The sequence below is a fragment of the Klebsiella sp. 2-CIP_Kleb. genome, from assembly GCF_050378715.1.
GTDB lineage: Bacteria > Pseudomonadota > Gammaproteobacteria > Enterobacterales > Enterobacteriaceae > Klebsiella > Klebsiella quasipneumoniae.
The window spans coordinates 1,235,903-1,292,816 of the sequence record NZ_JBNRLG010000001.1 but is presented as its reverse complement, the minus strand read 5'-3'; the positions used below and the strand labels follow the sequence as shown (position 1 = coordinate 1,292,816).

Here is a 56,914-nt window from a genome sequence, read left to right as displayed (position 1 = left end):
ATCGGCGCGAAGGCGGAGACGCTGACGTAGCGGCCGGGATTGTTGAGCGCCATGATAAGCGCGCCGTGACCGCCCATCGAGTGGCCGCTGATGGCGCAGCGGTCGCCGATGCTAAACTCGCTGCGGATAATCGCGGGCAGTTCGTCGCGCAGGTAATCGTACATTCGGTAGTGCGCCGCCCAGGGCGCCTGGGTGGCGTTCAGGTAGAAGCCGGCGCCTTGCCCCAGATCGTAACTGTCGTCGTTGGCCACCTCGTCACCGCGCGGGCTGGTATCCGGCATCACCAGCGCGATGCCCAGCTCGGCGGCAATGCGCTGCGCGCCCGCCTTGGTGGTAAAGTTTTCATCGTTACAGGTCAGCCCGGACAGCCAGTACAGCACCGGCGGCGGCGTTTCGCGCTCAGGCGGTAAAAAAATGCTGAACGTCATGGCGCAGTTCAGGACAGGGGAGTGATGACGCCAGCGTTGTTGCCGGCCGTCAAAACAGCGATGCTCTTCAAGCAGTTCCATGCAAGGCTCCTCGGAAGGGGTGTGCGCGTAAACGTTCATAATACAGATATTTCATTAGCCAGTGAGCAACTTTCACTTTCTCCTTTTGAGAACTTACTGCATCATTAATGCAACTTATAGCCAACATGCCGGTGTAGCGATGGCGCTTATGGATGCGTACAGCGGTTGGATCATTCCGGATTCGGCGGTAGGGATTTGGCGCCGCGCCTGAGGCGAGACTTCGCGCCTTAATAAAAGGCAGCGCCAATTTCAATAATTATCGTTACGGCTACTGGATTCTGTGCGCCGCCTCACGCACAATGAATACAAACTTTGCCCCCAGAAAAAGCAAAGAGCGCCACACCTGCAGGAGAAACCCAAATGTCATCACTGAGTAAAGAAGCCGTCCTCGTTCATGAAGCGCTGGTCGCTCGTGGGCTGGAGACGCCGATGCGTGCGCCAGTACAAGAAATTGATAACGAAACACGCAAGCGTTTGATTACCGGTCATATGACCGAGATTATGCAACTGCTGAATCTGGATCTGAGTGATGACAGTCTGATGGAGACCCCGCATCGCATCGCCAAAATGTATGTCGATGAGATCTTCTCCGGACTGGATTATTCTCGCTTCCCGAAAATCACCGTCATTGAAAACAAAATGAAGGTCGATGAAATGGTCACTGTACGCGATATCACCCTGACCAGCACCTGTGAACACCATTTCGTCACCATCGATGGTAAAGCGACGGTAGCCTATATCCCGAAAGATTCGGTGATCGGCCTGTCGAAAATCAACCGTATCGTGCAGTTTTTCGCCCAGCGTCCGCAGGTCCAGGAGCGTCTGACGCAGCAGATCCTGATCGCGCTGCAGACGCTGCTCGGCACCAGCAACGTGGCGGTATCCATTGACGCGGTGCATTACTGCGTGAAAGCGCGCGGCATCCGCGACGCGACCAGCGCCACTACCACCACCTCCCTCGGTGGCCTGTTCAAATCCAGCCAGAATACCCGCCAGGAATTCCTGCGCGCAGTACGTCACCACAGCTAAAACGGAGCAGGGTACATGGAGAGAAATGTCACGCTGGACTTTGTCCGCGGCGTCGCCATCCTCGGTATCCTGCTTCTCAATATCAGCGCCTTCGGCTTGCCGAAGGCCGCTTACCTCAATCCGGCCTGGTCAGGAAGCGCGACCCTCAGCGATACCTGGACATGGGCGCTTCTCGACCTGCTGGCGCAGGTGAAATTTCTCACCCTGTTCGCGCTGCTGTTTGGCGCCGGTCTGCAGCTTCTGCTCCCCCGCGGAAAACGCTGGATCCAGTCGCGCCTGACCCTGCTGGCGCTGCTTGGTTTCATTCACGGTCTTTTCTTCTGGGATGGCGACATTCTGCTGGCCTACGCCCTGGTGGGGCTGGTGAGCTGGCGCATGGTGCGCGAGGCGCAGCATGTCAAATCGCTGTTCAACACCGGGGTGGTGCTCTACCTCACCGGCATTGCGGTGCTGGTCCTGCTGGGGATGATCTCCGGACCCGCAGCCAATCGCTCCTGGGTCCCGGACGCGGCCAATCTGCAGTATGAGCAGTACTGGAAGCTGCACGGCGGCATGGAGGCGGTCAGCAACCGGGCGGATATGCTGTCGGACAATCTGCTGGCGCTCGGCGCGCAGTATGGCTGGCAGCTGGCGGGGATGATGCTGATAGGCGCGGCGCTGATGCGCAGCGGCTGGCTGAAAGGGCAGTTCAGCCAGCGTCACTATCGGCGCACCGGCGTGCTGCTGGTGGCGGCCGGGATGGCGGTGAATGTGCCGGCCATCGTCGCCCAGTGGTATCTGGCCTGGGACTATCGCTGGTGCGCGTTTTTACTGCAGGCGCCGCGTGAACTGAGCGCCCCGCTGCAGGCTATCGGCTATGCCTCGCTGGCCTGGGGCTACTGGCCGCAGCTCTGCCGTTTCCGCCTGGTGGGGGCTATCGCCTGCGTTGGACGCATGGCGCTGACCAACTATTTGCTGCAGACCCTGATCTGCACCACCCTGTTTTATCATCTCGGGCTGTTTATGCGCTTCGATCGTCTGCAGCTGCTGGCCTTTGTTCCCCCCATCTGGGCCGTAAACCTCCTTCTGTCATCACTCTGGCTGCGTCGCTTCCGCCAGGGGCCGGTGGAATGGCTGTGGCGTCAGTTAACCCTGCGTGCGTCAGGGACATCATTGAAAGATACATCCAGATAACGATCTCGATCACAATCATTAACAAAACGGATGTAAACGTTTCCAGCCGTGTGACCTCACTCACGTAGCGGACCGCGGGTCGCTGCCAGAATAGCCTCCTTGCTGAGCACAGGAGGTGAATGTGACGTGCTGTAATTCTCTTAAGGTCGCTGAGTATGATCACTATTCGTGATGTCGCCCGCCAGGCGGGCGTATCCGTGGCCACCGTGTCGCGGGTGCTGAACAACAGCGCGCTGGTGAGTCCGGATACGCGCGACGTCGTGATGAAAGCGGTGACCCAGCTGGGCTATCGGCCAAACGCCAATGCCCAGGCGCTGGCCACCCAGGTCAGCGATACCATCGGCGTGGTGGTGATGGACGTCTCCGATGCCTTCTTCGGCGCGCTGGTGAAAGCGGTGGATACCGTCGCCCAGCAGCATCAGAAGTATGTGCTGATCGGCAACAGCTATCACGAGGCGGAAAAAGAGCGCCACGCCATCGAGGTGCTGATCCGCCAGCGCTGCTCGGCGCTGATCGTCCATTCGAAAGCGCTCAGCGATGCTGAACTGAGCGACTTTATGCAACATATCCCGGGGATGGTGCTGATCAACCGCATCGTGCCGGGCTTTGCCCATCGCTGCGTGGGTCTCGACAACGTCAGCGGCGCGCTGATGGCTACCCGCATGCTGCTCAATCACGGCCACCAGCGCATCGGCTATCTCTCCTCAAATCACGGCATTGAAGACGACGATATGCGCCGGGAAGGGTGGAGCAAAGCGCTGCAGGAGCAGGGCATCATCGCCCCGGACAGCTGGGTCGGGTCCGGCTCCCCGGACATGCAGGGCGGCGAAGCGGCGATGGTCGAACTGCTGGGGCGGAATCTCGGCCTCACCGCCGTGTTCGCCTATAACGACAGCATGGCGGCCGGCGCGCTGACAACGCTAAAGGATAACGGCATTGTCGTGCCGCAGCATCTATCGCTGATTGGCTTTGATGATATTCCTATTTCCCGTTACACCGATCCTCAACTGACCACCGTGCGCTATCCGGTGATGTCGATGGCGAAGCTGGCCACCGAGCTGGCGCTGCTGGGGGCGGCCGGCAAGCTGGATCGCGAGGCGACGCACTGCTTTATGCCGACCCTGGTGCGCCGTCACTCCGTTGCCCAGCGGCAAACTGTGGGGCCGATCACTAACTGAAGCGGCAGCGGGATGTAACCGCTTTCAATTTGTGAGTAAATTCACAGTATATTAACATTCGCCTGATTATGATGGCAGCGTTTACCAGTCTGAACCACAAGGTGATGGGAAATCCTCACTTTTACTATTAGGAACAAGGCGTTAAACGAGTATTAGAGTCGTATTTTCCTGGAGCGTTACCCGACACGGAAGACCGAATTTTCGTCGTGAAATGCGTTGTGCGGTAACACTAATGCAACAAGTCCCGCCCGCACTTTTCACAAAAATGACCCTGCATAATAAAACCGGAGATTCCATGAATAAGAAGGTGTTTACCCTCTCTGCTGTAATGGCTGGTCTGTTATTTGGCGCCGCAGCACACGCAGCAGATACCCGTATCGGCGTGACGATTTATAAATATGACGACAACTTTATGTCGGTGGTGCGTAAGGCGATTGAAAAAGATGGCAAATCCGCGCCTGACGTCCAGCTGCTGATGAATGACTCGCAGAACGACCAGTCGAAACAAAACGATCAGATTGACGTGCTGCTGGCGAAAGGCGTGAAAGCCCTGGCGATCAACCTGGTTGACCCGGCGGCAGCGGGAACGGTCATCGAAAAAGCGCGCGGGCAGAATATTCCGGTGGTGTTCTTCAACAAAGAGCCTTCCCGTAAAGCGCTGGATAGTTATGACAAGGCTTACTACGTCGGTACCGACTCGAAAGAGTCCGGGATTATTCAGGGCGATCTGATCGCCAAGCACTGGAAAGCAAACCCGAACTGGGATCTGAATAAAGACGGCCAGATCCAGTACGTCCTGCTGAAAGGCGAGCCGGGCCATCCGGATGCGGAAGCGCGTACCACCTACGTTATCAAAGAGCTGAACGATAAAGGTCTGAAGACCCAGCAGCTGCAGATGGACACCGCTATGTGGGATACCGCCCAGGCGAAAGACAAAATGGACGCCTGGCTCTCCGGCCCGAATGCGAACAAGATTGAAGTGGTGATCGCCAACAATGACGCCATGGCGATGGGTGCGGTTGAAGCGCTGAAAGCGCACAACAAGAGCAGCATTCCGGTGTTCGGCGTTGACGCCCTGCCGGAAGCCCTGGCGCTGGTGAAATCCGGCGCGATGGCCGGTACCGTGCTGAACGATGCTAACAACCAGGCGAAAGCGACCTTCGAGCTGGCGAAAAACCTTGCCGACGGAAAAGAGGCGGCGGCAGGCACCAACTGGAAAATTGACAACAAGATTGTTCGCGTCCCCTACGTGGGGGTCGATAAAGACAACCTGAGCCAGTTTACCGGCAAATAATCGTGATGTGAGTTGCGGGCGTGGGTTATCCACGCCCGATTATTCCTGATACAGAACCAGACTCCTGCTGGCGTTATTGCGCCGGACGGGGCGTGCATGAACGCAGCCAGGTATAACTATGGTCAGCAATAATAGCGAACGGTCAGGCGAATATTTGTTGGAGATGACCAACATCAACAAATCGTTTCCTGGCGTCAAGGCTCTTGATAATGTCAACCTGAAGGTTCGTCCGCACTCCATTCATGCGTTAATGGGTGAGAACGGTGCCGGAAAATCGACATTATTAAAATGCCTTTTTGGGATCTATCAAAAAGATTCCGGCAGCATTCTTTTTCAGGGAAAAGAGATCGATTTCCATTCGGCGAAAGAAGCCCTGGAAAACGGTATTTCGATGGTGCATCAGGAATTAAACCTGGTCTTACAGCGTTCGGTCATGGACAACATGTGGCTCGGCCGCTATCCCACCAAAGGCATGTTTGTCGATCAGGACAAAATGTACCGGGATACCAAGGCTATTTTTGATGAGCTGGATATTGATATCGATCCGCGCGCCCGCGTCGGGACTTTATCGGTATCTCAGATGCAGATGATTGAGATCGCGAAGGCGTTTTCCTATGACGCCAAAATCGTCATCATGGACGAGCCGACGTCATCGCTGACGGAGAAAGAGGTCAACCATCTGTTCAAGATCATCCGCAAGCTGAAAGATCGCGGCTGCGGTATCGTCTATATCTCGCACAAAATGGAAGAGATTTTCCAGCTGTGCGATGAAATTACCATCCTGCGCGACGGCCAGTGGATCGCTACCCAGCCGCTGGAAGGGCTGGATATGGACAAGATCATCGCCATGATGGTCGGGCGTTCGCTCAATCAGCGCTTCCCGGATCGTGAAAACACCCCGGGGGAAGTCATCCTCCAGGTGCGCAATCTCACCTCCCTGCGCCAGCCCTCCATTCGCGATGTCTCCTTCGACCTGCATAAGGGCGAAATTCTCGGTATCGCCGGTCTGGTGGGCGCGAAGCGTACCGACATCGTGGAGACCCTGTTCGGGATCCGTGAGAAGGCCAGCGGCACCATCACCCTGCACGGGAAGAAGATCAACAACCACAGCGCCAATGAGGCGATTAACCACGGTTTTGCGCTGGTAACCGAGGAGCGGCGCTCCACCGGAATTTACGCCTATCTGGACATCGGTTTTAACTCGCTGATCTCCAATATTAAGAAATATAAAAACAGCGTCGGCTTGCTGGATAACTCGCGGATGAAGAGCGATACCCAATGGGTGATTGACTCCATGCGCGTTAAAACCCCCGGCCAGCATACGCAGATTGGTTCGCTTTCCGGTGGTAACCAGCAAAAGGTCATTATTGGCCGCTGGCTGCTGACCCAGCCGGAGATCCTGATGCTGGACGAGCCGACGCGCGGTATCGACGTCGGCGCCAAATTCGAGATCTATCAGCTGATTGCCGAGCTGGCTAAAAAAGATAAAGGGATCATTATTATTTCTTCCGAAATGCCGGAACTGCTGGGGATTACCGACCGCATTCTGGTAATGAGCAACGGCCTGGTCGCGGGCATTGTTGAGACTAAAACCACCACGCAAAACGAAATACTGCGTCTTGCGTCATTGCACCTTTAAGATCAGGGGCTTCACATGAGTGCGTTAAATAAAAAGAGTTTTCTCACTTACCTGAAAGAGGGTGGGATATATGTCGTCCTTCTGGTCCTGTTGGCCATTATTATTTTCCAGGATCCGACATTTTTAAGTCTGCTCAACCTGAGTAATATTCTGACCCAGTCCTCGGTGCGTATTATTATTGCCCTCGGCGTGGCCGGACTGATCGTCACGCAGGGCACGGACCTCTCCGCCGGCCGTCAGGTGGGACTGGCGGCGGTGATTGCCGCGACCATGCTGCAGGCGGTGGATAATGCCAACAAGGTGTTCCCGGATATGGCGACCATGCCGATCCCACTGGTCATCCTGCTGGTATGCGCCATCGGGGCGGTCATCGGGCTGATTAACGGGATCGTCATTGCCTATCTGAACGTAACGCCGTTTATTACCACCCTCGGGACCATGATCATCGTCTACGGCATTAACTCGCTGTACTACGATTTCGTGGGCGCGTCGCCGATCTCCGGCTTCGACAGTCACTTCTCCCATTTCGCGCAGGGGTTTGTGGCGCTGGGCTCGTTCCGCCTGTCCTACATTACCTTCTACGCGCTGATTGCCGTCTTCTTTGTCTGGATCCTGTGGAACAAAACGCGCTTTGGCAAAAACATTTTCGCTATCGGCGGTAACCCGGAAGCGGCGAAAGTCTCCGGGGTTAACGTGGCGTTGAACCTGCTGATGATCTATGCCCTCTCCGGGGTGTTCTACGCCTTCGGCGGCCTGCTGGAAGCCGGTCGTATCGGCTCGGCGACCAATAACCTCGGCTTTATGTACGAACTGGACGCCATCGCCGCCTGCGTGGTGGGCGGTGTATCGTTCAGCGGCGGGGTAGGGACCGTATTCGGCGTGGTGACAGGGGTAATTATCTTCACCGTGATCAACTATGGCCTGACCTACATTGGCGTCAACCCTTACTGGCAGTACATCATTAAGGGGGCGATCATTATCTTCGCCGTGGCGCTGGATTCCCTGAAATACGCCCGTAAGAAGTAATTTTTGCCTGAGTAAAAACCCGCGCCTGGCGCGGGTTTTTTTATACCTGAAACGGATGCGATGATGGAGGCTACTTTTCTTTCTGCAGCTCCAGCAGCTGCTCCGGCGTGACCGCCGGGTATGACTGGGCGTCATCCGGCACGTCGTGCTGCTGCGCCGGAATCGGGATTAAAGGGCCAAGGAAGCGCGGTTCCCGTTTGAAAATGTAGAGGTCCGCCAGCGCGCCGAAGCGGGCGCCGAATTCGCGCAGCCGCACGCTCCACATATCCTTCGGCGACGGTACCGCGTAGCACTGGGCCTGGATCCCCATATGCAGGGCGATAAACAGCGCCCGTTCGCAGTGGAAGCGCTGGGTGATGATAATGAAGTCGTTGGTGTCGAACACTTTGCGGGTGCGGACGATCGAGTCAAGCGTGCGGAAACCGGCATAGTCCAGCACGATATCCGCCGGATCGACGCCGCCTTTAATCAGGTCCCGGCGCATGGTCATCGGTTCATTGTAGCTTTGCAGAGCATTATCGCCGCTCAGCAGCAGATAGTTGACCTTGCCGCTGTTGTAGGCGTTCAGCGCGCCCTGGATGCGGTAGCGGTAATACTGATTGATGACGCCGGTGCGGTAGTATTTAGCAGTGCCCAGCACCACGCCGACCTGGCGGTAGGGGAGGTCCTGCAGCTCGTCATAGATATAGGGCGCGGTTTTCCAGCTCATCCAACGGTCAAGACCCAGCACGGTCAACAGCAGCAGGCCGAGCAGGACTAACAGGCTGTAGAACACACGCTTTAACATGAACTTGGCTCAATAATAGACAACGGAGTCTTCAGGCTACTTTACCCGCCGGGTAAGCGCAAGAAACCCGCGTTTGATTGCGGGGATTTTCAGCAATATAGACAGATCGCCGAACGCAGGCCGGGTAAGGCGTGAGCCGACACCCGGCATAGGGATCTTCAGCTCGCCATGGCGCGAACCGTAGGTCGGGTAAGCGTAGCGCCACCCGACACCTAAGGGTATAAAAGGTAGGCCGGATAAGCCGAAGACGCCATCCGGCCGTCTGCGCAGGCGGATTAACCTAACAGCACGCGCTCGATATTGTGGCAGCCCAGCGCCTTCAGGGTGGCGACGGTGGCGTCCCACTGAATCAGCGCCGCATCGGCTTTCTCCGCCAGGATCGCCCGCTGGATGTCCGGATAATCATAGCCGTTGAGGCTGAGAAGATTCAGCGCCCCCTGCAGCGGCGGCAGCGTCGGGTTGAACGCCGCGTTTTCCGCATAGCTGCCGCTGAAAAGGGTGCCATCTTTCAGCTCCAGCGCCACGCCGGAAGGCGAATGGCTGTACGGCGCATGGCAGCGGTTAGCGGCCTCAATCGCCGCCTGCGTCAGGGCATCGCCGCTGACCGGGAAGCCGTGGTCCTGGTGGTCCATCAGCAGGGTTTTGATCTCCAGGTCTTTCGGGCCGAAGGCATCCGGCAGATAGTGCTGCAGAGCATGGGCTTCACGACCGGGCAGATGAATGCGCAGCGCCAGTCCGCTGTTCAGTTCGTTCATAAACTGACGGCAATGGCCGCACGGCGTGTAGTTCACCGTGATAGCGCGCAGGGAGGTTTCACCGCGCAGCCAGGCGTGGCTGATGGCGCTCTGCTCCGCATGGACGGTCTGCTGCATGGTGGCGCCGAGAAACTCCATGTTGCCGCCAAAGTACCAGCGGCCGCTGACGCCGCGGGCGATAGCCCCGACGTTAAAGTGAGAAAGGTCGGCGCGCGCGCAGGCGGCGGCCAGCGGCAGTAGCGCAAAGGCCAGCGCGTCTTCGTCCAGACCTGTCGCCTGTTGCAGCGTCGCCACCTGATCGGCTTCGAGCAGCGCCGGGAAGTGCGGGTCGGCGAGCATCGGGGAGATGGCCGCCTGCAGGTCTGCTGCCAGGGTAGTCAAAGCAGCTTGAAAACGTGAGTGCATAGCGTTGCCTCATAACAGTGTAATGGGGAACCAGTGTACGGGCGTCAAGGGGTTTCAAATGTGATTTACATCCCATTGCTAATGCAACTTTTCTTTGTTGCATTAAGAAGTGTGACTTGAATCACTATTTATCCCACCACCGCGAGGATCAGCGGGAATAAAAATGGCGCCATCAACGAGGTGATGATCCCGCACAGCACCAGCGCCAGCGAGCTGAACGCTCCTTCCTGATAGTCCAGTTCCGCACAGCGGGCGGTACCGAGGGCGTGCGAGGCGGTGCCCATCGACAGGCCACGCGATGCTTTGGTGCGAATACGCATCAGGTTGAGCAGCGTATGGCCGAATACCGCGCCAAGGATACCGACAAAAATCACGCACACGGCGCTGATGGCCGGGATGCCGCCGATACTGCCGCTCACCGCCATCGCAATCGGCGTGGTCACCGATTTGGGCAGAACAGAGGCGGCGATTTGCGGCGTGGCGCCCATCAGCAGGGCCACGGTGGTACCGGTGATCATCGCCACACAGCTGCCGATAAAGCAGATGGTGATGATCGATTTCCAGCGCGCGCGGATCTGGTGCAGCTGTTCATATAGCGGGAAGGCCAGCGCGACCACCGCCGGCTGCAACAGATCGTTCAGGATCTTGCTGCCGGCAAAATAACGTTCATAGGAGATCCCGGTCAGCAGCAGAAAGGGAATGATCACCACCATCGCCACCAGCAGCGGGTTGAGCAGCGGGAATTTGAAGCGGGCCGCCAGTTTGCGAGCGAGGAAAAAGACGATCAGGGTAAGCGGTAGCGACCACCAGATTTCATGCATCATTTTTCTTTTCCTTTTGCCCAATCACTTTACGTTCGCCATGCACCAGATGGGAACTCCAGCTCACCACCACAAACACCACCAGCGTGCTGATGGCGCAGGAGATAACGACAGGCCCAAGCTGGGCGCGTAGCAGATCCCAGTACTGCATCACGCCGACGCCGATCGGCACGAACAGGAGCGCCATATAGCGGATCAGGATATTGCAGCCGGGGTTGACCCACTGCGGCGGCATGATTTGCAGCGCCAGCAGCACGAAGAGGATCAGCATGCCGATGATGCTGCCGGGGATGGTGATGGGCAGCAGCCCGGCGATAAATATTCCGGCGTACAAGCAGGCGTAAATCAGGACGAAAGCCCGCAGGTACTGCCAGATAATAGTCAGCGATTTACTCATGGTAATAACCCTTGATGAAGTGCATTCATCATACAATTAATCCCTAAAATGTGCTACCGATCACATCATGAATTCTATGCATAGCGCTGATAGCTTACGGGAACCATCGTCTCGCCCGTCAGAGTCCGAAGCCTTGCGGCTTAGACGGTTTCTCTCCCCACGCTACCTTGCTGGACGAGGCGCGGCAAATAAAGGTAAATGAGACGCCACAGGCCCCTGTAAAGCATAGAGATTATCTCGCCGTTTTGCCGCCTCGGGCGTCCGGGGACCGGAGTGCGCCGGGTCGGACGCATTGAGCGCTTTCAACCAACGCCCGGAGGCGCTACCATAGCGCCTCTTTTTTTTCCGGGTAACGATATGCGTGTACTACTGGCGCCGATGGAAGGCGTGCTCGATTCGCTGGTGCGCGAGCTGCTGACCGAGGTTAACGATTACGATCTGTGCATCACCGAATTTCTGCGCGTGGTGGACCAACTGCTGCCGGTCAAATCGTTCTACAGGCTGTGCCCGGAACTGCATCATCAAAGCCGTACCCCGTCCGGTACCCGCGTGCGCGTCCAGCTGCTGGGACAATATCCCGAGTGGCTGGCGGAAAACGCCGCCCGCGCGGTGGCGCTGGGTTCGTGGGGCGTTGATTTAAACTGCGGCTGTCCGTCGAAGCTGGTGAACGGCAGCGGCGGTGGGGCGACGCTACTGAAAGATCCAGAGCTGATCTATCGCGGCGCGAAAGCCATGCGCGAAGCGGTCCCTGCGGATTTACCGGTGACCGTCAAGGTGCGTCTCGGCTGGGATAGCGGCGAAAGGCGCTTTGAAATCGCCGACGCGGTGCAGCAGGCAGGGGCCAGCGAGCTGGTGGTCCATGGCCGCACCAAAGAAGATGGCTACAAAGCAGAGCGCATCAACTGGCAGGCCATCGGCGAGATCCGCCAGCGTCTGACTATTCCGGTGGTCGCCAACGGCGAGATCTGGGACTGGCAAAGCGCGCAGGACTGTATGGCCGTCACCGGCTGCGATTCGGTGATGATTGGCCGCGGGGCGCTCAACGTGCCGAACCTCAGCCGGGTGATCAAATACAACGAACCGCGCATGCCGTGGCCGCAGGTGGTTCAGCTGTTGCAAAAATATACCCGTCTGGAAAAGCAGGGCGATACCGGCCTGTATCATGTGGCGAGAATTAAGCAGTGGCTGGGCTATTTACGCAAGGAATATACCGAGGCGCTGACGCTGTTTAATGAAATTCGCGCCCTGCAAACCTCTGCTGAAATAGCGGCGGCGATCGCCCGCTATTAAGCGCCATATTGTTATTCGCTTCACATATTATTACTTGCATGCCTATTGATGATAGGCATGGGTTGAATAAAGTGATAATGTGCCGTCAATCAATTCAGGATTGCTACTGAACACAGGCAAAACCTAAGCACTTCCGTCATGCGTGGCGGCAAGTGCTTAGGTTTTTTTTTGGCAAAAATTTAACGGTGGGTAAATGATGACGTAAAACAAGCGGTTGTAATTAATCTTTTCTCTGGCTCGGTCGCGGTTTTATTACCGAAGGACGCCCCTTGCCATTCATTTTTTAAAAAAGAAAACAGGTAAATAAATAGCCTGGGGATCCCCTTTGTTTTTATTCAGTCACGGTGGAGATCACAATGTATAACAAAAAAATAAATCAGCTTTTTATCGGCGCGGCGCTGGCGACTATGGCGCCCGCCGTGAACGCGGCGCAAACCCCGGCGTGGAACGGCAGCGTGCTGGGGTTTGAAGCCGGACAGCCAGGGCTGCTGGGCGATATGCTGGGTATTCGTCCCATCCTTGAAGAGAACGGCTTTCATTATAATCTTGGCTATCTTAACGAGATGGCCTACAACGCCGGCGGCGGCTATAACCATGATAAACATCTGGCCTATATTGACCAGGTGTCATTGACCTTTACCCAGGATCTGGAGCGCTGGACCGGCATACCGGACGCGCGGCTTGAGGGTAATATCGTCAACCGCAACCATGATGATAACCTCACCACGAAACGGCTGCAGGATCCGCGGGTCAGCTTTAACGATCTGTCGCAGGAGAGCTGGGGCGGCGGGTCGATCACCCGTCTCGGCTGGCTGACCTTCGCCCGCAGCTTTGACGACCGTCGCCTGACCTGGCGTATCGGCATGATGAACAAGGTGCAAACCTTCGACCAAATCATTCCCTGCGATTTCCAGCTGCTGACCCAGTGCGGCGGCAAATCGGCCAACTCGCTGACGTGGAATAACTGGAACATCCACACCTGGGGCACCACCCTCGAGTACAAGCTGACGCCGACGGTCACCCTCAAAGGCGGGGTGATGGAGCAGAACCCGCAGGCCGCCTCGCGCAGCCACGCCTGGAGCTGGTCGACGAAGGGCAGCAAAGGCATTTTACTGCCAATGGAGATCGAAACCCGCCCGCTGATTAATGGCCTTCCGGGGGCCTATAACCTCGGTGTGGTCTGGACTAACGCGCCGCAAAGCGACCTCTATAGCGGCAAATCTGGCGGCGCCGGGGCGACGGACCCGCAAGGCTACGCCGAGCACGACAGCACCTGGTTTATGTACGCTGGCCTGAACCAGCAGATTACCCGCCATGCCGACGATCCGCTGCGGGGAATGAGCGTCTCGCTGAGCGGCAGCCTCAGCGACCAGCGCAGCAACTATATCCACTCCGCCGTCGCCGCCTCACTGCGCTACCGCGGGCTGTTTGACGCCCGTCCGGAGGACTGGATCGGCTTCGGCCTGACGTGGATCGACATGAGCAGCCACTACGCGCGCAATCAGCGCTATATGAACCAGCTCAGCGGCGCCACCGACTATAACGATCCGGCCTGGCAGCCGGTGGCCGGCCACTCGCTGAATGGCGAACTCTATTATCGCTTCCGCCCGGTCTCCTGGCTGGAGCTGCAACCGGGCCTGCAGTACTGGCACCGTCCGGGCGGCGTTGCGCAGACCCAGGACGCGTGGGTGGTGGAGTGGAAAACCGTCGTGACCTTCTGATAGTCGCGATCTTTATCACGTTTTTTCACTTGTCAGGTTGAGCGCGCAGCAGAAGTTGTTACAGTGCTGGCGTTGGATTGCAACTGCTGCGGCAGGCAAAACCTGATTACCTGGCGTTTCGTCGGGGGTCAGGTTTTTTTGTTTCTGGGGTCAATATGCAAATCGCCAAAGTACTCAATAACAATGTGGTGGTGGTTCTTGACGAGCACCAGCGCGAACAGGTGGTGATGGGGCGAGGGCTGGCCTTTCAGAAACGCCCGGGCGACGCGCTGGACGACAGCAAAATTGAAAAAGTCTTCGCCTTACAAAGCGATGAACTGGTAGGCCGTCTGGGTGAGTTACTCAGTCAGATTCCGTTAGAAGTGATGACTACCTGCGATCGCATTATCGACCTGGCACGCGGGCGGTTGGGCAAGTTACAGGAAAGTTTGTACATCACGTTAACGGATCACTGCCACTTTGCTATCGAGCGGCAGAAAAAGGGCATCGCGCTGCGTAACGTGCTGCTGTGGGAGATTAAGCGGCTCTATCCGAAGGAGTTCGCGCTGGGCCAGGAGGCAAGGGCCATCATTGCCAAAAGGCTAGGCGTGGCGCTGGCGGAGGATGAAGCCGGATTTATCGCCCTGCATCTGGTGACGGCGCAGCTCAACAGCGAAATGCCGGAGGTCATGCACGTGACCCGGGTGATGCAGGAGATCCTGCAGCTGGTGAAGTATCAGCTGCAGCTGAACTACGACGAGGAGTCGCTGAGCTATCAGCGTTTCGTCACCCACCTGAAGTTTTTCGCTCAGCGGATGCTGACCCGCACGGTGGTGGAAGATGACGACGTCTCGCTGCACAGCGCGGTGAAAGACAACTACGCCAAAGCGTGGAAGTGTGCGGAAACGGTGGCGACGCATCTGCAAAAGCAGTATCAGCGGGCGCTGACCACCGAAGAAATTATGTTTCTTGCCATTCATATTGAACGGGTAAGAAAAGAGGGACGCTAAGTCTCCCGACAAACTGGATTGTTACTGCATGATGCAGGCAAAACCTGAGCGCGACGCCTACCGGCGTGGTTCTCGGGTTTTTTTTATTTTTACTACTCAGTCGCCGGTTGTCTGCGGGCAGCGGCAGTAAGGAAAAGAGCATGGAATATAAAGCACTCGCGCAGGATATTCTCAACCGCGTCGGCGGTAAAGAGAACATTGTGAGTCTGGTTCACTGTGCGACACGTCTGCGTTTTAAACTGAAAGATAACGGCAAAGCCGATGCCGAAGGGCTGAAGGCGAATCCGGGCGTCATTATGGTGGTGGAGAGCGGCGGCCAGTTTCAGGTGGTGATTGGCAACCACGTCCACGACGTCTGGCAGGCGGTGCGCCAGGAGGCTGGGCTGAGCGATGACAGCGAGCCGACGGCGGAAAGCGTTGAAAAAGGGTCGCTGCTGGGGCAGATCATCGATGTCGTGTCGGGGATATTCACCCCGTTTATCGGCGTGCTGGCAGCCTCTGGTATCCTGAAAGGAATGCTGGCGCTGGCGGTCGTCTGCGGTTGGCTGACCCCGCAACAGGGAACCTATAAAATCTGGTTTGCCGCCAGCGACGCGCTGTTCTTTTTCTTCCCGCTGTTTCTCGGTTACACCGCCGGTAAAAAATTTGGCGGTAACCCGTTTGTCTCGATGGTGATCGGTGGGGCGTTAACCCACCCGCTGATGATTCAGGCCTTTGAGGCCAGCCAGGCGCCAGGCGCGGCGGTGGAGCACTTTCTCGGCATCCCGGTGACCTTTATCAATTACAGCTCATCGGTGATCCCGATTATTCTCGCTTCATGGGTCTGCTGCTGGCTGGAGCGCAAGAGCAACGCGCTGCTGCCGTCATCGATGAAAAACTTTTTTACCCCGGCGATTTGTCTCGCCGTTGTGGTTCCGCTGACGTTTCTGCTGATTGGTCCTCTGGCGACCTGGCTCAGTCATCTGTTGGCCCAGGGGTATCAGATTATCTACGCGGTGGCGCCGTGGCTGGCGGGAGCGGCGATGGGCGCGCTGTGGCAGGTTTGTGTGATCTTCGGCCTGCATTGGGGGCTGATTCCGCTGATGATTAACAATCTGACGGTGCTTGGCCATGATTCCATGCTGCCCATGCTGTTGCCGGCCGTGATGGGACAGGTCGGCGCGGTGCTGGGTATTTTGCTGAAAACCCGCGACGCCCGCCAAAAAGTGCTGGCCGGCTCTGCGTTTTCAGCGGGCATCTTCGGCATTACCGAGCCGGCTATCTATGGCTTAACATTGCCGCTGCGCCGGCCGTTTATCTTCGGCTGCGTGGCGGGCGCCATTGGCGGCGCGATTGTGGGCTTCAGCAACGCTCACGTCTATTCATTCGGCTTCGGGAACATTTTTACTGTCGCACAAATGATCCCGCCCCAAGGGCTTGATAGCACCGTTTGGGGCGGCGTAGTGGGTATCTTCGCGGCGTTGATTATCTCCTGTGGTTTAACTTTCTTCGCCGGCCTGCCGCGCGCCAGCGCCGCGCCGGGCGCCGTGGCGGTAGCGCCGGTCTCGGCAAATGACATCCTTGCGCCGATGAGCGGCAGCGTCATCGCCCTCGATCAGGTGCCGGACAGCACCTTCGCCAGCGGCCTGCTGGGGAGAGGAGTCGCCATTATCCCGGCTGTGGGCAAAGTCATTGCCCCATTCCCGGGCGAAGTGGCTTCCCTGTTTCAGACTAAACACGCCATCGGCCTGCAGAGCGACAGCGGCATCGAGTTGCTGATCCACGTTGGCATCGACACGGTCAAACTCGACGGCGTGCCGTTTACCGCGCATGTGAAAGAGGGCGACAGGGTACAGGCCGGCGATCTGCTGATTGAGTTCGATCGTCAGGCGATTCTGGACGCCGGTTACGACCTGGCGACCCCGATTATTATCAGCAACAGCGATGACTATCGTGAGATCGACACGGTGGCGCCCAGCGCCGTCGAAGCCGGTCAGCCGTTGTTGTCAGTCAGCCATTAATCACAGGAGAGAGAGATGAAAACATTCCCGACAGATTTTTTATGGGGCGGCGCGACCGCGGCGAATCAGGTGGAAGGGGCGTACCTGGAAGATGGCAAAGGGTTATCCACCTCCGATGTGCAGCCGCACGGCGTCTTCGGCGAAGTGGTCGAGCGCGTACCCGGCGACAGCGGCATAAAGGATGTGGCGATCGATTTTTACCATCGCTACCCGGAAGATATCGCCCTGTTCGCTGAGATGGGCTTTAACTGCCTGCGGGTCTCCATCGCCTGGACGCGCATCTACCCCAACGGCGACGACGCCGAGCCGAACGAAGCCGGACTCGCCTTCTACGACAAATTGTTCGACGAGATGGCGAAGCACAACATCACTCCGCTGGTGACGCTGTCGCATTATGAAATGCCATGGGCGCTGGTGAAAAATTACGGCGGCTGGGGCAGCCGGCAGGTGATTGGCTTCTTTGAGCGCTACGCCCGGACGGTGTTCAGCCGTTATAAAAACAAAGTCAAACTGTGGCTGACCTTTAACGAAATCAATATGTCGCTGCATGCCCCGATGACCGGCGTCGGCTTGCCGGCCGGCAGCAGTAAAGGCGAGGTGTATCAGGCCATTCATCACCAGCTGGTGGCCAGCGCTCTGGCGGTCAAAGCCTGTCATGAGCTGGTGCCCGAGGGCAAAATCGGCAATATGCTGCTCGGCGGGCTGATGTATCCCCTGAGCTGCAAACCGGAAGATGTGTTTGCGACGCTGCAGGAGAACCGCAGCTGGCAGTTCTTCGGCGACGTGCAGGCGCGCGGGGCGTACCCGGGCTATATGCAGCGCTTTTTCCGCGACAACGGCATCACGCTCGACATCACCGAGGCCGATCGCGAAACGCTGAAAACCACCGTCGATTTTATCTCCTTCAGCTACTACATGACTGGGTGCGTCACCGCCGATGAGGCGCTGAACCAGCAGGCGCGCGGCAATATTCTCAGCATGGTGCCGAACCCGCACCTGGCGAGCTCGGAGTGGGGCTGGCAGATAGACCCCCTCGGCCTGCGTACGCTGCTGAACGTGCTGTGGGATCGCTATCAGAAGCCGCTGTTTATCGTGGAAAACGGTCTGGGCGCCAAAGATAAAGTGGAAGCCGACGGCAGCATTAATGATGACTATCGCATCAGCTACCTGAACGACCACCTGGTGCAGGCGCGGGAAGCCATTGACGATGGCGTTGAGTTGATGGGCTTTACCAGCTGGGGGCCGATTGACCTGGTGAGCGCCTCGAAGGCGGAGCTGTCGAAGCGATACGGCTTTATCTATGTCGACCGCCATGATGACGGCACCGGCACCCTGGCACGCAGTAAGAAGAAGAGCTTTGACTGGTATAAAGAGGTGATTGCCAGCCGCGGCGCCAGCCTGAAAGCGTAATGCTTCCCCGCCCGGCCATCGCCGGGCGAGGGATCAGCCCGGTTTACGCGCGCGCAGTAAAAAGATCATCGGACGCTCTTTCTCTTCATCCAGGGCGGGCTGTTGAGCAATCTGTTCGGCGCTCGGACCCCACTCATCCAGCTGCTCCAGCACAAAACCAGCGGCGATAAGCGCGTTTACCCAGCTTGAGAGTTTGCGGTGCTGTTTAATGACGCCCTCGGCAAACCAGTTGCTTACGCGCTCGCCCTCCTGCTGATAGTGGCTGACCGGCCAGCTTTTTTGCCCCTGCTCATTTACCTGCCATCCCTGCTGCAGCGGCGCGGTATAGATGGGATGTTCCGCGGAAAAGACCAGGATGCCGCCAGGGACCAGCGCCTGCTGCAGGGCAGTGAAGAGCGGGGCTATGTCTGGTAAGTAATGGAGCGCCAGTGAGCTATAGACCAGATCGCAGCTGTTGGCGGGCAACGTCAGGGTTTGCAGATCGGCGCAGCGGTAGTCAATCTCATCCCCGCGGGTCATCTCTCGCGCCTGCGTCAGCATACGTCGGGAGATATCAAAACCAATTATCTGGCTGGCTCCCTGCTGCAGCGCCCAGCGGCAAAACCAGCCGTAGCCACAACCGAGATCCACCACCCGCAAACCGGTTACTGGCGGCAGCATTGCCTGCAGCGATGGCCACTCTGGTGCACCCTCCAGTCCCTTCACCGAGCGATCGAGGGTCGCATAGCCGGCAAAGAACTGCGGGTCGTCATAAATATTCTGACTCATATTCATCCCTTGAATTGATAAGGTTGTTTATTTTTAGCTAACTAATAATTTAGTCACACGCTTTACTAAACGCGTTTAATTCAATTAATTTATGATAACCAACCTGATTACGTTATCTGACCTGTTAAATGAAATTGATATTAAAAAATAGCGTGCTGGCGGCGTTGCCCCTGGCCATCGCGCTGGCTGGCTGCGCGCCTTCTCATGAGGTCGCTAATCCGCCGCAGCAGCAAATTCCGGCTTCCCACGTTTCCATGGATCTTCCCGCCGCCGTCAAAAATGGCTGGCCACACACCGACTGGTGGAAAGACTACCACGATGCCCAACTGGATAATCTGATTCAGCGCGCACTCGCCAACGCGCCGGACATGCAGATTGCCGAACAGCGCATCAGGCTTGCTGAAGCGCAGGCGCGAATGTCGCAGGCGAATCTTGGCCCGGAGATGGATTTCTCCGCCGATATCGAACGGCAGAAAATGTCCGCTGAAGGCCTGATGGGGCCGTTCGCCACCGATACCGACGGCAATACCGGCCCGTGGTACACCAATGGCACCTTCGGCCTGACTGCCGGCTGGGATCTCGATCTGTGGGGCAAAAACCGCGCGCTGGTGAAAGCGCGCATCGGCGAGCTGAAAGCCCAGGTGGCCGAGCAGGCCCAGACCCGCGAGCTGCTCTCCGGCAGCGTGGCGCGCCTGTACTGGCAGTGGCAGACGGAAGCGGCGATCAAAGCGGTGCTGCAGCAGGTGAAAAACGAGCAAAATAATATCGTGACGGTCGACAAGGCCCTGTATCAGCGCGGGATCACCAACTCCGCCGAAGGGGCGGAGAACGATATTAACGTCAGCAAAACCGACCAGCAGCTGGCGGACGTGGCGGGCACGATGAAAGAGATTGAAGCGCGGCTGATGGCCCTGACCAACAGCCAGAGCCAGTCGCTAAACCTCAAACCCGCCAGCCTGCCGACGGTCAGCGCGCAGCTGCCGGATACCCTCGGCTATGAGCTGCTGGCGCGCCGCCCGGATCTGCAGGTCGCTCACTGGTATATCGAGGCGTCGCTGAGCGAAGTGGACGCGGCGAAGGCGGCGTTTTATCCGGACATCAACCTGATGGCGTTCCTGCAGCAGGATGCCCTGCACTTAAGCGATCTTTTCCGCCATTCGGCGCAGCAGATGGGTGTCACCGCCGGACTGACGCTGCCGATCTTCGACAGCGGTCGTCTCAATGCTAATCTGGATATCGCCAGCGCGCAGAACAGCCTGTCCATCGCCCAATACAACAAAGCGGTGGTGGACGCCGTCAACCAGGTGGCGAAAACCGCCAGCCAGGTTGAGACGCTGATGGCCAAAAGCCAACAGCAGCAGCAGGTTGAAAAAGACGCCCAGCGGGTGGTGGATCTGGCGCAGGCCCGAATGGCGGCGGGGATCCTGCCCGGCTCCAGGGTGAGCCTGGCGAAACTCCCGGCGCTGCAGGAGCGTATCACCGCCTTGCGCCTGCACGGCCAGTGGATTGACGCCAGCATTCAGCTGACCTCGGCCCTTGGCGGCGGCTACCATCAGACGGTGAAGTAACCGCCAACCACGGTGCGCCCGCGGGCGCGCCGCTCAGTCTTTCTTCTTACTCTCGCGCCGCCTGAGCCACCAGTGGGCGGCAACGACCACCAGCACCGCGAGGATCAGCCAGATCCAATGCTTCAGATGGGCGTCCAGATGGTGCAGCCACGGGCCCACCACCTCGCCGCCCAGATAGCCTATGGTGGTAAACAGCAGGGCCCACACCAGCGCTCCGACAATATTCAGCGGCAGGAAAATGCGCGGCGGCAGGCGGCTGGCGCCGATCAGCAGGGGGCCGATTACCCGGAAGCCGTACATAAAGCGGGTGCCGATGACAAACAGCCACGGCCGGTGCTGGATCATGCGCTGCGCTTTCCGGATCCGCGCCTTCTGGCTGGCGAAACGGCGCAGAATGCGCCCGCCGAAGCGGCGACCAAGCAGATAGAGCAGCTGATCGCCAATCATCCCGCCGAGGGCGACGGCGATCACCACCAGGGGAAACTTTAGTAGCCCCTGATGCGCTGCGACGCCGCCCAGCAGGGTAATGGTCTCACCTTCCGCCATGCTGCCGACGATCAGCGCCGCGTAGCCATACTGGGAAATCAGGTGATTGATATCCATAAACAGCTTTTCTCCTTACCTCATCACCTCTTAATCATACACCCTGCTGACCAAAACGCGGCGAGGCAGATTTTTTGCGCTGTACACAAAATAATCTACAGGGTGAATTATACTTGGATCAGTGCAGTACGAAGCCGTGACAAGGGGGACGCTATGAACCATGTCTGGGGGCTCTTCGCTCATCCCAACCGGGAGATGAGCGTGATTAAGAGCGAGAATGAAACCATTTCTCATCACTATACGCACCATGTGCTGCTGATGGCGGCGGTTCCGGTGGTTTGCGCCTTTATCGGCACCACGCAGTTGGGCTGGAACTTCGGCGACGGCACTATTATTAAACTGTCGATGTTGACCGGGCTGGCGCTGGCGGTGCTGTTTTATGCCGTGATGCTGGCCGGGGTGGCGATCATGGGGCGGGTCATCTGGTGGATGGCCAGGCAGTATCCGCAGCAGCCTTCCCTGAAACGCTGCATGGTATTTGCCGGCTATGTGGCCACACCGCTGTTCCTGAGCGGGATTGTGGCGCTCTATCCGCTGGTCTGGCTATGCGCGCTGATCGGTACCATTGCCCTGTTCTATACTGGCTATCTGCTCTATCTCGGGATCCCGACCTTCCTGAGCATTAACCGGGAAGAGGGACTCAGTTTCGCCAGCTCAACCCTGGCCATCGGGGTGCTGGTGCTGGAAGTCCTGCTGGCGATCACCGTGGTGCTGTGGGGGTATGGCTACCGACTCTTCTGATCGGACGTAACGGGTCAATATGCATTGCCGGCAAATATGTATTTTATGTCGGCAATGCAGCATTTCTTCACGATTCTTATTAGGCACAGGGCCTTACAGCGCGGTATGATGGCGTTTGCCAGCGAAGTTGCCCACTTAACCTCGCGGCGTACGTTGCATAACGTGCAAAAATACTTTTCAGAATGCCCATGATGCCGAAATTTCGAGTCTCTTTGCTCAGCCTGACCTTGCTGCTGGCTGTGCCTTTTGCGCCCCAGGCGTTAGCAAAAACCCCGATGGCGGTGACCGCCTCGCAGCCGGACATCGCTTCCGGCAGCGCCATGATCGTCGATCTGGCCACCAAAAAAATCATCTACGCCAGCCAGCCGGATCTGGTGCGCCCGATGGCGTCGATCACCAAGGTGATGACCGCCATGGTGGTGCTCGATGCCCATCTGCCGCTGGATGAGATGCTGACGGTGGATATCAGCCATACCCCGGAAATGAAGGGGATTTACTCGCGCGTGCGTCTCAACAGCCAAATCAGCCGCCGCGATATGCTGCTGCTGGCGCTGATGTCTTCCGAGAACCGTGCGGCCGCCAGCCTGGCGCATCACTATCCGGGCGGCTACGACGCCTTTATTCGCGCGATGAACGCCAAAGCGCAGGCGCTGGGTATGACCCATACCCGCTACGTGGAGCCCACCGGACTGTCGGTGCATAACGTCTCCACCGCCCGCGATCTGACCAAACTGCTGATCGCCAGCGAGCAGTACCCGCTGATCGGCCAGCTGAGCACCACTAAAGAAGAGACCGCCACCTTTGCCCATCCGGCCTACAGCCTGCCGTTCCGCAACACTAACCATCTGGTGTATCGCGACAACTGGAACATCCAGCTGACCAAAACCGGCTTCACCAACGCCGCCGGCCACTGCCTGATTATGCGCACGGTGATCAACCAACGCCCGGTGGCGCTGGTGGTGATGGATGCCTTCGGCAAATATACCCACTTTGCCGACGCCAGCCGTTTGCGCACGTGGATCGAGACCGGGAAGGTGATGCCGGTGCCGGCTTCGGCGCTGAGCTATAAGAAGCAGCGCGAAGCGCAGATGGCGGAGGCGATGCTGAAAGGCGGCGCCCAGACCGCGCAGAACGATTAATCTGCACATCCCCCGGATGACGGCGCATTGCGCCTTATCCGGGCTACGTGATTTGGCACCGGTTCGCCCCCTTCGTAGGCCCGGCAAGCGCAGCGCCGCCGGGTAATCAGGCCGAGTGCCGGTGTTTGTGCCGGATGGCGGCTGACGTCTTATCCGGCCTGGGGAACCGCGCTGAACGGTAGCCCGGCTGAGGCGTTTACGCCGCGAGCCGGGGATTTGACGCCGAATATTACTCCGGGAGCGTCCAGTCGCCGTCACCCAGCGCGCGCTGCATAATCAACGTATCCCGCCAGTCGCCCATCTTATAGCCGACGCTGCGCAGCTGACCCGCCACGGTAAAACCGAACTTTTTATGGATCGCCAGCGAGCCGGCATTGTTATGGCCATCGCCGATGATCGCCAGCATCTGCCGCCACGGGCCTTTCTCGCATTCGGCGATCAGCCGCGACAGCAGCGCGCTGCCGATGCCGCGCCCGCCCATTCCGGACTCCACGTAGATCGATTCCTCGAGGGTATAGCGATAGGCCGGGCGCGGGCGATAGAAAGTGGCGTAGCAGTAGCCGACGATAGCCCCGCGCCACAGCGCGACCAGCCAGGGCAGCCCGTTATCGCGCACGGTCTGGATCCGTTTACGCATTTCGTCAACGGTGGGGGGGATCTCTTCGAAGGAGGCGCGGCCATTAAGCACGTGCCAGACATACAGCGCGGCGATGGCGTGCGCATCGTCGGGCAGCGCTTCACGAATTTCTAAATCACTGTCGAGTAACGGGGCCTCTGCGGGCATGGCGGCGCTCCTGAATCTGCCGGAGAGACATTCTCCGGCGTGCAGCGTAATACAGAAGCGCCAGGCTGAATAGCCCTGCCGCCGATTATTGCGGATCCGCCGGGGAGACCGGCGCCGGGGCCGCTTCACCCCAGTATTTTTGCTTGCTGGTTTTACCAATCCCCGGGTTCATGCTGTTGGTCGGATCGTTCTGGCGATAGAACTGCTGCAGGCTCTCCGACGCTTCATACAGATGACCCACGTTATGCTCCGCCGGGTACTGGGCGCCGCGCGCTTTAAGCAACTCCAGCATCTGCTCCTTCAGCGCATGGGCATCGACCCCTTTCTTGACGATGTAATCCTGATGGAACACATGACACATAAAGTGGCCATAGTAGAGCTTGTGCACCAGCTGGCTGTCGATCTCCGGCGGCAGATTTTCGAACCACTCGGTATCGTTGCGGCGCAGGGCGATATCCAGCGCCAGAATATCTTCGACTTCGTCGGCATGCACCGCCTGATAGCGGATCGCCGCGCCGGCGGCGGCAAAGCGGTGGAGGAATGCCTTGCTGCCTTCTTCTGGCGTACAGGCGAAGAAATCTCCCTCGGCCTGCTGGAAGTATTCCGTCAGCCAGCGCTGTGCTTCTTCGATGCCGTCGCCGGCCATCTTCAGCAGCAGATGGTGTTCATATTTGTCGCGCCAGGTTTTCATCCGCTCCGGTAAATGCGCCGGGAAGACGTGGCCGAGCTTCTGCATAAAGCGGTCGGTAAAGTGCGGTTTAAACAGCGACACTTTCTCCAGCATCGCGTCGGTTCGCCCCTTCATGGTGAAGAAGAACGGCATTTTGTCGGTGCCGAGCTTGTCGATCATCAGGAAGGTGTCTTTGCCATACTTCTCGGCGATATCGTAAATATCGCGGTGCATATATTCCCCGGCCACCGGCAGATGCTGGAACTCGGCGAGGATATGGCGGCGGATCTCGGTCAATACCTGCGGCTGGTTGGTGCCAATGTAAAACACCTGCTGGCGCTTTTCCGCCGGGAAGGTATCGAGACGCACGGCGAAAACCGCCAGCTTGCCGGCGCAGCCGGAGGATTCGAACAGGCGGTCCGGGTCGGCGTTGTAGCGCGCCGGGGTGTCGGCATCGACATCGCGCACGCGGGTAACATAGTCGTGATCGTGGGCGTGGCGGCCATCGTGCAGCACATCGCTATCGCTGATCCGCTCGTCGTCGAGTCGGCTGAGGATCTGCTCCGGCGTACTGCCGAGATCGATGCCCAGATGGTTGACCAGCTTCAGCTTGCCGTCGGCGTCAATCTGTGCGAACAGCGACATCTCGGTGTAGGCCGGCCCGCGCTGCACCAGGGAACCGCCGGAGTTGTTGCAGATCCCGCCGATCACCGACGCGCCGATGCACGATGAGCCGATCACGGAGTGCGGCTCGCGCCCCAGCGGTTTCAGCGCTTTTTCCAGTGAGTAGAGCGTGGTGCCGGGCCAGGCCAGCACCTGCTCGCCTTTGTCCAGCAGATGCAGTTTATCCAGGCGCAGGGTGCTGATAATCACGATCTCGCGATCGTAATCATTGCCGTTGGGGGTGGAGCCTTCGGTCAGGCCGGTGTTGGCCGCCTGCATCAGAATGATTTTATCGGCGTCGACGCAGGCGTTGAGCACGCGCCAGAGTTCCAAAAGGGTGCCGGGAAAGACAACCGCCAGCGCCTCGCCCTGACCGGAGCGGAAGCCTTTGCGGTAGCGCTGGGTTTTTGCCGGGTCGGTCAGCAGATGCGAAGGGCCAACCAGGCGCGCGAGGTCAGCCAGAAACGTTTTATTGGTGTTAGTGGGTGCAGATGACATGTTCCACTCCTTGTGGTGGTGCGCGAAATATCGAGGATAAGCATAGCGCTTTGTATGACAATTTGATGCATGAATGTTTCGCAAAAATCAGAGAAGAACCTTAGCATTCTGCGGGCGCGTTGTTTATATATATGGCAAACTGCGGTTTTTATTATGTTTTACCGAGTCCCCGTCTGAGAAAAAGCGAGATAACAATGAAATGGCTCTGCACTGTAGGCGTCGCCGTGAGTCTGGCGCTGCAACCCGCGCTGGCGGATGAACTGTTTGGTAACCACCCCCTGACCCCGCAGGCGCGGGATGCTTTTGTCACCGACCTGCTGAAAAAAATGACCGTAGACGAGAAAATCGGCCAGCTGCGTCTGATAAGCGTCGGCCCGGATAACCCCAAAGAGGCGATCCGTGAAATGATCAAAAACGGTCAGGTGGGGGCGATTTTTAATACCGTTACCCGCCCGGATATCCGCGTGATGCAGGATCAGGTGATGCAGCTCAGCCGCCTGAAAATCCCGCTGTTCTTTGCCTACGATGTGCTGCACGGCCAGCGCACCGTCTTCCCGATAAGCCTCGGCCTGGCCTCGTCGTTTAACCTCGACGCGGTGAAGACCGTGGGCCGGGTGTCAGCTTATGAAGCCGCCGATGACGGGCTGAACATGACCTGGGCGCCGATGGTCGACGTCTCCCGCGACCCGCGCTGGGGACGCGCTTCCGAAGGGTTCGGGGAAGACACCTATCTGACCACGATGATGGGTCAGGCGATGGTGGAGTCGATGCAGGGCAAAAGCCCGGCGGACCGCTATTCGGTGATGACCAGCGTCAAGCACTTCGCCGCCTACGGCGCGGTGGAGGGCGGGAAAGAGTACAACACGGTCGACATGAGCCCGCAGCGCCTGTTCAACGACTATATGCCGCCGTATAAAGCCGGGCTGGATGCCGGCAGCGGCGCGGTGATGGTGGCCCTGAACTCGCTGAACGGCACCCCGGCGACCGCCGATTCCTGGCTGCTGAAAGATGTCCTGCGCGACCAGTGGGGCTTTAAAGGCATCACGGTCTCCGACCACGGCGCCATTAAAGAGCTGATCAAGCACGGCGTGGCCTCCGACCCGGAAGACGCGGTGCGCGTGGCGCTCAAGTCCGGCATCAACATGAGCATGAGCGACGAGTATTACAGCAAGTACCTGCCGGGGCTGGTAAAGTCCGGCAAGGTGACCATGGCCGAGCTGGATGACGCCACCCGTCACGTGCTTAACGTCAAATATGATATGGGGCTGTTCAACGATCCGTACAGCCACCTGGGGCCAAAAGATTCTGACCCGCAGGACACCAACGCAGAAAGCCGTCTGCATCGTAAAGAGGCGCGGGAAGTCGCCCGCGAGAGCCTGGTGCTGCTGAAAAACCGGCTTGATACGCTGCCGCTGAAAAAATCCGGCACGATCGCGGTGGTGGGCGCGCTGGCGGACAGCAAACGCGACATGATGGGCAGCTGGTCGGCGGCGGGCGTGGCCGACCAGTCGGTGACCGTCCTGACCGGCATCAAAGAAGCGCTGGGCGATAACGGCAAAGTGATTTACGCCAAAGGGGCGAACGTTACCGACGACAAAGGCATTGTCGATTTCCTCAACCTGTATGAGAACGCGGTGCAGGTTGACCCGCGCTCGCCGCAGGAAATGATCGACGAAGCCGTCGCGGCGGCGAAGCAATCCGACGTGGTGGTTGCCGTAGTGGGCGAGGCGCAGGGCATGGCCCATGAGGCCTCCAGCCGGACCGACATCACCCTGCCGCAGAGCCAGCGCAACCTGATTGCCGCCCTCAAGGCCACCGGCAAACCGCTGGTGCTGGTGCTGATGAACGGCCGTCCGCTGGCGCTGGTGAAAGAGGATCAGCAAGCCGATGCGCTGCTGGAGACCTGGTTTGCCGGCACCGAAGGCGGGCATGCCATCGCCGACGTGCTGTTTGGCGACTATAACCCGTCGGGCAAGCTGCCGATGTCCTTCCCGCGCTCGGTGGGGCAGATCCCAACCTACTACAGCCACCTGAATACCGGTCGTCCGTATAATCCTGAGAAGCCGAACAAGTACACCTCGCGCTACTTCGATGAAGCCAACGGCCCGCTGTACCCGTTTGGCTACGGCCTGAGCTATACCACCTTTAGCGTCTCCGATGTCACCATGTCGTCGGCCACCCTGCCGCGCGACGGCAGCGTGACCGCCAGCGTGCAGGTGACCAACACCGGCAAACGCGAAGGGGCGACGGTCATTCAGCTGTATCTGCAGGACGTCACCGCCTCCATGAGCCGGCCGGTAAAAATGCTGCGCGGCTTTAAAAAGGTCAACCTCAAGCCGGGCGAAACGCAAACCGTCAGCTTCCCGATCGACGTCGACGCGCTGAAGTTCTGGAACCAGCAGATGAAATACGTCGCTGAGCCGGGCAAATTCAATGTCTTTATCGGCGTGGACTCCGCCCGCGTGAAGCAGAGCGAGTTTGAGCTGTTGTAAGACATAACCCTTAAGCCCAACGTCACACTTAAAAGGCCGATTAATCGGCCTTTTCTTTTTCGTATCGCTGGCAAATGGACTACGCTTTTCTCTTAAGCTTCTGTAAGCGAAGCGCAAAAGAACTGAGGGATGCGGGATGAAGATGGCGACGAAATGGTCCGGCGCGCTGGCGCTGGCCGCCCTGATAAGTGTGCCGCTGCAGGCGGCGGAGCCGGTGAAGGTCGGCTCGAAAATTGATACCGAAGGGGCGCTGCTGGGTAATATGATCCAGCAGGTGCTGGAAAGCCACGGCGTCAAAACGATTAACAAAATCCAGCTCGGCACCACGCCGGTGGTGCGCGGGGCGATTGTCGCCGGCGAGCTGGATATCTACCCGGAATATACCGGCAATGGCGCTTTTTTCTTTAAAGATGAAAACGACCCGGCATGGAAGAATGCCCAGCAGGGCTATGAGAAGGTGAAGCGCCTGGATCAGGAGAAACATCAGCTGGTATGGCTTACCCCGGCGCCGGCTAACAACACCTGGACCATCGCCGTGCGTCAGGAGCTGGCGGAGAAAAATCACCTGACTTCGCTGGCCGACCTCAGCCGCTATCTGCAGCAGGGCGGCGAATTTAAGCTGGCGGCCTCGGCGGAGTTTATTGAACGCTCGGACGCGCTGCCGGCGTTTGAAAAAGCGTATGACTTTAAACTCAACCAGAATCAGCTGCTGTCGCTGGCCGGGGGCGATACGGCGGTGACCATCAAAGCGGCGGCGCAGCAGACCTCCGGCGTCAACGCGGCGATGGCCTACGGCACCGACGGCCCGGTGGCGGCCCTGGGATTACAGACGCTGAGCGACCCGCAGGGCGTGCAGCCGATTTACGCCCCAACGCCGGTGGTGCGCGAGACGGTGCTGAAAGCCTACCCGCAGATCGCCGACTGGCTGAAGCCGGTCTTCGCCAGCCTCGATGAAAAGACCCTGCAGCAGCTGAACGCCCGCATCGCGGTGGAAGGCCAGGATGCGAAGCGCGTGGCGGCAGATTATCTGCAGCAGAAAGGCCTGCTGAAGTAAGCCACCGGTGACCATTCGCTGTACTCACCGCGTCGGCCTGCTGCTGACAGGCCTGCTGCTGGTTACGCTGGCGCTGCCGTTTATCACTTACGCGCCGAATCGCTTACTCTCCGGGGAAGGGCGCGGGCTGTGGCAGGTGATGCCCTGGCTCGCCGGCGTTCAGCTGGCGGCAGCCCTCGCCGGGATCCTGCTCTGCTGGCTGCCGGGCAGGGTCGCGCCGCTTCTCCATCTGCTGCTGGCCGAACTGCTCTTCCCGCTGCTTATCTGGGGCAGCGGCCAGGCGGCGCTTGAGCTCTCCCGGCACGGCTCGCCGCTGGCGCGCACCTCGCCCGGCAGCGGCCTGTGGCTGTCGCTGGCGCTCTGCCTGCTGCTGGCCAGCGAGGCCGTTCGTCATCTTACCGCCCGGCCGCTGTGGCGCTGGCTGCTCAATGCGCAAGTCTGGCTTCTGCCCATCATCCTGCTCGCCGCCGGGGCGCTCGATCAGCTCTCGCTGCTGAAAGAGTATGCCAACCGCCAGGAGGTGTTTGACGACGCTCTGCGCCAGCATCTGCTTCTGCTGTTTGGCACCCTGCTGCCGGGCCTGCTGATCGGCCTGCCGCTGGGGGTATGGCTCTGGCGGCGTCCGCGCTGGCAGGCGCCGGCCTTCACTGTGCTCAATGTGATCCAGACTATCCCGTCGGTGGCGCTGTTCGGCCTGCTGATTGCCCCGCTTGCCGGTGTGGCGCGCTATTTTCCGGCGCTGGGCGAGCTGGGCGTCTCCGGGACCGGCGTGGCGCCGGCCCTGATTGCCCTGACGTTGTATGCGCTGCTGCCGCTGGTGCGCGGGGTGGTGACCGGCCTGCAGCAGGTGCCGCAGGATGCGCTGGAGAGCGCGACGGCGATGGGCATGAGCGCCGGGCAGCGCTTTCGCCAGGTGCAGCTCCCGCTGGCGATGCCGGTGCTGCTGCGCAGCCTGCGGGTGGTCAGCGTGCAAACCGTCGGCATGGCGGTGGTGGCGGCGCTGATCGGCGCCGGCGGCTTTGGCGCGCTGGTATTTCAGGGGCTGCTGAGCAGCGCGCTGGATCTGGTGCTGCTGGGCGTGGTGCCGACCATTGCCCTGGCGGTGATGGTGGATGCCCTGTTCGCGCTGTGGGGCGCCTGGCTAAAAGGAGAGGCCAATGATTGAATTTCAAGGGGTCAGCAAAGCGTTTGCCGGCCACCCGGCGGTGAAGGACCTGACCCTGGAGCTGCGCGAAGGCGCCTTTTCGGTGCTGGTGGGAACCTCCGGCTCGGGCAAGTCGACGACGCTGAAAATGATCAACCGCCTGCTGGAGCCGGACCGGGGCATGATTCGCTTTGCCGGCGAAGACATCCGCCAGCAGCCGCTCCTGACCCTGCGGCGACGGATGGGCTATGCCATCCAGTCTATCGGCCTGTTTCCCCACTGGACGGTGGCGCAGAATATCGCCACCGTGCCGCAGCTGCAAAAATGGCCGCGGGCGAGGATCGCCGACCGGGTCGACGAGCTGATGGCGCTGCTGGGGCTGGAGGCGACGCTGCGCGACCGCTATCCCCATCAGCTTTCCGGCGGCCAACAGCAGCGGGTCGGGGTGGCGCGGGCGCTGGCGGCAGACCCGGAGGTGCTGCTGATGGATGAACCCTTCGGCGCTCTCGACCCGGTGACCCGCGAGGCGCTGCAGCAGGAGATGCTGCGCATTCACCGCCTGCTGGGGCGAACCATTGTCCTGGTGACCCATGATATTGACGAAGCGCTGCGCCTGGCGGACCACCTGGTGCTGATGGATGGTGGCGAGGTGATCCAGCAGGGGGCGCCGCTGGCGATGCTCCTGCGGCCAGAGAATAGCTTTGTGCAGACCTTTTTTGGCCGCAGCGAGCTGGGCGTGCGCCTGCTGTCGCTGCGTGAGGTGCGGGACTATCTGCGCCCCGACGAGCGGCTGGCGGGCGAGGGGTTGATCGTCACCATGACCCTGCGGGAAGCGCTATCGCAGTTTGTCGCCCGGCGCTGCGAGGCGCTGCCGGTCGTGGATGCCGAGGGGCAGCCCTGCGGCACGCTGCATTTTGCCGATCTGCTGCGCCAGGAGGCGAGTCATGAAGGCGCTTCGTGAGCCGTTGTGGTGGCTTATCGCGCTGTTCATCGGCCTGCTGATGGGGCTACCCTACAGCGCGCCGCTGTTCAGCCGGCTGTTTCCGGAGCTGCCGCGGCCGGTTTACCAGCAGGAGAGCTTCTGGGCGCTCACTCTCGATCACGGCTGGCTGGTAGTGGTATCCAGCCTCGCGGCAACCGCCGTCGGGCTGGGGGCAGGGGTGGCGGTTACCCGGCCCGCGGGCAGCGCGTTTCGTCCGCTGGTGGAGACCATCGCCGCTATCGGGCAGACCTTTCCGCCGGTGGCGGTGCTGGCGATGGCGGTACCGGTGCTGGGCTTTGGCTGGCTGCCGGCGCTGATCGCCCTCGCGCTGTATGGCATACTGCCGGTGCTGCAGGGGACGCTGGCCGGGCTGGGATCGATACCGTCGGGCGTGTCAGATGTGGCAGAAGGGATGGGAATGACCGGCTGGCAGCGCCTGTATAAGGTGGAGCTGCCGCTGGCGGCCCCGGTGATCCTGGCGGGGATCCGCACCTCGGTCATCGTCAATATTGGTACCGCGACGATAGCCTCGACGGTGGGGGCCAATACGCTTGGGACGCCGATCATCATCGGCCTGAGCGGGTTTAATACCGCCTATATTGTGCAGGGGGCGCTACTGGTGGCGCTGGCGGCGATCATTGTCGACCGCGCGTTTGAGCGTCTGACCCGCTGGATCAGCCGACACCGCCACGCACAATAAAGGAATAGCCGGCCAGCATTACGCCGCTGATCCCGCCGATGGCCATAAGTAAGAAGAGAGTGACGACCGCGATTTTCGCTGGCTTCATAATAGGCTCCTGATGTTAACAGGGGGATTATACGGTGAAGCGCAGGTGTTAATGAAACATTAATTGCGGTTTAGCGCGCCGCGCCGGGCTTTTTGCCTATTTGGCTGAGCAACGCGCCGCAAAAAAGTGTGATCCTGCCCGTCATTTTTCATTTTTATGCAGGGCTTCAAAGAAAGTTTTCGCCAGTCAGGGTATGGTACGCGCTTTCTGAAATGTGTGGTTTGCGGGTATGTACGAGTTTGATCTGGTGTTGCTGCTGCTTCAGCAGATGTGCGTATTTTTGGTCATCGCGTGGTTGATGAGCAAAACCCGACTGTTTATCCCCCTGATGCAAGTCACCGTTCGCCTGCCGCACAAGCTGCTGTGCTACGTCACCTTCTCCATTTTCTGCATTATGGGGACCTATTTTGGTCTGCATATCGAAGACTCTATCGCCAACACCCGCGCCATCGGCGCCGTGATGGGCGGCCTGCTCGGCGGCCCGGTGGTCGGCGGGCTGGTGGGGCTGACCGGCGGACTGCACCGCTACTCGCTGGGGGGGATGACCGCCTTAAGCTGCATGGTCTCCACCATCGTCGAGGGGCTACTGGGCGGTCTGGTGCACAGCGTGCTGGTCAAACGCGGCCGGCCGGACAAAGTCTTTAGCCCGCTCACCGCCGGGGCGATCACCTTCGTGGCCGAGCTGGTGCAGATGATGATCATTCTGCTGATTGCCCGCCCGTTCCAGGACGCCCTGCATCTGGTGCAGAGCATTGCCGCGCCGATGATGGTGACCAATACCGTCGGTGCGGCGCTGTTTATGCGCATTCTGCTGGACAAGCGGGCGATGTTCGAGAAGTACACCTCCGCTTTTTCCGCCACGGCGCTGAAGGTGGCGGCGTCCACCGAGGGGATCCTGCGTCAGGGGTTCAACGAAGAGAACAGCATGAAGGTGGCCCAGGTGCTTATCCAGGAGCTGGATATCGGCGCGGTGGCGATCACCGATCGCGACAAGCTGCTGGCGTTTACCGGCATCGGCGACGACCACCATCTGCCGGGCAAACCTATCTCCTCGTCGTATACGCAACGGGCGATTGAGACCGGGGAGGTGGTGTATGCCGACGGCAACGAGGTGCCCTACCGCTGCTCGATTCATCCGCACTGTAAGCTGGGATCGACGCTGGTGATCCCCTTACGCGGTGAGAACCAGCGGGTGATCGGCACCATCAAACTGTATGAGGCGAAAAACCGTCTGTTCAGTTCGATCAACCGCACCCTCGGAGAGGGTATTGCTCAGCTGCTGTCGGCGCAGATCCTCGCCGGGCAGTACGAGCGGCAGAAGGCGCTGCTGACGCAATCCGAAATCAAGCTCCTGCATGCCCAGGTTAACCCGCACTTCCTGTTTAACGCGCTCAACACCCTGAAGGCGGTGATCCGTCGCGACAGCGAGCAGGCCGGCCAGCTAGTGCAGTATCTGTCGACCTTCTTTCGCAAGAACCTGAAGCGGCCGACGGAAATCGTCACCCTCGCCGATGAGATAGAGCATGTTAACGCCTATCTGCAGATTGAGAAGGCCCGCTTTCAGGCTAACCTGCAGATCCAGATGGCGGTGCCGGAAGGGCTGGCGCATCACCAGCTGCCGGCCTTTACCCTGCAGCCGATCGTGGAGAACGCCATTAAGCATGGCACATCGCAGCATCTAGGCGTCGGCGAAATTACCATTCGCGCCAGCCAGGACGATCGCTGGCTGCAGCTGGATATCGAAGATAACGCCGGGCTGTACCAGGCCAACCCTCAGGCCAGCGGGCTGGGGATGAATCTGGTGGACAGGCGGCTGCGGGCGCGTTTTGGCGCCGACTGCGGCATCAGCGTCACCTGCGAGCCGGAGCGCTTTACCCGTGTCACCCTACGTCTGCCCCTGGAGGAGAATGCATGCTGAGAGTATTGATCGTCGATGATGAGCCGCTGGCACGGGAAAACCTGCGTATATTGCTGGAGACACAGCGCGATATCGAGATCGTCGGCGAGTGCGGCAACGCGGTGGAGGCGATTGGCGCGGTACATAAACTGCGTCCCGACGTGTTGTTTCTCGACATCCAGATGCCGCGCATCAGCGGTCTGGAGATGGTCGGGATGCTCGACCCGGAGCACCGCCCCTATATTGTGTTTCTCACCGCCTTTGATGAATACGCGGTGAAAGCCTTTGAGGAGCATGCTTTTGACTATCTGCTCAAGCCGATTGAAGCTGCGCGGCTGGAGAAAACCCTCGCCCGCCTGCGCCAGGAGCGTAATCTGCAGGATGTGTCGCTGCTGGATGATGCTCAGCAGACGCTGAAATACATACCCTGTACCGGTCACAGCCGTATCTGGCTGCTGCAGATGGAGGATGTAGCCTTCGTCAGCAGCCGGATGAGCGGCATCTACGTGACCGACCGCGAGGGCAAGGAAGGGTTTACCGAGCTGACCCTGCGCACCCTTGAGAGCCGCACGCCGCTGCTGCGCTGCCATCGCCAGTATCTGGTGAATATGGCGCACCTGAAGGAGATTCGCCTGGAGGAGAATGGTCAGGCGGAGCTGCTAATGCGCGCCGGGCAAACGGTGCCAGTGAGCCGACGCTATTTAAAAAGCCTGAAAGAGGCGATTGGCCTGTAAAGCTGCTACACTGCGCCCCATTGCATCATCGACAGTAAAAGGCACTCATGCTCAGTAATGATATTCTTCGTAGCCTGCGCTACACCCTGAAAGTCAATAATAACGATATGGTGCGTATTCTTGCGCTATCCGCGATGGAATCCACCTCCGCCAGCTTCGACACCTGGACAACGAAAGAGGATGAAGAGGGCTTTGTCCGCTGCCCGGACATTATTCTGTCGGGTTTCCTCAACGGCCTGATCTATGATAAGCGCGGCAAAGACGATTCGGCGCCGGAGTTAGCGCTGGAGCGTCGGGTGAATAACAACACGGTGCTGAAAAAGCTACGGATCGCCTTCTCGCTGAAAACGGACGATATTGTGGCGATCATGAGCGAGCAGAAATACCGCGTGTCAGTGCCGGAAGTGACCGCCATGATGCGATCGCCTGACCACAAAAACTACCGCGAGTGCGGCGACCAGTTTCTGCGCAATTTCCTGCGCGGGCTGACCCAGCGGGTGCATCACCCGAAACCGTGATTTTTGCCGGGTGGCGGTTTCGCCTTACCCGGTCTACATAACCCGTAGGCCCGTGCAAGCGCAGCGCCGCCGGGCAAAAAAAAGCCGGATGGTTAATCCGGCTTTTTTATTATTTCACCTGCTGACCCGGCCTGGCGCCGTCGTCAGGGCTTAACAGGAAGATATCCTTCCCGCCAGGGCCGGCGGCCATCACCATCCCTTCCGAGATACCGAAGCGCATTTTGCGCGGCGCCAGGTTGGCGACCATCACCGTCAGGCGGCCAATCAGCGGCTGCGGATCCGGATAAGCGGAGCGGATGCCGGAGAAGACGTTACGTTTCTCGCCGCCCAGATCCAGCGTCAGGCGCAGCAGCTTGTCGGAGCCTTCAACAAATTCCGCGTTCTCAATCAGCGCCACGCGCAGATCGACTTTGGCGAAATCGTCAAAGGTGATGGTGTCCTGAATCGGATCGTCCGCCAGCGGGCCGGTCACTGGCGCAGCTGCGGCTTTCACCTCTTCTTTTGACGCTTCAACCAGGGCTTCCACCTGTTTCATCTCGATGCGGTTGTACAGCGCCTTAAACGGATTGACCTTATGCGCCAGCAGCGGCTGCTGAATGGCGTCCCAGCTCAGCTCGCTGTTGAGGAACGCTTCCGCACGCGCGGCCAGCTGCGGCAGGACCGGTTTCAGCCAGGTCATCAGCACGCGGAACATGTTCAGACCCATGGTGCAGATGGCCTGCAGGTCGGCGTCGCGGCCTTCCTGTTTCGCCACCACCCACGGCGCCTGCTCATCGACATAGCGGTTGGCCACGTCGGCGAGCGCCATGATTTCGCGGATGGCCTTACCGAACTCGCGGCTGTCCCACGCTTCGCCGATGCTTTCCGCCGCGTCGGTGAAGGTTTTGTACAGCGCCGGGTCGGCCAGCTCAGCGGCCAGCACGCCGTCAAAACGCTTGCTGATAAAGCCGGCGTTGCGCGAGGCGAGGTTAACCACCTTGTTGACGATGTCGGCATTCACGCGCTGGATAAAGTCTTCCAGGTTGAGGTCGATGTCATCGATGCGCGAAGAGAGCTTGGCGGTGTAGTAGTAGCGCAGGCTGTCAGCGTCGAAATGATTTAACCAGGTGCTGGCCTTGATAAAGGTCCCGCGCGACTTGGACATCTTCGCGCCGTTGACCGTCACGTAGCCGTGCACGAACAGGTTGGTCGGCTTACGGAACTGGCTGCCTTCCAGCATCGCCGGCCAGAACAGGCTGTGGAAGTAGACGATGTCCTTGCCGATAAAGTGATACAGCTCGGCCGTGGAGTCTTTCTTCCAGTATTCGTCGAAGCTGGTGGTGTCGCCGCGCTTGTCGCATAGGTTCTTGAAGGAGCCCATGTAGCCGATCGGCGCGTCCAGCCAGACGTAGAAGTATTTGCCCGGCGCGTTCGGAATTTCGAAGCCGAAGTACGGCGCATCGCGGGAGATGTCCCACTGCTGCAGGCCGGACTCAAACCACTCCTGCATTTTGTTCGCCACCTGCTCCTGCAGCGCGCCGCTGCGGGTCCACGCCTGCAGCATTTCGCTGAATGACGGCAGGTCGAAGAAGAAGTGTTCGGAGTCACGCATCACCGGCGTGGCGCCGGAGACCACCGATTTCGGATCGATAAGCTCGGTAGGGCTGTAAGTCGCGCCGCACACTTCGCAGTTATCGCCGTACTGGTCTGGAGATTTACACTTCGGACAGGTGCCTTTCACAAAACGGTCCGGCAGGAACATGCCTTTTTCCGGATCGTAGAGCTGAGAGATGGTACGGTTTTTGATAAAACCGTTCTCTTTCAGACGAGTGTAGATCAACTCCGACAGCTCGCGGTTCTCATCGCTGTGCGTCGAGTGATAGTTGTCGTAGCTGATGTCGAAACCGGCAAAATCGGTCTGATGCTCCTGACTCATCTCGCCAATCATCTGCTCCGGAGTGATACCGAGCTGTTGCGCCTTGAGCATAATCGGCGTGCCGTGGGCGTCGTCGGCGCAGATGAAGTTGACTTCATGGCCGCGCATTCGCTGGTAACGGACCCAGACATCAGCCTGGATGTGCTCCAGCATGTGGCCGAGGTGGATGGAGCCGTTGGCGTACGGCAGGGCGCACGTTACCAGAATTTTCTTCGCGACTTGAGTCATAGTGAGCATTACATCTTCTGTTGTAAAAAGGGCTTCCGATATTACCAAAAGGGCTGTGGGTGCGCCATAAATGGCTGCCCATATATGGATAATCCTTACCTGTGATAAACTCTGTGATTACTGAAAGCATCTCAAAACAACAAAGGAGTCGGGATGAATTCGCAATCCCAGGCCAAATCCCCCGAGCGCCTACGTGCGATGGTCGCCGGGACGCTGGCCAATTTCCAGCACCCAACCCTGAAGCATAACCTCACCACCCTCAAGGCGCTGCACCATGTCGCCTGGCTGGATGATACCATTCATATTGAGCTGCAGATGCCGTTCGTCTGGAGCAGCGCCTTCGAAGCGCTGAAAGAGCAGTGTAGCGCCGAGCTGCTGCGCATCACTGGCGCGAAGGCTATCGACTGGAAGCTGACCCACAGCATCGCCACCCTCAAGCGCGTGAAAAACCAGCCCGGGATCAACGGCGTGAAGAACATTATCGCCATCAGCTCCGGGAAAGGCGGCGTCGGTAAATCCTCCACGGCGGTAAACCTGGCGCTGGCTCTCGCCGCGGAAGGGGCAAAGGTGGGCATTCTGGATGCCGATATCTACGGCCCGTCGATTCCCACCATGCTTGGCGCGGAGGACAGCCGCCCGACCTCGCCGGACGGCACCCATATGGCGCCGATCATGAAGTACGGGCTGGCCACCAATTCCATCGGCTACCTGGTGACTGACGACAACGCCATGGTCTGGCGCGGCCCGATGGCCAGCAAGGCGCTGATGCAGATGCTGCAGGAGACCCTGTGGCCGGATCTGGATTACCTGGTGCTGGATATGCCGCCGGGCACTGGCGACATTCAACTGACGCTGGCGCAGAACATTCCGGTCACCGGCGCGGTGGTGGTCACCACGCCGCAGGACATCGCGCTGATCGACGCCAAAAAGGGCATCGTGATGTTCGAGAAAGTGGAAGTGCCAGTGCTGGGGATCGTGGAAAACATGAGCATGCATATCTGCAGCAACTGCGGGCACCACGAGCCGATCTTCGGCACCGGCGGCGCGCAAAAACTGGCCGAGAAATACCACACCCAGCTGCTGGGCCAGCTGCCGCTGCATATTACGCTGCGGGAAGATCTGGATAACGGCACGCCGACGGTGGTGGCGCGTCCGGAAAGCGAATTTACCGACATTTACCGCCAGCTGGCGGGCCGGGTGGCGGCCCAGATGTACTGGCAGGGAGAAGTGATCCCGGGTGAGATTGCCTTCCGCGCCGTTTAAGGCCGCGGCGAGCGCATCAGCCAGTATCCGCCCTCGGGCGAGGCGCCCTGTGCTTCGATGGTCCAGCCGTGACGCTGGTAGAAGCGCAGGGCGTTTTTATTTTCCATCAGGCACTTCAGCGTCCCGCTGGCGGTAAAGGTCCGTTCGACCTGCGCCAGCAGCGCGCTGCCGATATGTTTGCCCTGCCAGTCCGGGTCGACGAACAGATGGTGAAGGAAATTATCGGCGGTCCATACGGCGGCAAAGCCCACCGGCAGGCCGTCGCATTCCGCGACCCACAGCTGTTCATCCGCGGTGGCGGCATCGAAATCTTCCAGCCGCCAGGTCGTGGAGGGAAGCCAGGTCCACGATACACTGCGCGCCCGCAGGAAGAGCTGGCGCAGCGCCGGAGAGTCCGCTGGTTCGCCGGGGCGGATGCGGATATTAAGCGGATCAGCGATGATAGAAGATCTCGCCGTCGTACACCTTGAGGATTTTGCCTTCGGTGTCGGTGATCAGCACGTAGTTACCGCCCATATAGGTCCAGTGGCTGCCGGCGTCCGGCGCGGGCAGATTACGCTGCTGCCAGCCTTTGATGTTGTATTCCGGGGTGAGGTACATCGCCGGAACGGTGTCGCCAATGTGAAACTGGGTGAAGTCGGCGGTGAACTCTTTCAGCGCATACTGATCGATCCCCGCGGCAGAAGCCGTCCAGCTGGCGCCAGCGGTGGCAAGGAGTACGCCCAGAAGCATCATTTTTGTTTTACGCATAATTTCCTCAATATTACCTGGACTCAAAATAGCAGCCTCGTATCATTCCTGATGCGTTGCTGAAATGGCAAGCACTGGATTTTTAAAAAGTGTAAGCAAAACACGGCGCAAGTCCTGCGCCGCTTGCGTTGCAGCGACGGTGATGCGTATTTTGGGAGCAATCTGAAGCAGGGGAGAATCGGCATGTTCAGGCTGGAAGATCTGACCTTATTTGTCCGCGCCGCAGCACTGGGCAGTTTTAGCGACGCCGCGCGCGAGGCGGGGCAGCAGCCGGCGCAGGTGAGCGCGGCGATTAAACGTCTGGAGACGATCCTCAATATTCGCCTGTTCGCCCGCTCGACCCGCAGCCTGCGCCTGACGCCGGAGGGGGAGACCTGGCTGCCGTATGCCACCCAGATGCTCGATACCCTCGAGGCCGGCCTGCAGAAGATCCAGACCCCGGATGATGAAATTCGCGGCATGCTGCAGATTGCCGTGCCGTCAGACCTCGGGCGTAACCTGCTCCTGACCTTGTTCCGCGACTTTCGGCAACGCCATCCGGCGCTGCGCCTGCGGCTGCTCTTTTCCGACCAGCTGACCGACGTGTTTAAAGATCCGGTGGACGTCGCGTTTCGCTATGGCAATAACGATGACGCCTCGTTTATTTCGCTGCCGGTGGCGCCGGAAAATCGTCGGGTGCTGGTGGCCTCCCCAGAGTGGATCGCCCGCCACGGCGAGCCGCAGACCCTTCAGGAGCTCGGCCAGCACAATGCGTTGATCTACATTTTGCGCGGCCGCCCGTTCGACCGCTGGTCACTGAGCCTCGACGGAGAAGTTCAGCAGCAGAAGGTCTCCGGCACGGTGATGAGCGACGACGCGGAGGTGATCCGGCGGCTGGCGGTGGCCGGGGAGGGCATTGCCTATAAATCGATGCTCGACGTCAGCGACGATCTGCGGGCGGGCCGCCTGCGGCGCCTGCTGCCGCGTTACCAGGGGGATATGGTGCCGTTGAACCTGATTTGTCCGCACCGCAAGCAGCTCTCTGCCGCGGTGCGTTTGTTATATGAAGAGGTGAAAGCACATTGTGAAGGGCTTAATGTCTAACTAAGGTCGCGAAGTAGTAGACCAGAGGGACGGCCAGCACCCACAGGCCAATCGGGATTTCCCGCCACTTGCCGGCGATGGCCTTGATCACAATGTAAAACAGCAGCCCGCCGGCGATACCGGTGCCGAAGCTGTTGGCGATGAGGGTGATCATCACCATCATCAGCACCGGCAGGCCGTCGGTGAAGTTGCCGAGATCCACTTTGCGCAGGCCGCTGAACATGTTCAGGCCGATCAGGATCAGCGCCGGGGCGGTGGCCTCTTTCGGGATCATCAGCGCCACCGGCGTGAACAGCAGCATCAGCAGGAACATCACCGCCGCCGACAGCGCGGTGAGGCCGGTTTTGCCGCCGGCTTCCGCTGCCGCCGAGGACTCGATCAGCGCCGTTGCCGCCGGAATCCCCACCCACGGGCCGAGCGCCGCAGCAATCGAATCGACCATAAACGGGCGATTAATCTGCGGCATGTTGCCTTCTTCATCCAGCAGACCTGCCTCGCCGCCCACCGCCAGCGTCGTCCCCATGGTGGAGAAAAACTCAGAAGCGAAAAAGACGAACAGGAACGGCAGGAAGGCGATGTTTAACGCCCCCAGCAGGTCGACCTGTCCCAGCACCGGCGCCAGCGAGTGGGGGACATCGATAAAATGCGTCGGCAGTTTGGTCACGCCGAACGGGATCCCCACCAGGGTAGCGCACAGAATGGCCCACAAAATGGCGCCCGGCACCTTACGCGCCTGCAGGGCTATCGCCAGGAACAGGCCGCACAGCGCCACCAGCGCGCTGGGGGCGAGAAAGTCGCCGAGCATCAGGGCGTTGGTTTTGGCATTGGCGAGCACCAGCCCGGCGTTGCGAAAGCCGAGAACGGCGACAAACAGGCCGATGGAGGCCGTCAGCCCCAGCTTGATCGACTGTGGCACCGAGCGGGTGACCACTTCGCGCAGGCCAAAGCGGGTCAGCAGGAAGAAGAGAACCCCTGACCAGCAGGCGATCCCGAGGCCTGTCTGCCAGCCAATCCCCTCGCTACCTGCCAGCGTGACCCCTACCAGCACCGAGCCGCCAATGCCCGGGCCGACGATAAACGGCAGGTTGGCGTAAAACGCCATCAGCAGCGAACCGACGACGAAGACCAGAATGGTGCCGGTGGTCGCGGCGCCTTTGTCCATCCCGCCGATCGCCAGCAGTCCCGGGATGACCACCAGTAAATAGGCGGCGGCGAGGAAACCGGTGATCCCGGCCAGGCATTCAGTGCGTAGCGTGCCGCCGCGCGAGCGCAGCGCAAAGCGGCGCTCCAGCCAGTTATCGCGGGCGGAAGAGTGAAGTGTGTTATCGGCCATGCTCAGGCTCCCTGAGGATTATTGTTGTGAGGCGTTGGCGCCGGGGTCTCCCGGCAGGCTATCAACGGGTCGACTATCTGGCGGCTGCCGCCGTCGGTGAGACCCAAATCGGTTAAATGCGGCCCGGCGTTACAGGCAAGACAGGTGCCTTCAATAGCCTTGAAGACCCGGTACGGCGGCTCCCAGTCAGCGACTCTGCTGCTCAGATCGCGCAGCTCGCGGAACTGACGCGCCAGCTCGACGGCCGGCAGATCCGACAGCATGCCGGCAATCGGCATCGCCACATGGGCGAGGATCTCGCCCTGTTGCGCCAGCGCCATCCCGCCGCCGGAGGCGATAAGCTGGTTGGCCGCCAGCGCCATATCCTCAGCATCGCGCCCGAGCACCACCAGATTGTGTGAGTCGTGGGAGTAGCTGGTGGCGATGGCGCCGCGCAGCTCGCCCCAGCCTTCAAGCAGGGCGATTTGCGGCGTCGCCTGATGGCGGCCGTGGCGGTGCTTGACCCAGATCAGGCTGAAGCCGGCGGGCAGCTGGACCTGGCCGTCGCGGATCTGCACCTCGACCTCACCCCACTGGGTGAAGCGCGCGCCGCGGATATGGCGCAGGCGGGCGACGCCGTGGCGAATGCCCTTGATGCGCAGGATAAAGTCATCGGCGGCGAGGGGGGCTATCTGTAAGGTATCGCGCGGCGGCGTTACGCCCGGCGCCGGGGCGATCGGCTTCAGCAGGCGGCCGGCCTGGGCCAGCCGTTCCCCGCCAACATAGACTTCGCGGGCCGCCAGTTTTTCCAGGGAGTCAAACACCACCAGATCGGCGCGCCGCCCGGCGGCAATCAGCCCGAGATCGTGGCGCTGCAGACGAATAGCGGCGTTGAGGGTGGCGAAACGCAGCGCGTCGACCGCCGGTAAACCGTGCTCGATCAGCAGGTTGAGCAGGGCGATGATCCCGCCTTTCTCCAGCAGCATATCCGGCGGCACGTCATCGGTGCAGACGGTGATCTGCGAGGAGAGGTGCGGCAGCGTTTTCAACGCCGCGACGATATCCGGCAGCAGATAGGGGTGCGAGCCGCGGATCTCGATCGTCAGTCCGGCGCGCAGTTTTTCCAGCGCGTCGTCCGCCGAGGTCAGTTCATGATCGGAGGTGACGCCGGCGGCGAGGTAGGCCTGCAGGTCGGCGCCGCTCAGGCCGCGGGCATGGCCTTCAATCAGTTTACCGCTGTTAAGACCGGCCTGGACAATCTCCTGCATCCGCTCGCTGCCGTGCAGCACGCCGTGCATATCCATCACTTCCGCCACGCCGCGCACTTCCGGCCAGCCGAGCATGGTCTCCATTTCCGCGCCGGCGAAATCGGCGCCGGACATTTCAAGGCCGGGGGTGGAGGGGACGCTCGACGGCGCGGCGACCATCACCTGCAGCGGCAGGTGGCGGCTGGCGTCTACCGCGTAGCGCACACCCTCGACGCCGAGGACATTGGCCAGCTCATGCGGATCCCAGAACACCGCGGTGGTGCCCTGGGTGAGGACGATTTCGGCGTAGCGCTCGGGTGGCAGATGCGAGCTTTCGAGGTGCACGTGGGTGTCCATCAGGCCGGGCGACAGGTAGCTACCGGCCAGGGAATGCACTTCATGGGCGTCGGCGCGGCTGCCGCGGGGGTGGACGCTGGCGATCATCTCGCCGACGATACCGACGTCAGCGGGGCGAATTTCGCCCGTGGCCATATCGACGATCTGCGCATCGACCAGCAGCAGATCAAACGGGGATTCGCCGCGCGCGGCCTGCACGGCGCGACGGCGGACTTGAGCATTGCTGGACATAACCACTCCGGCACAAGGATAATGCGGATACTCTAGAGGCACAGCAAACGTTTGCCCAGATGAATAAATTTATCACCCGATAAGCTCGGGTTATTGTGCAGGACCACCGTAGCGAACCCGATAATGAAAGAACCCTGGCAGCGACTGCCCGCGCTCTCACTTAAACAGCTTCAGTATTTCGTCACCCTGGCCCAGCTGCGCCATTTTACCGATACCGCCAGTCGGCTGGCGATTAGCCAGCCGGCGCTGAGCAGCGCCCTGCGGCAGATTGAAACGGTGCTCGGCGGCAAGCTGGTCAACCGCACCGCTTCGGCGGTCACCCTGACTGAGCTGGGGGCGGCGATTTTACCCCACGCCCAGCGGATCCTCAGCGTGGCGCAGGCGGCCTTTTTCGATATGCAGCAGATCGTCGAGGCGGGCGGCGACGGGACGGTGCGCATCGGCCTGGTGCCGTCGGTCAGTTCGCTGCTGTTTCCTCTGCTGCCGCAGACCCTGGCCCAGGCCTTTCCCCGCCTGCGCATTGAATTTCACGATCAGACCAACGATGCGCTTATCCTGGCGCTGCAGCGTGGCGAGATTGATTTCGGCATCGGGGCGATCGACAGCTCACTGCCCGCGGAATTGCTGGTCTATCCGCTGCGCGACGATCCCTTCGTGGCGGTGCTGCACCGCGACGATCCGCTGGCCGCGCAGGCGCATCTGCCGTGGAAACAGCTGGTGGGGCGGGACATTGCCGTGTTCTCGAAGGGCAATATCCAGCGGCTGGTGGCGGCATTAGTGGAGAGCCATCGCCTGACGCTGACCACCCGCTACCAGGTGGACTATATCGAAACCCTGTATGGCCTGGTACGCTCGCGCTTAGCGGTGGCGATTCTGCCGGAGCTGTACACCACCCATCTGCAGGACCCGGCGCTCAAGGTCGCGCAGCTGCAGCAGCCGGCGTTGACCCGCACGGTGGCCCTGATGCGCGGGCCGCAGGCGCTGCCGCCGCTTATCGAAGACTGTTTTTCCCTGCTACAGGCCGCCTTGCGCTAGGGCAGGTGCTTGATCAGCACGTCTATGGTTAAGTGGTTGATGTACTCCAGCGAGTGTGAGGAGAGGACGCCCAGCAGCCTGTTATGGTGCCCGGCAATAATTAAATCGATCTGCCGCTGTCGAATGCAGGCTTCGACATCTTCAAACCGGCGAGTGGTCACCAGCGAGAGAGTATCCACCGGCAGGGAGACGGTGCAGGCCAGCTCGTTGAGCAGGGCTTTGGCCTGGATCACCTCCTGCGAGACCTGATCGTCGCGCAGGCTGTCGGAAACATAGTTCAGCGCCCGGTAGTCGGTGCTGATGTGGGCGATGGTGATGCGCATGCCGTTCTCTTCTGCCATTCTGGCGGCATGCTCGAGCAGCGGGACGCCGTCCTGACTGCTGTTAATCAGTACCAGCGCATGGTGATAAACGGCCATGGCGTATATCCTCGGTAGGCTAAATAGCGCGTGATGTCATCATTTTCCGCTCGCCAGCAGCGGAATGCAATCTCGCCCGGTCGATTGATAAGCATGATAGCCGCGATGGTGTCGTTGCAGGGCTAAAGGCTTGTTGTATGAACCGGTGAGTTGCGGTAAATTCCACAACGCTTAACAATTTCACTATTTTGACTCGGGGTGCCCTTCTTCGTTGAAGGCTGAGAAATACCCGTACCACCTGATCTGGATAATGCCAGCGTAGGGAAGTCAGAGACCGCAGGGTCATTGCTTCTACCTCGTCTGGCGGGAGCAAACCATGCCTGAGCTGCTGAATCCCGCGCCTGTCGCGCACCTGCGCCATCTGCTGCGCGCCCATTCCCCCCTTGTGCACTGCATGACCAATGACGTGGTGCAGACCTTTACCGCCAATGTTCTGCTGGCCGTCGGCGCCTCGCCGGCGATGGTGATCGATCCTCGCGAAGCGGCGCAGTTCGCCGCCATCGCCGATGCGCTGTTAATCAACGTCGGCACCCTGACCGCAGACCGCGCCGTGGCCATGCGCGCCGCAGTGGAGCAGGCCCGCCAGGCCGACAAGCCCTGGACGCTGGATCCGGTGGCGGTCGGCGCCCTGACCGTACGCACGGCCTTTTGTCACGAGCTGCTGGCCCTGCAGCCGGCGGCCATTCGCGGCAATGCCTCTGAAATTCTGGCGCTGGCCGGGATGAGCGGCGGCGGGCGCGGGGTGGATACCACCGATACGGCCGCCGCGGCGCTGCCGGCGGCCCAGGCGCTGGCTCGTCAGTTGACCACCGTAGTGGCGGTCACCGGCGAGGTGGATTACGTCACCGACGGCGAGCGGGTGCTCAGCGTGGCGGGCGGCAGCGCGCTGATGACCCGGGTGGTGGGCACCGGCTGCGCGCTGTCGGCGGTGGTGGCGGCGAGCGCGGCGCTGCCGGGCGATCGGCTGGAAAACGTGGCCGCCGCCTGCGGGCTAATGAAGCAGGCCGGGGAAATCGCCGCCCGTCAGGGAGGCCCAGGCAGCTTTATTCCGGCGTTTCTCGACGCGCTGTATCAGGAGGTGCAGGGATGAAACGTATCAACGCCCTGACCATCGCCGGCACCGATCCCAGCGGCGGGGCCGGTATCCAGGCCGATCTGAAAACCTTCTCCGCGCTGGGGGCCTATGGCTGCTCGGCGATCACCGCCCTGGTGGCGCAGAATACCCGCGGCGTGCAGTCGGTCTATCGTATTGAACCGGACTTTGTGGCGGCGCAGCTCGATTCGGTATTCAGCGATGTGCGCATCGATACCACCAAAATCGGCATGCTGGCGGAGACCGATATTGTGGAAGCCGTGGCCGAGCGGCTGGCGCGCTACCGGGTGGCCAATGTGGTGCTGGATACCGTCATGCTGGCGAAAAGCGGCGATCCGCTGCTGTCGGCCTCGGCGGTGGAGACCCTGCGTCAACGATTGTTGCCGCAGGTGTCGCTGATCACCCCGAACCTGCCGGAAGCGGCCGCCCTGCTCGATGCTCCCCATGCGCGCAACGAGCGCGAAATGCTGGAGCAGGGGCGGGCGCTGCTGGCGCTGGGCTGCGGCGCAGTATTAATGAAAGGCGGCCATCTCGACGATGCCGAAAGCCCGGACTGGCTCTTCACCCGCGAAGGGGAACAGCGATTTACCGCGCCGCGAGTGCAGACCAAAAACACCCACGGCACCGGCTGCACACTCTCCGCCGCGCTGGCGGCGCTGCGCCCGCGTCACGCCGACTGGGCGGCCACCGTTACCGAGGCCAAGGCCTGGCTGTCGGCGGCCCTGGCCCAGGCCGACTCCCTGGAGGTGGGCCACGGCATCGGACCGGTACACCATTTCCACGCCTGGTGGTAAATGGCAGCGTAACGGGACAGCAGAATCTCCTGAAAAAATGCCCTCCCGGCTGGAAAATAGGCTAAGTCGGTACCAGGCTTAACCTGCCCAAAATAATTGGGTTGGGATAATGCATGCCGGCTCCGGCCGGCCTTACGGGAGATTGCTATGACTGATATTACGCAGTTGCTGGGCAAAGATGCCGAGAGCCTTTTGCAGCACCGTTGTATAACCATTCCGGCCGACCAGCTGTATCTGCCTGGCGCAGATTATGTTGATCGGGTGATGGTGGATAACAACCGGCCACCGGCGGTGCTACGCAATATGCAAACCCTGTACAACACCGGACGTCTGGGGGGGACCGGCTACCTTTCCATTCTGCCGGTCGACCAGGGCGTGGAGCACTCGGCGGGGGCCTCCTTCGCCGCCAACCCGCTGTACTTTGATCCGAAAAATATCGTCGAGCTGGCGATCGAAGCCGGCTGTAACTGCGTGGCGTCGACCTACGGCGTGCTGGCCTCGGTGTCGCGCCGTTACGCGCATCGCATTCCTTTCCTGGTGAAGCTCAACCATAACGAAACGCTGAGCTACCCCACCGAGTACGACCAGACCCTCTACGCCAGCGTTGAGCAGGCGTTCAATATGGGGGCGGTAGCCGTGGGCGCGACGATCTATTTCGGCTCGGAACAATCGCGTCGTCAGATAGAAGAGATTTCCGCTGCCTTTGAGCGGGCGCATGAGCTGGGCCTGGTCACCGTGCTGTGGGCCTATCTGCGCAATTCGGCTTTCAAGAAAGACGGTGTCGACTATCATGTTTCCGCTGACCTGACCGGTCAGGCCAACCACCTGGCGGCCACCATCGGCGCCGATATCGTTAAGCAGAAAATGGCGGAGAATAACGGCGGCTACAAAGCGGTTAACTTCGGCTATACCGACGACCGGGTGTACAGCAAACTGACCAGCGATAACCCTATCGATCTGGTGCGCTACCAGCTGGCCAACTGCTATATGGGCCGCGCCGGGCTGATTAACTCCGGCGGCGCGGCGGGCGGGGAGACCGACCTTGCCGACGCGGTGCGCACGGCGGTGATCAATAAACGCGCCGGCGGCATGGGACTGATCCTTGGCCGTAAAGCGTTTAAGAAATCGATGGCCGACGGCGTGAAGCTGATCAATGCCGTGCAGGATGTCTACCTCGACGGCAAAGTCACCATCGCCTAAGGCGAAAATCCGGGCGTCACCGCCCGGATTGCTCGTTGTTCCTACCCGATGTCGGGTTTATTAAGACTCCGCCGCGTTGGCGGTAAACGGTTTTGCACTCTGAGCACTGGTAAAGCCAGGCTGTTCAACGCGGATTAACGGGCACAGGAAGAAGGCCAGAATATATAAGGCGGTATAGGCAATCACCACCCCGATGGTGCTGAAATAGGGCAGCAGCACCACGGCGATCGCCGGCGCCAGAAAGTTCGACAGCCCGGCTGACAGGTTATAGACCGAAATCGCCGCGCCTTTATGGTTCGGCTCCAGCGCCGGGAACACCGCCGCCATCGGCACGAATGCGGCGACGAAAATACCCAGGGCAATAGCCGGCACCAGCGCCATCGCAAAGCTGTGGCCAAAGTGCTGAGGGATGTAGTAAAACGCCAGGCTGGAGAACGCCATCCCGATGCAGCCGAACCAGCGAATCACCTTCATCCAGCCCATTTTCTCCGCCACGATCCCCCAGAAAACGTTCGAAAAGATAGTGGTGAAGAAGAAGGCCGCCCACACCTGGAGCCACTCCGAGGTGGTAAAGCCCAGCTCATCAACGAACATCATCGGCATAATCACCGCAAAACCAAACAGCGACAGGGTGTTAATAATGCGCACAATGCTCGAGAACAGGATGCTGCGGTTGGTATAGAGCAGCGTCGCGGCGCGCCCCAGTTCGGCGAGTTTTACGCGAGTGGTCAGGTTCTGCATATGGCGCGGCGTTTCGGTATGACGCATCGACACCAGCGCAATGATGCCGCCGGTGGCGCAAAAGACCAGCGCCAGCCACAGGGTGCCCATTTCGCCAATGTGGGGAATGGTGAAGCTCGGAATATAGCTGCCGAACACGCCGATGCCCACGGAGTAGACCGCCCAGAACCAGCCCAGCGCAGAGCTGGAACTGTCGCTGCGAACGTTGTGGATAATGGCGACGATAAATGAGTAGAGGAACAGCGGGTAGGCCAGGCCGCGGATGCCATAAAACAGCAGGATCAGCGCATAGTTGGCGCGACCGAGGCCGAAGACGAGGAACAGTACATGGAATACGCACCACAGCACGAAGCCGATCATCATGGCCTTGCGTGGGGTGATGATCTCCGCCACCACGCCGGAGACCCACGCCGACAGGGCGGCGGCCAGACCGTATAGCGTAAAGGCAAAGGAAGCCTGCGCCGGGGTGAATCCGAGTGCTTTGATGTAGTGCGACAGAAAAGCCAGCTCAAAGCCGTCGCCGGTCATAAACACGGCGATGGCGACATATCCCCAGATGAGGTTGAGCGGTAGACCGTACCACTGTTTGTTATTAACGGACATGTTGACCTCGATTTCAGAGTGCAGATGAGTGTCTCCGCTGCACAGCAGCGGAGCATTATTGTTATTAAAAAAGAGGGATGTTATTCGCGAATCAGCCTGCCGGCCTGTTGTAGCGCCTTATAGGCCTCATACCTGCGCTGATGTAGCGAGCTAAACGCAGTCTCGCTGTGATAGGTGGCATCCACCTGAGTAAATTGCTTCATGGCCTCCGGCAGCGAAGCCGCGATTCCGCCCGCGACGGCGCCGAGGATGGCGGAGCCTAACAGCACCGGCTCGCTGCAGGCGGTGCTCACGACGCTAACGCCGCAGGCGTCGGCCAGCAGCTGCCGCACCAGCGGATGCTGTCCGGCCCCGCCGCTGATGACGATATTTTCACTCTCAATTCCGCAGGCGCGCTGGGCGTCGAGGATCTGTCGCAGGCCATAGCCAATCCCGCATAACCCGGCAACGTACAGCGCGGTCAGGTTATCCAGGTCCCGCTCCATCCCCAGCCCGGCAATCAGCGCTTTCGCGTGGGGGTCGGCAAGCGGCGCGCGGTTACCGAGAAACTCCGGCACCACGTGCAGACCGGCGGCCAGCGTGACCGCCTCAGAAGGCGAGGCAGCCTGCGTCAGTACGCGATCTGCCAGCCAGACCGGCAGAGGGACGCCCGCGGCTTGCGCCTGCTCGCGAGCCGCCGCCGCCGCCGGATGGAAGCTCAGCAGCTGGTCGATAGCTGCGCCGGCGGCGCTTTGTCCGCCTTCAATCAGCCAGTAGCCCGGGACCATCGCCGAATAGTAGGGGCCCCAGACGCCGGGGACGAACACCGCTTCCTCAGTGGTGGTCATGGTGCAGGAAGAAGTGCCGAAGACGTAGGCCATATTGTTGACCGCGCCGTTAAGCACCCCAACGGTGCCAATGCCGCCCGCGTGGGCGTCAATCATCCCCACCGCCACCGGCGTGCCGATCGGCAGGCCCATCTCTTCTGCCGCCGTGGCGCAAAGACCGTCGCCGCAGGGGGTTCCAGGGTCGACAATCCGCTGGCCGATGCGGACAAAATCTTCATCCGCCAGCTCGTCGAGGCCAATCTGGCGGAAGTAGCCGGCATCCCAGCGTTGTTCATGCGCCAGGTAGGTCCATTTACAGGTCACCGTGCAGACCGAGCGGGCGTCATCGCCGGTTGAGCGCCAGGTAAGGTAATCGGCGAGGTCGAAGAAGTGGCGCGCCTGCTGATAGATGTGCGGGCGATTCTCCTTCAGCCACAGAATTTTCGGCGTTTCCATCTCCGGCGAGATTTTGCCGCCAACGTACTGCAGCACCGGGTGGCCCGTCGCGTTGATCTTTTCCGCCTGCGCGGTGGCGCGATGATCCATCCAGACAATAATATTGCGGTCCGGATCGTCCGAAGGCCCGACCGCCAGCGGCGCGTCGTTATCGCCAATCACCACCAGCGAGCAGGTGGCATCGAAGCCGAGCCCGGCGATCGACGACGGCGGGACGCCGGCGCTGGCCACCGCGGTTTTAATGCAGTAGCACACCGCCTGCCAGATTTCACGGCTCGACTGCTCGACTTTGTTTCCGGCGCTGCGAAACAGGGTAATTTCCCGGGTCGCGTGGGCGAGAAGCTCGCCCCGCAGATTGAAGACCCCGGCGCGCACGCTGCCCGAACCGACATCCACACCAATCATGTTTTGCGTATCGTTTTGCATCACATCCTCTCACAGGCTGGTTACGGGTCAGAGATCCACGCTGTTCGGCAGGATCACAATGTCGCGTACGGTGACGTTTTTCGAACGCGTCACCATAAACAGCACCGACTCCGCCACTTCAATCGGCTGCATCAGACTGCCGTTGGCCAGCGCTTCATCCATTTTGGCTTTTGGCCAGTCGTCCAGCAGCGCGGTCACCACCGGGCCCGGCAGTACGGCGCCGACGCGCACGCCATACTGCGCCACCTGACGACGAGTGGTGTGGACAAACGCCTGCACAGCGAATTTCGACGCGGTATAGACAGGCTCCCAGATCACCGGCACCACGCCCGCGATGGAGCTGGTGAAAATAATATCCCCGGATTGTTGCGCGATCAGATGCGGCAGGACGCTGCGCACGCAGCGGAAGGCGGCGTTGATGTTGAGGTGCAGCACGCGGTCCCAGACGTCCGGGTCGCCCTCGGCCACCGGCCCGCCGATATAGGCGCCGGCGTTGGCGTGGAAGATATCGAGACGCCCGGTAAGCTGCAAAATGCCCTGCAGAAGATTATCGACCTGGTCCGCCTGCATCAGATCCACCTGCAGAGCGAAGGCGTTTTCGCCAAGTTCGGCGACCAGTTTGTTGAGCTTTTCGCCTTCGCGGTCGATTAGCACTACTTTTGCGCCAGCCCCCAGCAGGGTCTTCGCGCACTCGAGGCCGATACCGGACGCCGCGCCAGTGATCGCGGCGACTTTACCGCTGAGGGAAGTATTCATAGAGGAGACAGAGTGGTTCATTTTATAATCCTTTGCCGTGTCTGGTTAAAACTATCGAACCCGAGGGCATCGCGTTCGAGGTTATGGACAAAAACCTGGTAACATATTGAATATCAGCATCATTATTCAGGCTTGCTGGCATGTTAAGGCAGTATGCGCGCGTACTTCCTGGCGTGAAATGGATGCTCAATCGATGAAGCTATGTTGCGCTCGCTTCATCGATTGAGCAAGTGGGGAAATTAACAGCGACATGATTTTGTGACGCAAGTTGGAAAAATGAAGAAGATAACGATTTACGACCTGGCGGAGCTTTCCGGCGTTTCGGCGAGCGCGGTGAGCGCTATCCTCAACGGTAACTGGAAAAAGCGCCGCATCAGCGCAAAGCTTGCCGAGAAGGTGACCCGGATTGCTGAGGAGCAGGGCTATGCGATTAACCGCCAGGCCAGCATGCTGCGCAGTAAAAAATCACACGTCATTGGCATGATTATCCCCAAATACGATAACCGCTACTTCGGTTCCGTCGCCGAACGCTTTGAGGAGATGGCCCGCGAGCGTGGCCTGCTGCCGATTATCACCTGTACGCGCCGAAGCCCGGAGCTGGAGCTCGAAGCGGTAAAAGCGATGCTCTCCTGGCAGGTTGACTGGGTGATCGCGACCGGGGCGACCAATCCGGATAAAATTTCCGCGCTCTGCCAGCAGGCGGGCGTGCCTACGGTCAATCTCGACCTGCCGGGGTCTCTCTCTCCGTCGGTGATTTCGGATAACTACGGCGGTGCGAAAGCGCTGACCCACAAGATCCTCGCTAACAGCGCCCGCCGTCGGGGATCGCTGGCGCCGCTGACCTTCATCGGCGGGCGCAGCAGCGACCATAACACCAGCGAGCGTTTACGCGGTTTCCACGATGCGCATCACGAGCAGGGGCTGAGCGTGCCGCAGGCGAATATTCTGGCTCCCGGCTATTCGAAAGGTCACGTCGAGGACTGCCTGCAGGAGCGGTTTGGCAGCGCGAAGACGCTATTGCAGGGGATATTTGTTAACTCGACGATATCCCTTGAAGGGGTTGTGCGCTGGCTGTCGCAGGTGGGGCTGACCGGCAGCGAGCAGCCGCCGATGGGCTGCTTCGACTGGGATCCGTTTGTCTATCTGCTGGGGCACGATATCGACATGGTGCAGCAGGACGTGCCGGCGATGCTGGACGCTGTTTTTTCGATTATTGACGCCGGCGAAGCCAGCCAGCAGCGGATTGAAATTCCGCCGCGACTGATGAGCAGCAGCTGAGTCGCTGTTTGCCGTTAGCGCGTCAGCAGCCAGCGAGCGGTATGTTCATCGGTCACCAGGCCGTTGATCCAGCCGCCTTTAAGGGCGGCCAGGATCGCCGGTCGTTTGTATTCTCCACAGGCCGCGGCAATCCGCGGGCAGTGGTTCTGGCGGATATCATAGCTGGTGATCATGCGGTTGATCTCGCTGTCGACCACCTCGCCTTCTGCATCAATAAACCGCCCGAGGATCTCCCCGATGCCGCCGCGGGCGGTCAGCTCATCCATCTGCGCCTGATTGATAAATCCGTCTTTAAAGATCGGGCTTTGCGTGCCCAGCGGACCAATACCGACAAAAATCACGTCCGCCTCCCGGGCGACGCCAGAGACGCTGCGGAATAAGCGATTGGTGCACCACATCTCATACTCATCCGCGGTCTGGGCGTAGCGCGGCGCCGGCCACTGATAGTACTTGGCTTTTATTTTGCTCGTCAGCAGCAGGGGCACGTCATCGTAATAGTTGCACTGCCCGTCGGCGTCCATGGCGCTGATCAGCGCCACGCAGCGGGTATTCAGGCTGTCGAAATCGATGCGCTGCAGCGCTTTTTTCAGGGTCAGGCCCGAGCCCAGACCGATGATTTTCTCTTTATCATCCTGCAGGTAGCGAGCCATCAGCTGATAGCAGCCAAACGATACGCTGTCGAGGGTGCTTTCTTCGCTAAAGGCGGGGACCACATTGCACTCAAGAAGCCGATACTTTTCCTGCAACAACTGCGCATAATCGAGGCAGTTCGCCACTGGATGGTGCAGATTAATCGACACAATCCCTTCTTCTTTCGCGGCGGCGATCAGCCGTTGCACCACCGGTCTGGAGGTGCCCAGCTGGCTGGCAATCTCGCTCTGATTCTGGCCGGCGATGTAGTACATCCATGCGGCACGCACCTTCTGATCCAACCGGATATCGTCTTCTTTACTCATGGTTTCCCGCCCTAAGTTGCTGGCCTGGGCACGCAATTGGCCCGGCGAATAGCCGCATTCTCGCCGTGGTTGGCATAACTGGCAAGCTTTTGCTCTCGACTGGTCATTTGTAATTTAATTGGGTAATTGTTCTTTTGTGATCTGTGGCTCTTATTTTGGTCAAATGATCAATTACAGTGGCGCCATCAACTCAAGGAGAGCAGAACATGAACAATCAATTCACATGGCTTCACATTGGTCTGGGTTCTTTTCATCGCGCGCATCAGGCGTGGTATCTGCATCGTCTGATGGCTTCCGGGGATAAGCGCTGGCGCATCGCGGCGGGCAATATCCGCAACGACGCCGAGCAGGTGGTGCAGGCGCTGGCGGCGCAGGGAGGACGTTACGTGCTGGAGACCGTCAGCCCGGAAGGGGAGCGCGAATATGAAGAAATCACCTCTATTCAGAAACTGCTGCCGTGGCAGGCAGGGCTGCAGCCGCTGATTAACGAAGGGGCCAATCCGCAAACAAAAGTTATCGCCTTTACCGTGACGGAAGGGGGGTACTACCTGAACACCCGCCATCAGCTGGAAACCAGCAACCCCGATCTGCAGGCCGACCTGAAAGGCGAATGCAAAACCATTTACGGCACCCTCGCACGAATTCTGGAAAAGCGCATGGCGGACAATGCCGGGCCGCTGACCCTGCTCAACTGCGACAACGTGCGGCATAACGGTGAGCGCTTCCACGACGGGATGGTGGAGTTCCTGCAGCTTACCGGCAAACAGGCGGTGATTGACTGGATGGCCGCGAATACCACCTGTCCGAATACCATGGTGGACCGCATCACCCCGCGTCCGGCGGCCGATCTGCCGGCCCGTATCAAAGCGCAAACCGGCATTGACGATAAGGCGCCGGTAATGGGCGAGACCTTTATCCAGTGGGTGGTGGAGAACAACTTCCGCGATGCCCGCCCAAATCTGGAAGCGGTCGGCGTGGAGATGGTCGAGTCGGTTATCCCCTATGAAGAGGCGAAAATCCGCATCCTGAACGCGTCCCACAGCTGCATTGCCTGGGCGGGGACCTTAATCGGCCAGCAGTATATTCACGAAAGCACGCTCACCGATGCTATCTACGCCATTGCCGACCGCTACGTCACGGAGGATGTCATTCCTTGCCTCGGCGATAACGGCATTGATCTGCCGACCTACCGCGATGTGGTGCTCAAGCGCTTTACCAACCCGCATATCCAGGACACCAACCAGCGCGTTGCCGCCGATGGTTTCTCAAAGATTCCGGCGATGATCGCGCCAACCTTGCAGGAGTGCTATCAGCGCGGCGTCCGTCCGGAAGCGACCGCCATGCTGCCGGCGCTGTTCTTCGTCTTTATGGAGCAGTGGCACAAGGGAACTCTGCCGTATCAGTACCAGGACGGCATCCTGGATGCGCAGGCGGTGCATGAGATGTTCGAGGCTCAGGATCCGGTGGCTGTCTTCGCCCGTGATAAAGCCCTGTTTGGTGATCTCGCCAACAACGCGGATTTCCTGGCGCTGATGCGCGAGAAAGTCGCCGCCGTTTACACGCTGATTAAATAAGAGGTGGCTATGTATCTGGGTATCGATCTTGGCACATCGGAAGTCAAAGCGCTGATCATTGATGAGAACAATCAGGTTATCGCCAGCCATAGCGCGCCGCTGAGCATTCAGCGGCCTCATCCGCACTGGTCAGAACAATCGCCGGAGTTATGGTGGGAGGCGACGGAGTACCTGATGGCCACCCTACGGGAAAAATGCGCTCAGCACTGGTCGGCCGTCAAGGCGATTGGCCTCTCCGGACAGATGCACGGCGCGGTGCTGCTGGATGAAAAGGGGGAGACGATCCGTCCGGCCATTCTGTGGAACGACACCCGCTGCGCCGCAGAGTGCGCAGAGCTGGAGGAGATGGCGCCGGAGCTGCATCAGGTGGCGGGCAACCTGGCGATGCCGGGCTTTACCGCGCCGAAGCTGCTGTGGGTGCGTCGTCACGAGCCGCAAAACTTTCAGCGCACCGCCACGGTGCTGCTGCCGAAAGATTATCTGCGCTACCGGATGACCGGGAAGAAAGTCTCCGATATGTCGGACGCCGCCGGAACGCTGTGGCTGGACGTGGCGAAGCGCGACTGGTCCGACTCGCTGCTGGATAAATGCGGCCTGTCGCGCAGCCAGATGCCGACGCTGGTGGAAGGCTGTGAGGTTTCCGCCACCCTTGACCCGCAGGTGGCTGCGCGCTGGGGGCTGAACGCCTCGGTGGTGGTGGCCGGGGGCGGCGGCGATAACGCAGTCAGCGCCATTGGCGTCGGCGCGGTCTCGCCGGGGGACGCGTTTATTTCGCTCGGTACCTCCGGGGTGCTGTTTGTGGTGACCGACGCCTATCGTCCGGCGCCGCAGTCGGCGGTCCATGCGTTTTGTCACGTTCTGCCGAACCTGTGGCATCAGATGAGCGTGATGCTTAGCGCCGCCAGCTGTTTGCAGTGGTTCTGCC

General features: G+C 59.8%; 50 protein-coding genes, 1 pseudogene and 1 riboswitch (2 of these 52 cut by a window edge). Of the genes and pseudogenes, 31 read left to right on the top strand and 20 right to left on the bottom strand.

Annotated elements, in window-relative coordinates; translation table 11 throughout:
• On the bottom strand, positions 1 to 509 hold the 5' portion of the coding sequence (gene fghA / locus ACQUTP_RS06325; protein ID WP_004201634.1) for an S-formylglutathione hydrolase. The gene continues 325 nt to the left of window position 1, outside the view; the window shows 509 of its 834 coding nt (coding positions 1-509); the start codon lies at positions 507 to 509; its stop codon lies off the left edge, out of view.
• A 360-nt stretch (positions 510 to 869) separates the two neighbouring features.
• On the opposite strand from fghA, the gene folE reads away from it, so the two are divergent.
• From folE to mglC, 6 genes are all read left to right on the top strand, one after another.
• Complete coding sequence (gene folE / locus ACQUTP_RS06320; protein WP_004201633.1) at positions 870 to 1,538, top strand: GTP cyclohydrolase I FolE; 669 nt, start codon at positions 870 to 872, stop codon at positions 1,536 to 1,538.
• A 15-nt stretch (positions 1,539 to 1,553) separates the two neighbouring features.
• Entirely contained in the window at positions 1,554 to 2,711 is a 1,158-nt protein-coding gene (yeiB, locus tag ACQUTP_RS06315) for a DUF418 domain-containing protein YeiB (protein WP_032456403.1), read from the top strand.
• Positions 2,712 to 2,866: 155 nt separating this feature from the next.
• Positions 2,867 to 3,889, top strand: coding sequence for an HTH-type transcriptional regulator GalS (gene galS, locus ACQUTP_RS06310; RefSeq protein WP_017899327.1), 1,023 nt, complete (start codon positions 2,867 to 2,869; stop codon positions 3,887 to 3,889).
• Between the two features lie 295 nt (positions 3,890 to 4,184).
• Entirely contained in the window at positions 4,185 to 5,183 is a 999-nt protein-coding gene (gene mglB / locus ACQUTP_RS06305) for a galactose/glucose ABC transporter substrate-binding protein MglB (RefSeq protein WP_004201626.1), read from the top strand.
• Positions 5,184 to 5,301: 118 nt separating this feature from the next.
• Complete coding sequence (mglA, locus tag ACQUTP_RS06300; protein ID WP_004201625.1) at positions 5,302 to 6,822, top strand: galactose/methyl galactoside ABC transporter ATP-binding protein MglA; 1,521 nt, start codon at positions 5,302 to 5,304, stop codon at positions 6,820 to 6,822.
• 15 nt (positions 6,823 to 6,837) lie between these two features.
• The gene (gene mglC, locus ACQUTP_RS06295) at positions 6,838 to 7,848 is read left to right on the top strand and encodes a galactose/methyl galactoside ABC transporter permease MglC (protein ID WP_002912871.1); all 1,011 of its coding nucleotides are present in this window, start codon (positions 6,838 to 6,840) and stop codon (positions 7,846 to 7,848) included.
• Positions 7,849 to 7,918: 70 nt separating this feature from the next.
• Here the strand turns inward: mglC and sanA are convergent, their stop codons facing one another.
• From sanA to ACQUTP_RS06275, 4 genes are all read right to left on the bottom strand, one after another.
• Positions 7,919 to 8,635, bottom strand: coding sequence for an outer membrane permeability protein SanA (sanA, locus tag ACQUTP_RS06290; RefSeq protein ID WP_004201624.1), 717 nt, complete (start codon positions 8,633 to 8,635; stop codon positions 7,919 to 7,921).
• Positions 8,636 to 8,910: 275 nt separating this feature from the next.
• The gene (gene cdd / locus ACQUTP_RS06285) at positions 8,911 to 9,795 is read right to left on the bottom strand and encodes a cytidine deaminase (RefSeq protein WP_004201623.1); all 885 of its coding nucleotides are present in this window, start codon (positions 9,793 to 9,795) and stop codon (positions 8,911 to 8,913) included.
• 128 nt (positions 9,796 to 9,923) lie between these two features.
• Positions 9,924 to 10,619, bottom strand: a complete 696-nt coding sequence (locus ACQUTP_RS06280; protein WP_004201621.1) for a CidB/LrgB family autolysis modulator — start codon at positions 10,617 to 10,619, stop codon at positions 9,924 to 9,926.
• Entirely contained in the window at positions 10,609 to 11,013 is a 405-nt protein-coding gene (locus ACQUTP_RS06275) for a CidA/LrgA family protein (RefSeq protein WP_004201620.1), read from the bottom strand. The genes ACQUTP_RS06280 and ACQUTP_RS06275 overlap by 11 nt, the downstream gene beginning before the upstream one ends.
• 357 nt (positions 11,014 to 11,370) lie before the next feature.
• Between ACQUTP_RS06275 and dusC the strand changes: the two genes are divergently transcribed.
• The 5 genes and pseudogenes from dusC to ACQUTP_RS06250 all read left to right on the top strand — a co-directional run bounded on the left by dusC (position 11,371) and on the right by ACQUTP_RS06250 (position 18,423).
• Complete coding sequence (gene dusC / locus ACQUTP_RS06270) at positions 11,371 to 12,303, top strand: tRNA dihydrouridine(16) synthase DusC (RefSeq protein ID WP_004201619.1); 933 nt, start codon at positions 11,371 to 11,373, stop codon at positions 12,301 to 12,303.
• A 356-nt stretch (positions 12,304 to 12,659) separates the two neighbouring features.
• The gene (locus tag ACQUTP_RS06265) at positions 12,660 to 14,024 is read left to right on the top strand and encodes a carbohydrate porin (protein WP_004201617.1); all 1,365 of its coding nucleotides are present in this window, start codon (positions 12,660 to 12,662) and stop codon (positions 14,022 to 14,024) included.
• A 155-nt stretch (positions 14,025 to 14,179) separates the two neighbouring features.
• A complete protein-coding gene (bglG, locus tag ACQUTP_RS06260; RefSeq protein WP_049115890.1) occupies positions 14,180 to 15,013 on the top strand; it encodes a transcriptional antiterminator BglG in 834 nt (277 codons plus the stop codon).
• Positions 15,014 to 15,041: 28 nt separating this feature from the next.
• Positions 15,042 to 17,013, top strand: a pseudogene (gene bglF, locus ACQUTP_RS06255) (PTS beta-glucoside transporter subunit IIABC).
• Positions 17,014 to 17,028: 15 nt separating this feature from the next.
• Positions 17,029 to 18,423: a glycoside hydrolase family 1 protein gene (locus ACQUTP_RS06250; protein WP_004201610.1), complete on the top strand. Its 1,395-nt coding sequence runs from the start codon at positions 17,029 to 17,031 to the stop codon at positions 18,421 to 18,423.
• Between the two features lie 33 nt (positions 18,424 to 18,456).
• Here ACQUTP_RS06250 and ACQUTP_RS06245 read toward each other — a convergent pair whose 3' ends face one another.
• A complete protein-coding gene (locus ACQUTP_RS06245; RefSeq protein WP_043520336.1) occupies positions 18,457 to 19,191 on the bottom strand; it encodes a class I SAM-dependent methyltransferase in 735 nt (244 codons plus the stop codon).
• Positions 19,192 to 19,319: 128 nt separating this feature from the next.
• On the opposite strand from ACQUTP_RS06245, the gene mdtQ reads away from it, so the two are divergent.
• Entirely contained in the window at positions 19,320 to 20,759 is a 1,440-nt protein-coding gene (mdtQ, locus tag ACQUTP_RS06240) for a multidrug resistance outer membrane protein MdtQ (RefSeq protein ID WP_023318738.1), read from the top strand.
• Positions 20,760 to 20,792: 33 nt separating this feature from the next.
• Here the strand turns inward: mdtQ and ACQUTP_RS06235 are convergent, their stop codons facing one another.
• Complete coding sequence (locus ACQUTP_RS06235) at positions 20,793 to 21,362, bottom strand: DedA family protein (protein WP_023318737.1); 570 nt, start codon at positions 21,360 to 21,362, stop codon at positions 20,793 to 20,795.
• A 153-nt stretch (positions 21,363 to 21,515) separates the two neighbouring features.
• Between ACQUTP_RS06235 and ACQUTP_RS06230 the strand changes: the two genes are divergently transcribed.
• Entirely contained in the window at positions 21,516 to 22,103 is a 588-nt protein-coding gene (locus ACQUTP_RS06230) for a Yip1 family protein (protein ID WP_004201605.1), read from the top strand.
• A gap of 188 nt (positions 22,104 to 22,291) precedes the next feature.
• Complete coding sequence (gene pbpG, locus ACQUTP_RS06225; RefSeq protein ID WP_074194143.1) at positions 22,292 to 23,242, top strand: D-alanyl-D-alanine endopeptidase; 951 nt, start codon at positions 22,292 to 22,294, stop codon at positions 23,240 to 23,242.
• A 229-nt stretch (positions 23,243 to 23,471) separates the two neighbouring features.
• On the opposite strand, the gene ACQUTP_RS06220 is transcribed toward pbpG, so the two are convergent.
• Together ACQUTP_RS06220 and dld are read right to left on the bottom strand one after the other, a co-directional pair.
• Positions 23,472 to 24,026 carry a GNAT family N-acetyltransferase gene (locus tag ACQUTP_RS06220; protein WP_002912829.1) on the bottom strand — a complete coding sequence of 185 codons (555 nt, stop codon included), beginning with the start codon at positions 24,024 to 24,026 and terminating at the stop codon, positions 23,472 to 23,474.
• A gap of 85 nt (positions 24,027 to 24,111) precedes the next feature.
• Complete coding sequence (gene dld / locus ACQUTP_RS06215) at positions 24,112 to 25,857, bottom strand: D-lactate dehydrogenase (protein WP_065803059.1); 1,746 nt, start codon at positions 25,855 to 25,857, stop codon at positions 24,112 to 24,114.
• Positions 25,858 to 26,051: 194 nt separating this feature from the next.
• Here dld and bglX point away from each other — a divergent pair, with 194 nt between their 5' ends.
• The 5 genes from bglX to ACQUTP_RS06190 all read left to right on the top strand — a co-directional run bounded on the left by bglX (position 26,052) and on the right by ACQUTP_RS06190 (position 32,229).
• Positions 26,052 to 28,349, top strand: a complete 2,298-nt coding sequence (gene bglX / locus ACQUTP_RS06210; protein WP_004201601.1) for a beta-glucosidase BglX — start codon at positions 26,052 to 26,054, stop codon at positions 28,347 to 28,349.
• Positions 28,350 to 28,485: 136 nt separating this feature from the next.
• Positions 28,486 to 29,403, top strand: a complete 918-nt coding sequence (gene osmF / locus ACQUTP_RS06205) for a glycine betaine ABC transporter substrate-binding protein OsmF (protein WP_241505030.1) — start codon at positions 28,486 to 28,488, stop codon at positions 29,401 to 29,403.
• A 7-nt stretch (positions 29,404 to 29,410) separates the two neighbouring features.
• Positions 29,411 to 30,568 carry an ABC transporter permease gene (locus tag ACQUTP_RS06200; protein ID WP_241505029.1) on the top strand — a complete coding sequence of 386 codons (1,158 nt, stop codon included), beginning with the start codon at positions 29,411 to 29,413 and terminating at the stop codon, positions 30,566 to 30,568.
• Entirely contained in the window at positions 30,561 to 31,508 is a 948-nt protein-coding gene (locus tag ACQUTP_RS06195; RefSeq protein ID WP_062914158.1) for an ABC transporter ATP-binding protein, read from the top strand. Before ACQUTP_RS06200 ends, ACQUTP_RS06195 begins: the two co-directional genes overlap by 8 nt.
• Positions 31,492 to 32,229, top strand: a complete 738-nt coding sequence (locus ACQUTP_RS06190; protein WP_004201597.1) for an ABC transporter permease — start codon at positions 31,492 to 31,494, stop codon at positions 32,227 to 32,229. The genes ACQUTP_RS06195 and ACQUTP_RS06190 overlap by 17 nt, the downstream gene beginning before the upstream one ends.
• Here the strand turns inward: ACQUTP_RS06190 and ACQUTP_RS06185 are convergent.
• On the bottom strand, positions 32,204 to 32,317 hold the full coding sequence (locus tag ACQUTP_RS06185) for a protein YohO (RefSeq protein ID WP_002912762.1): 114 nt from the start codon (positions 32,315 to 32,317) through the stop codon (positions 32,204 to 32,206). The two genes, ACQUTP_RS06190 and ACQUTP_RS06185, sit on opposite strands and share 26 nt — an antisense overlap.
• 229 nt (positions 32,318 to 32,546) lie before the next feature.
• Between ACQUTP_RS06185 and ACQUTP_RS06180 the strand changes: the two genes are divergently transcribed.
• From ACQUTP_RS06180 to ACQUTP_RS06170, 3 genes are read left to right on the top strand one after another with little or no spacing between them, the layout of a single operon-like run.
• Positions 32,547 to 34,235, top strand: coding sequence for a sensor histidine kinase (locus ACQUTP_RS06180; protein WP_004201596.1), 1,689 nt, complete (start codon positions 32,547 to 32,549; stop codon positions 34,233 to 34,235).
• Positions 34,229 to 34,948 (top strand): two-component system response regulator BtsR, encoded by a 720-nt coding sequence (gene btsR / locus ACQUTP_RS06175; protein ID WP_004144215.1) that lies wholly within the window; start codon positions 34,229 to 34,231, stop codon positions 34,946 to 34,948. Before ACQUTP_RS06180 ends, btsR begins: the two co-directional genes overlap by 7 nt.
• 47 nt (positions 34,949 to 34,995) lie before the next feature.
• Positions 34,996 to 35,466: a DUF1456 family protein gene (locus ACQUTP_RS06170; protein ID WP_017899341.1), complete on the top strand. Its 471-nt coding sequence runs from the start codon at positions 34,996 to 34,998 to the stop codon at positions 35,464 to 35,466.
• A gap of 109 nt (positions 35,467 to 35,575) precedes the next feature.
• On the opposite strand, the gene metG is transcribed toward ACQUTP_RS06170, so the two are convergent.
• Positions 35,576 to 37,609, bottom strand: coding sequence for a methionine--tRNA ligase (gene metG / locus ACQUTP_RS06165; protein WP_064150986.1), 2,034 nt, complete (start codon positions 37,607 to 37,609; stop codon positions 35,576 to 35,578).
• 153 nt (positions 37,610 to 37,762) lie between these two features.
• On the opposite strand from metG, the gene apbC reads away from it, so the two are divergent.
• Positions 37,763 to 38,872, top strand: a complete 1,110-nt coding sequence (apbC, locus tag ACQUTP_RS06160) for an iron-sulfur cluster carrier protein ApbC (protein WP_004201592.1) — start codon at positions 37,763 to 37,765, stop codon at positions 38,870 to 38,872.
• Here the strand turns inward: apbC and ACQUTP_RS06155 are convergent.
• Positions 38,869 to 39,315, bottom strand: a complete 447-nt coding sequence (locus ACQUTP_RS06155; protein ID WP_032431098.1) for a GNAT family N-acetyltransferase — start codon at positions 39,313 to 39,315, stop codon at positions 38,869 to 38,871. The genes apbC and ACQUTP_RS06155 overlap by 4 nt on opposite strands.
• The gene (locus tag ACQUTP_RS06150) at positions 39,305 to 39,622 is read right to left on the bottom strand and encodes an RcnB family protein (protein WP_004201590.1); all 318 of its coding nucleotides are present in this window, start codon (positions 39,620 to 39,622) and stop codon (positions 39,305 to 39,307) included. The genes ACQUTP_RS06155 and ACQUTP_RS06150 overlap by 11 nt, the downstream gene beginning before the upstream one ends.
• A 183-nt stretch (positions 39,623 to 39,805) precedes the next feature.
• On the opposite strand from ACQUTP_RS06150, the gene ACQUTP_RS06145 reads away from it, so the two are divergent.
• The gene (locus ACQUTP_RS06145; RefSeq protein WP_004201589.1) at positions 39,806 to 40,705 is read left to right on the top strand and encodes a LysR family transcriptional regulator; all 900 of its coding nucleotides are present in this window, start codon (positions 39,806 to 39,808) and stop codon (positions 40,703 to 40,705) included.
• Here the strand turns inward: ACQUTP_RS06145 and ACQUTP_RS06140 are convergent.
• Entirely contained in the window at positions 40,695 to 42,038 is a 1,344-nt protein-coding gene (locus tag ACQUTP_RS06140) for an NCS2 family permease (RefSeq protein ID WP_004201588.1), read from the bottom strand. The genes ACQUTP_RS06145 and ACQUTP_RS06140 overlap by 11 nt on opposite strands.
• 2 nt (positions 42,039 to 42,040) lie before the next feature.
• Positions 42,041 to 43,852, bottom strand: coding sequence for an adenine deaminase (locus tag ACQUTP_RS06135; protein ID WP_080828048.1), 1,812 nt, complete (start codon positions 43,850 to 43,852; stop codon positions 42,041 to 42,043).
• A 120-nt stretch (positions 43,853 to 43,972) separates the two neighbouring features.
• On the opposite strand from ACQUTP_RS06135, the gene ACQUTP_RS06130 reads away from it, so the two are divergent.
• Positions 43,973 to 44,887 (top strand): LysR family transcriptional regulator, encoded by a 915-nt coding sequence (locus tag ACQUTP_RS06130; RefSeq protein ID WP_025999155.1) that lies wholly within the window; start codon positions 43,973 to 43,975, stop codon positions 44,885 to 44,887.
• Here ACQUTP_RS06130 and ACQUTP_RS06125 read toward each other — a convergent pair.
• The gene (locus ACQUTP_RS06125; protein ID WP_017899346.1) at positions 44,884 to 45,306 is read right to left on the bottom strand and encodes a universal stress protein; all 423 of its coding nucleotides are present in this window, start codon (positions 45,304 to 45,306) and stop codon (positions 44,884 to 44,886) included. The two genes, ACQUTP_RS06130 and ACQUTP_RS06125, sit on opposite strands and share 4 nt — an antisense overlap.
• A 184-nt stretch (positions 45,307 to 45,490) precedes the next feature.
• A riboswitch (TPP riboswitch) is annotated at positions 45,491 to 45,588 on the top strand.
• A 34-nt stretch (positions 45,589 to 45,622) separates the two neighbouring features.
• On the opposite strand from ACQUTP_RS06125, the gene thiM reads away from it, so the two are divergent.
• The 3 genes from thiM (at position 45,623) to fbaB (ending at position 48,393) form a co-directional block, all read left to right on the top strand.
• Positions 45,623 to 46,396, top strand: a complete 774-nt coding sequence (gene thiM, locus ACQUTP_RS06120) for a hydroxyethylthiazole kinase (RefSeq protein WP_064183478.1) — start codon at positions 45,623 to 45,625, stop codon at positions 46,394 to 46,396.
• On the top strand, positions 46,393 to 47,193 hold the full coding sequence (gene thiD / locus ACQUTP_RS06115) for a bifunctional hydroxymethylpyrimidine kinase/phosphomethylpyrimidine kinase (RefSeq protein WP_009307429.1): 801 nt from the start codon (positions 46,393 to 46,395) through the stop codon (positions 47,191 to 47,193). The genes thiM and thiD overlap by 4 nt, the downstream gene beginning before the upstream one ends.
• A gap of 147 nt (positions 47,194 to 47,340) precedes the next feature.
• A complete protein-coding gene (gene fbaB / locus ACQUTP_RS06110) occupies positions 47,341 to 48,393 on the top strand; it encodes a class I fructose-bisphosphate aldolase (RefSeq protein WP_004201578.1) in 1,053 nt (350 codons plus the stop codon).
• Between the two features lie 60 nt (positions 48,394 to 48,453).
• Here the strand turns inward: fbaB and ACQUTP_RS06105 are convergent, their stop codons facing one another.
• The 3 genes from ACQUTP_RS06105 to ACQUTP_RS06095 all read right to left on the bottom strand — a co-directional run bounded on the left by ACQUTP_RS06105 (position 48,454) and on the right by ACQUTP_RS06095 (position 52,202).
• Positions 48,454 to 49,737, bottom strand: a complete 1,284-nt coding sequence (locus ACQUTP_RS06105) for an RbtT/DalT/CsbX family MFS transporter (protein WP_428902358.1) — start codon at positions 49,735 to 49,737, stop codon at positions 48,454 to 48,456.
• A gap of 80 nt (positions 49,738 to 49,817) precedes the next feature.
• Positions 49,818 to 51,425 (bottom strand): FGGY-family carbohydrate kinase, encoded by a 1,608-nt coding sequence (locus tag ACQUTP_RS06100; protein ID WP_153245102.1) that lies wholly within the window; start codon positions 51,423 to 51,425, stop codon positions 49,818 to 49,820.
• Between the two features lie 27 nt (positions 51,426 to 51,452).
• On the bottom strand, positions 51,453 to 52,202 hold the full coding sequence (locus tag ACQUTP_RS06095; protein WP_023318720.1) for an SDR family oxidoreductase: 750 nt from the start codon (positions 52,200 to 52,202) through the stop codon (positions 51,453 to 51,455).
• Positions 52,203 to 52,457: 255 nt separating this feature from the next.
• Here ACQUTP_RS06095 and ACQUTP_RS06090 point away from each other — a divergent pair, with 255 nt between their 5' ends.
• The gene (locus ACQUTP_RS06090; RefSeq protein WP_023318719.1) at positions 52,458 to 53,459 is read left to right on the top strand and encodes a LacI family DNA-binding transcriptional regulator; all 1,002 of its coding nucleotides are present in this window, start codon (positions 52,458 to 52,460) and stop codon (positions 53,457 to 53,459) included.
• Between the two features lie 14 nt (positions 53,460 to 53,473).
• Here ACQUTP_RS06090 and ACQUTP_RS06085 read toward each other — a convergent pair whose 3' ends face one another.
• On the bottom strand, positions 53,474 to 54,415 hold the full coding sequence (locus ACQUTP_RS06085) for a sugar-binding transcriptional regulator (protein WP_004201572.1): 942 nt from the start codon (positions 54,413 to 54,415) through the stop codon (positions 53,474 to 53,476).
• Between the two features lie 206 nt (positions 54,416 to 54,621).
• On the opposite strand from ACQUTP_RS06085, the gene dalD reads away from it, so the two are divergent.
• The gene (gene dalD / locus ACQUTP_RS06080) at positions 54,622 to 55,989 is read left to right on the top strand and encodes a D-arabinitol 4-dehydrogenase (RefSeq protein WP_222903553.1); all 1,368 of its coding nucleotides are present in this window, start codon (positions 54,622 to 54,624) and stop codon (positions 55,987 to 55,989) included.
• 9 nt (positions 55,990 to 55,998) lie between these two features.
• Positions 55,999 to 56,914, top strand: the 5' portion of a protein-coding gene (gene xylB, locus ACQUTP_RS06075; RefSeq protein WP_285755072.1) for a xylulokinase. Its footprint extends 548 nt past the window's final position; only the first 916 of its 1,464 coding nucleotides appear in the window; its start codon is at positions 55,999 to 56,001; its stop codon lies off the right edge, out of view.

Bases quoted from the DNA above. Each gene is read 5' to 3' on its own strand.
- fbaB (WP_004201578.1), top strand. From the start codon at position 47,341: ATGACTGATATTACGCAGTTGCTGGGCAAAGATGCCGAGAGCCTTTTG.
- bglX (WP_004201601.1), top strand. From the start codon at position 26,052: ATGAAATGGCTCTGCACTGTAGGCGTCGCCGTGAGTCTGGCGCTGCAA.
- ACQUTP_RS06145 (WP_004201589.1), top strand. From the start codon at position 39,806: ATGTTCAGGCTGGAAGATCTGACCTTATTTGTCCGCGCCGCAGCACTG.
- ACQUTP_RS06220 (WP_002912829.1), bottom strand. From the start codon at position 24,026: ATGCCCGCAGAGGCCCCGTTACTCGACAGTGATTTAGAAATTCGTGAA.
- cdd (WP_004201623.1), bottom strand. From the start codon at position 9,795: ATGCACTCACGTTTTCAAGCTGCTTTGACTACCCTGGCAGCAGACCTG.
- dusC (WP_004201619.1), top strand. From the start codon at position 11,371: ATGCGTGTACTACTGGCGCCGATGGAAGGCGTGCTCGATTCGCTGGTG.
- folE (WP_004201633.1), top strand. From the start codon at position 870: ATGTCATCACTGAGTAAAGAAGCCGTCCTCGTTCATGAAGCGCTGGTC.
- apbC (WP_004201592.1), top strand. From the start codon at position 37,763: ATGAATTCGCAATCCCAGGCCAAATCCCCCGAGCGCCTACGTGCGATG.
- thiM (WP_064183478.1), top strand. From the start codon at position 45,623: ATGCCTGAGCTGCTGAATCCCGCGCCTGTCGCGCACCTGCGCCATCTG.
- sanA (WP_004201624.1), bottom strand. From the start codon at position 8,635: ATGTTAAAGCGTGTGTTCTACAGCCTGTTAGTCCTGCTCGGCCTGCTG.
- yeiB (WP_032456403.1), top strand. From the start codon at position 1,554: ATGGAGAGAAATGTCACGCTGGACTTTGTCCGCGGCGTCGCCATCCTC.
- metG (WP_064150986.1), bottom strand. From the start codon at position 37,609: ATGACTCAAGTCGCGAAGAAAATTCTGGTAACGTGCGCCCTGCCGTAC.
- ACQUTP_RS06195 (WP_062914158.1), top strand. From the start codon at position 30,561: ATGATTGAATTTCAAGGGGTCAGCAAAGCGTTTGCCGGCCACCCGGCG.
- pbpG (WP_074194143.1), top strand. From the start codon at position 22,292: ATGATGCCGAAATTTCGAGTCTCTTTGCTCAGCCTGACCTTGCTGCTG.
- galS (WP_017899327.1), top strand. From the start codon at position 2,867: ATGATCACTATTCGTGATGTCGCCCGCCAGGCGGGCGTATCCGTGGCC.
- mglC (WP_002912871.1), top strand. From the start codon at position 6,838: ATGAGTGCGTTAAATAAAAAGAGTTTTCTCACTTACCTGAAAGAGGGT.
- ACQUTP_RS06235 (WP_023318737.1), bottom strand. From the start codon at position 21,362: ATGGATATCAATCACCTGATTTCCCAGTATGGCTACGCGGCGCTGATC.
- ACQUTP_RS06190 (WP_004201597.1), top strand. From the start codon at position 31,492: ATGAAGGCGCTTCGTGAGCCGTTGTGGTGGCTTATCGCGCTGTTCATC.
- thiD (WP_009307429.1), top strand. From the start codon at position 46,393: ATGAAACGTATCAACGCCCTGACCATCGCCGGCACCGATCCCAGCGGC.
- ACQUTP_RS06230 (WP_004201605.1), top strand. From the start codon at position 21,516: ATGAACCATGTCTGGGGGCTCTTCGCTCATCCCAACCGGGAGATGAGC.
- ACQUTP_RS06245 (WP_043520336.1), bottom strand. From the start codon at position 19,191: ATGAGTCAGAATATTTATGACGACCCGCAGTTCTTTGCCGGCTATGCG.
- ACQUTP_RS06140 (WP_004201588.1), bottom strand. From the start codon at position 42,038: ATGGCCGATAACACACTTCACTCTTCCGCCCGCGATAACTGGCTGGAG.
- ACQUTP_RS06085 (WP_004201572.1), bottom strand. From the start codon at position 54,415: ATGAGTAAAGAAGACGATATCCGGTTGGATCAGAAGGTGCGTGCCGCA.
- ACQUTP_RS06170 (WP_017899341.1), top strand. From the start codon at position 34,996: ATGCTCAGTAATGATATTCTTCGTAGCCTGCGCTACACCCTGAAAGTC.
- ACQUTP_RS06250 (WP_004201610.1), top strand. From the start codon at position 17,029: ATGAAAACATTCCCGACAGATTTTTTATGGGGCGGCGCGACCGCGGCG.
- ACQUTP_RS06275 (WP_004201620.1), bottom strand. From the start codon at position 11,013: ATGAGTAAATCGCTGACTATTATCTGGCAGTACCTGCGGGCTTTCGTC.
- ACQUTP_RS06185 (WP_002912762.1), bottom strand. From the start codon at position 32,317: ATGAAGCCAGCGAAAATCGCGGTCGTCACTCTCTTCTTACTTATGGCC.
- ACQUTP_RS06150 (WP_004201590.1), bottom strand. From the start codon at position 39,622: ATGCGTAAAACAAAAATGATGCTTCTGGGCGTACTCCTTGCCACCGCT.
- mglB (WP_004201626.1), top strand. From the start codon at position 4,185: ATGAATAAGAAGGTGTTTACCCTCTCTGCTGTAATGGCTGGTCTGTTA.
- ACQUTP_RS06100 (WP_153245102.1), bottom strand. From the start codon at position 51,425: ATGCAAAACGATACGCAAAACATGATTGGTGTGGATGTCGGTTCGGGC.
- ACQUTP_RS06180 (WP_004201596.1), top strand. From the start codon at position 32,547: ATGTACGAGTTTGATCTGGTGTTGCTGCTGCTTCAGCAGATGTGCGTA.
- bglG (WP_049115890.1), top strand. From the start codon at position 14,180: ATGCAAATCGCCAAAGTACTCAATAACAATGTGGTGGTGGTTCTTGAC.
- dld (WP_065803059.1), bottom strand. From the start codon at position 25,857: ATGTCATCTGCACCCACTAACACCAATAAAACGTTTCTGGCTGACCTC.
- ACQUTP_RS06280 (WP_004201621.1), bottom strand. From the start codon at position 10,619: ATGATGCATGAAATCTGGTGGTCGCTACCGCTTACCCTGATCGTCTTT.
- ACQUTP_RS06105 (WP_428902358.1), bottom strand. From the start codon at position 49,737: ATGTCCGTTAATAACAAACAGTGGTACGGTCTACCGCTCAACCTCATC.
- osmF (WP_241505030.1), top strand. From the start codon at position 28,486: ATGAAGATGGCGACGAAATGGTCCGGCGCGCTGGCGCTGGCCGCCCTG.
- ACQUTP_RS06090 (WP_023318719.1), top strand. From the start codon at position 52,458: ATGAAGAAGATAACGATTTACGACCTGGCGGAGCTTTCCGGCGTTTCG.
- ACQUTP_RS06135 (WP_080828048.1), bottom strand. From the start codon at position 43,852: ATGTCCAGCAATGCTCAAGTCCGCCGTCGCGCCGTGCAGGCCGCGCGC.
- ACQUTP_RS06265 (WP_004201617.1), top strand. From the start codon at position 12,660: ATGTATAACAAAAAAATAAATCAGCTTTTTATCGGCGCGGCGCTGGCG.
- btsR (WP_004144215.1), top strand. From the start codon at position 34,229: ATGCTGAGAGTATTGATCGTCGATGATGAGCCGCTGGCACGGGAAAAC.
- ACQUTP_RS06125 (WP_017899346.1), bottom strand. From the start codon at position 45,306: ATGGCCGTTTATCACCATGCGCTGGTACTGATTAACAGCAGTCAGGAC.
- ACQUTP_RS06095 (WP_023318720.1), bottom strand. From the start codon at position 52,202: ATGAACCACTCTGTCTCCTCTATGAATACTTCCCTCAGCGGTAAAGTC.
- mdtQ (WP_023318738.1), top strand. From the start codon at position 19,320: ATGAAATTGATATTAAAAAATAGCGTGCTGGCGGCGTTGCCCCTGGCC.
- mglA (WP_004201625.1), top strand. From the start codon at position 5,302: ATGGTCAGCAATAATAGCGAACGGTCAGGCGAATATTTGTTGGAGATG.
- dalD (WP_222903553.1), top strand. From the start codon at position 54,622: ATGAACAATCAATTCACATGGCTTCACATTGGTCTGGGTTCTTTTCAT.